This window comes from Alsobacter sp. R-9, assembly GCF_054612375.1.
Map to the genome: position 1 here is coordinate 412493 of NZ_JBTSWJ010000001.1, position 54861 is coordinate 467353.

Genomic DNA, 54861 nt, shown 5'->3' on the forward strand with positions numbered 1-54861 from the left:
GGCGGCCAGTGCGTCGAGGCCGAGGCGGGCGGACAGTGTGGCCATCACGTGCGCCCCAGCCGTATGCGCGGGTCGAGCCACGAGTAAAGCACGTCCACGACGAAGTTGAGGACGATGAACAGGCTCACCACGACGAGCAGGTAGGCGACGACCACCGGCCGGTCGAGCTTCATGATGCTGTCGATCAGCAGCTTGCCGATTCCCGGCCACGCGAAGATCGATTCCGTCACCACCGCGAAGGCGATCAGCGAGCCGATCTCCATGCCGACCACCGTGACGAGCGGGATCATGATGGTCTTCATCACGTGCACCAGGACGATGCGCCGCTCGGTGAGTCCCTTGGCGCGGGCGAAGCGGACGAAGTCGAGCGGCATCGTCTCGCGCACGCCGTTGCGGGTGAGGCGGATCACCAGGGCCAGCTTGAAGAGCGCGAGGTTCACCGCCGGGAGGATCAGGTGGCGGATGCCGTCCCAGGTGGCCAGGCTGGTCTCGATGCCGAGGATCGTGCCGGTGGCCCCGCGGCCCGTCGAGGGCAGCCACCCGAGCCAGACCGAGAAGATCATGATCAGCATCATGCCCTGCCAGAAATTCGGCAGGCTGAAGCCGAGGATGGACCCGGTCATGATGGTCTCGTCGGCGAACGAGCGCGGTTTCAGGCCGGCGGCGAGGCCGAGCGGGATGCCGAGGACGAGGGCGATCAGGACCGCGACGAAGGCCAGTTCCAGCGTCGCGGGCAGGCGCCCGAGGATCAGCGAGATGGAGGGCTGGTCGAAGACGAAGGATCGTCCGAGGTCGCCGTGCAGGGCGTTGACGAGAAAGGTGAGGAACTGCGCCGGCAGCGGCTTGTCGAGCCCCAGCGCCGCCTCCACCTGCGCGCGCTCCGCCGGCGTCGCATCCGGCGCGATCAGCATCTCCGCGGGATCGCCGATGGCGTAGACGCCGAGGAACACGATTGCCGCCGTCGCGGCCAGCACGACCAGGCTCTGTAGCAGGCGGCGGATGACGAAGACCGTCATGACGGCGGGGGACTCCCGGCAGGCGATGAACAAGAGTGCGGTGATGCGCGAAGTCGCGCAATCCTATGCGCGAAATGCATCGGCTCATCCGGAGCGCGCTGTGGTGACCACCCGATTGGCGGCGGCCTTCACTCGCCGCGCAGGCGTGCCGCCAGGATCGTGACGAAGCCTTCCGCCATCCGCGAAAGCGGCGCGCCCTTGGGGGTCACGATGCCGTAGTCGCCGTGGACGCCGGGCTCGAAGGGCACCTGCACGATGGGCAGGTGGGAGAACAGGCGGGCGAGGACCGCCGGCACCACGCCGACGCCGAGCCCGCGGGCGACGAAGGCGCAGGTCGCCTCGACGGAGTGGACCTCGATGCGCGCTACGGGCGACACATGGTGACGGCGCAGCAGCCGCTCGAAGCCGGCACGGGCCGGCCGCTGGCGCCCCAGCAGGATCAGCGGGTGTCCGGCGAGGTCGCCGGGCCGGACCACCTTGCGCTTCGCCAGCGGGTGCCCCTTCGGCACGACGCAGGCCGAGGCCGAGCGCAGGAGCACGCGGCTGTCGAGCCCGGATTCGTTGGCGGGCAGCGCTACGAAGCCCAGATCGGCGACGCGGGAACTGACCATGTGCAGGATGGCGTCGTAGTGCCCGCCGATGAGCTCGATGGCTGCGTCGGGGCGGCCGACGAGCCACGCCTCGATCACCTCCGGCATGAGCGACGTGATGAGCGAGTGCGGTACCGCGACCTTCAGCAGGTGCTGGCCGGTCGTACCGGCCTTGATGTCCTCTGTGTAGCGCTTGAGGCGGGTCAGGATCGCCGTCAGTTCGCCGACCTCCTCGAGCAGGGCCTGCGCCTCGGGCAGGGGCACCAGCCGGCCCTTGTGCCGCTCGAAGAGCGCGAAGCCGAGTTCCTCCTCGAATTGCGTCAGCTGGCGGCTCACGGCGGACTGGGACAGCCGCAGCATGCTGGCCGCCGCCGTCGTGGAGCCACCCCGCATGATGGCCCGGAATACCTCGATCTGGCGCAGCTTCATGATGAGACGATGGGATCGTGATGCATGGCGAGGCCGTGACCGTCAGGCCGCCACGTCGGCGCGCGCCTGCCGCCACTGGCCCAGCAGTTCGTCGCGTCTCAGGGACGCACGCTCGACCGCCGCGAGCTTCACCGGACCGAAGCCGCGGATGTCCGAGGGCCAGCCGGCGAGCCGGACGGCCGCGGCATGATTGTCTGGCGTCAGGCCGTCGGCGATCTCGCCGACGAGGCCGGCGTACCCCTCGACGAGACGGCGCTCCATCCGCCGTTCCTGCGTGCGGCCGAAGAGGTCGAAGGCCGTCCCGCGCAGCGTCCTGAGCGATGCCAGCAGCCGGAACACCGGAAGCATCCAGGCGCCGAACGCGATCTTCGCGGGACGCCCCGTACGCGGATCGGTGCGCGCGAGCAAAGGCGGGGCGAGATGGAAGCGGAGCCTGGGTCGCCCCTCGAACGCATCGCCGAGGGCCTCCCGGAAGGATGGCAGCGTGTAAAGCCGTGCCACCTCGTACTCGTCCTTGTACGCCATCAGCCGGAAGGCGTTGTCGCAGACTGCCTCTGCGAGGCCGGAGAAGCCGGGCCCGAGACGCTGCTCGGCGGCCTTCGCCCGCGCGACCAGCGCCTCGAAACGGGCTGCATAGGCCGCATCCTGATAGTCGGTCAGGAACGCGACGCGGCGCTTCAGGCGCTCGGCGGGGGAGCCATCAGGGGCCGCGCCCTTCGGGACGCCCTGCAGCAGCGGTGCCCCGGCGTCGTGGGCGGCGAGGCGTCCGAGGGCGAAGGCGGCGCGGTTCATCGCGACGGCGACGCCGTTGAGCGCGATGGCGGCGTCGAGTGCCCCGAGGCTGCACGGGACGAGCCCGCGCTGCCACGCGAACCCCAGCACCAGCATGTTGGCGGCGATGGCGTCGCCCAGCAGGCGCGTGGCGAGGTCCGTGGCATCGACGGCGAGGGGCGCCTCGCCCGTGGCTCCGGCGATGGCCGAGGCCAAGGCCGCCCCACGGATGTCCACGGCATTGTCCTTGACGAAGGCCGCGGTCGGCGCCACGGCGCGGTCGACGACGGCGCGGGTCCTTTCCTTCGCGGCCGTGCGCAGCGCTACCGGCCCGGCCGCCGTGACGAGGTCGAAGCCAAGCAGCGCGTCGGCCTCGCCCCGGCCGATGCGGATGGCGTTGAGGTGGCCCGGATCGCGCGCGAGGCGCAGGTGGGAGAGGACGGCGCCGTTCTTCTGCGCGAGGCCCGTCTGGTCGAGGGCCTGCACGCAGTGGCCGTCGAGATGCGCTGCCTGGGCGAGGATCGCGCTGACGGTGAGGACGCCCGTTCCGCCGATTCCAGCGAGCAGCATGGCCCAGGGCTCAGCGAGCGCCGGCAGCTCCGGCTCCGGAAGGCCGGCCGTCAGTGCCGCCGGGTCGGGCAGCGCGACCTGGCCACGGCGCGGCACGGCGCCTTCCACCGTGACGAAGCTCGGACAGAAGCCCTTGATGCAGGAGAGGTCGGTGTTGCAGCTGGACTGGTTGATCCGGCGCTTGCGGCCGAAGGCCGTTTCGACCGGCTCCACGGCAATGCAGTTCGACACGGCGGAGCAGTCCCCGCAACCCTCGCAGACGAGCTCGTTGATGAAGGCCCGGCGCGGACCGGACTCCATCTGCCCGCGCTTCCGCCGCCGGCGCTTCTCCGCGGCGCACACCTGGTCGAAGACGATGGCGGTGACGCCGGGGATTTCCCGCAGCCGGCGCTGCACCTCGTCGAGTGCGTCGCGATGGCTCAGCGTGACGCCGGGGAGCTGGCCGAGCCACCTGTCCGGATCCTCCGCCACGACCTCGACGCGGGCCACGCCCTCCGCCTCGAGCTGCCGCACGAGGTCCGGCACCGTGAGGTCGCCGTCGTGCCTCTGGCCGCCCGTCATGGCCACGGCGTCGTTGAACAGGATCTTGTAGGTGGCGTTGACCCGGACCGCGACGGAGGCGCGGATCGCCAGCAGCCCCGAGTGGAAATAGGTGCCGTCACCCATGTTGACGAAGATGTGCCGCTCGTCCGTGAACGGCGCCATCCCCGTCCACGCCACGCCTTCTCCGCCCATCTGGGTGAAGGTGGCAGTGGCGCGCTCGGGCACGCCGATCACCATCATGTGGCACCCGATACCGGTCGAGGCGCGGCTGCCCTCCGGGACGCGGGTCGAGATGCTGTGCGGGCAGCCGGCGCAGAAATAGGGCTCGCGCGTGGCGCCGGCAGCCGGGGCGGGAATGGTCGGTTCCGGCGCGAGCACCGCTGCGGCACGGGCCGCCAGGTCATCCGCCGCCGGGCCGAGCAAGCGCAGGAGCGCGCGCGCGATCATCGCGGGATCGATCTCGCCCCACGCCGGCAGGAGCGGGGCGCCGTCGAGCCCCGCCTTGCCGACGATCCGCGGGCGACGGTCCGCGGGCCGGTTGAAGAGGTGGGCCTTGATGTCCGTCTCGATGACCGGCCGCTTCTCCTCGACGACGAGCACGGTCTCCAGCCCGTCGACGAACCGCTCCAGTCCCTCGGGCTCGAGCGGCCAGACGAGCCCGATCTTGTAGAGCCGCAGGCCGAGGGCCTCGGCCCGCCGCTCGTCGATGCCGAGCAGGGCCAATGCCCCCAGAAGGTCGAGCCATGCCTTCCCCGAGGCAACGACGCCGACCCTCGCACGGCCCTCGCCCGTCGTGACGCGGTTCAGCCGGTTGGCGCGGGCGAAGGCCAGCACGGCCGCCATCTTGTCCTCGAACAGGCGGCGCTCCTGCGCGGCCGGGCCGTCGGGCCAGCGGATGCCGAGCGATGGGGCGCCTGCCACACCCGCTGGAAAGACGATTTCCGGTTGCAGCGGGTCGACCTCGACGGTGGCCGTGCTCTCGACGATGTCCGTCTGGCACTTGAAGCCCACCCACGAGCCCGAGAAGCGGCTCATCGCCCAGCCGAGCAGTCCGAAGGCAGGGAACTCGCCCACCCCGGCCGCGCTCAGCAGCGGCACCATGGCGGAGATGAGGTTGTGCTCGCTCTGGTGGGGCAGGGTGGACGACACCGCCCCGTGGTCGTCGCCGACGAGCAGCAACGCGCCGCCGTTTGGAGCGGTGCCGCTGGCCTGCGCGTGGCGGATGACGTCCATGCTCCGGTCGACGCCGGGGCCCTTGCCGTACCACAGGCCGAAGACGCCGTCGTAGCGCGCGCCGGGGAACAGGCCGAGCTGCTGTGTGCCCCAGACGGCGGTGGCCGCTAGGTCCTCGTTGAGGCCGGGCCGGAAGACGATGTCGTTGCGGGAGAGCAGGTGGCCTGCCTTCTCGAACTCCCGGTCGAGGCGGCCGAGCGGGGAGCCCCTGTAGCCCGAGGCGAAGCCCGCGGTGTGGAGCCCGTTGGCGCGGTCGCGTGCCTTCTGCATGAGCATCATGCGCACGAGCGCCTCGTTGCCCGAGAGCAGCACGCGCCCGCGCTCCAGCGTGAACTTCTCGTCGAGCGACGGGGGCTGCTGCATTTCGCTCAAGGCGCTCCTGGTTGCTCGCGCGCGGGCGTCAGAACCGGTGGATGCGAAGGCCGAGCACCTTCTCGATCACCAGAACCACCGCGATCGTCATCGCGATGCTGACGGAGGATACCGCGGCCGCCTCCGGCGTGAAGTTGGTGCGCAGGTAGTCGAAGATCTGGATGGGCAGCGTCGACGTTCCGATCCCCTTCAGCAGGAAGGAGATGGTGAACGTGTCGAACGAGATGATGAAGGCGAAGAGCGCGCCGCCGATGACGCCGGTCTTGATGAGCGGCAGCATGACGCGGGTGAAGCGGGTCCAGCGACCGGCGCCGAGGCTGCGGGCCGCAAGGTCGTAGGTGGGGTCGAAGCTCTCGAGTGCGGCCGCCACGTTCATGAACACGAAGGGCAGCGTGATGATCACGTGGCCGATGATCATGCCGACCATCGTGCGGGTGCCGAGCCCGATGGCGTAGAAGAAGAACAGCAGCGCGATGGCCGTGAGCACTTCCGGCAAGAGCAGCGGCGCCAGCATGGCGACGCGCACCGGCTCCTTCCAGCGCCCCGCGAAGCGCACGTGGTAGATCGCCGCCGCGGTCCCGATGATCGTCGAGATGACGGTGGTGACGGTGGCCACCCACAGCGAGGTGCGGATGGCGCGCATGAACACCTCGTTCTCGAAGAACACGACGTACCAGCGCAGCGACAGGCCCTGCGGCGGAAAGGTGAGGAAGTTCCCCGCGTTGAAGGACGCCGCCACGACCACGACGATGGGCGCCAGCAGGAAGGCGTAGACGAGGATGCAGAAGGCCGTGAGGAGGCGCGTGCTCATCGGGCCACCTTCCAGCGCATCCGCGTCGCCCGCGCGAAGGCGACGACGCACAGCGCGCCGATGACGGAGAGGATGAGCGCGAGCGCCGAGCCGAAGGGCCACTGGAACGTGTCGATCAGCGCGTCCACGACGGTGACGGCCATCGTCTTCACACGCATCCCGCCGATGAGGGCAGGGGTGACGTAGGCGCTGATGGCGAGCACGAAGACGAGGATGCATCCCGTCTGGATGCCCGGCATGGCGAGCGGCAGGACGATCCGCCGGAAGGCCACGCCGCGGCTCGCGCCGAGCGACCGGGCCGCCTGCTCGAGGGAAGGGTTGATCCCCTGGATGGCCCCCATGATCGGCAGCACCATGAAGGGCAGGAGCACGTGGGTGAGGGCGATGACGATCCCGAGCCCGTTGTACATCAGCGGCAGGGGGCTCTCGATGACGCCCCAGTCCCGAAGGGTGCGGTTGATGACGCCGTTGTTGCCGAGGAGCACCGTCCATCCGTAGGAGCGGATGACGATGCCCACGAGCAGCGGCGCCAGCACGATGCTGTAGTAGAGGCCGCGCAGCCGGCTCTTCGTGCGGGCGATGTGCCAGGCGACCGGGAAGCCGATGACCAGCGCGCAGGCGGTGACGACGGCACCGATCCACAGCGTGTTCGCCACCTGCAGCAGGTAGAAGCCGTCGGAGAAGAACTTGCGGTAGGCCGCCAGCGACCACCCCTCGCCGTAGGGCGTGCCGGAGCCCGGTGCACGCACGCTCATCAGCACGATGTTGACGTAGGGGATGACGAGGAACACGAGCAGCAGCAGGGCTGCGGGCGCCAGCAGGAGCAGCGCGGCCGTCGGCCGGCGAGAGCGTGCCACCGTCAGGCTCCGAGGGGCCAGAGGCGGCCCTCGTCCGGCGTCAGCGTCACGGCCGCGCCCGTGGGGTGGTTGCTGGAGGCGAAGGTCTGCGCGTGGATCACGCTGCCGTCGTCCATCGCCACCCGGTAGTTGATGAGGTTGCCGGCGTACTGGCGCCCGGCGATGCGACCCCGCCAGCCGTCGGCGTGGGTGGTCGCGACGCCGATCGCCTCCGGCCTCGCCGCGATCGCCACCGTCCGGCCGGGAACGAGGGGCCCGGCGTTCGGGACACGGACGGTCCCGTAAGGCAGCCGCACGGTTGCATGCGCGTCGCCGACGCTCTCGACGACGCCTTCCAGCACGTTCACCTGCCCGACGAAGCCCGCGACCTGCCGGCTCGCCGGCCGCTCGTAGATGGCGTCCGGCGTGCCGTCCTGGGCAATGCGGCCGGCGAACATCACGACCACGCGGTCCGACATGCTGAGCGCCTCGGCCTGGTCGTGCGTGACGTAGACCGTGGTGATGCCGACGCGGCGCTGGATGTCTCGGATGAACTCGCGCATCTCCTCGCGCAGCTTCGCGTCGAGGTTGGCGAGCGGCTCGTCGAGCAGCAGGATGCGAGGCTCGATGACGAGGGCGCGCGCCAGCGCCACGCGCTGCTGCTGCCCGCCGGAGAGCTGCCCGGGGTAGCGGTCGCCAAGCCCCGCCAGCTGCACCATCTCGAGCGCCCGCTGCGCCCGCGCCTCGATCTGCGGCCGGGCGATGCGGCGCATCTCCAGGCCGAAGGCGAGGTTCTGGCCGACCGTCATGTGCGGGAACAGCGCGTAGTTCTGGAACACCATGCCGATGTCGCGGCGCTCGGCCGGCACGTGCAGCACGTCCGCGCCGTCGAAGGCGATCGTCCCCGCGTCGGCCTCCTCGAAGCCGGCGATCATGCGCAGCGTCGTCGTCTTGCCGCAGCCGGAGGGGCCCAGCAGCGAGACGAACTCGCCGTGCCCGATGGTCAGGGAAAGCTCGTCCACCACGGGGCCGGATCCGAAGGACTTGGTGAGCCCCCTGATGCTGACTTCTGTCATGAAGCGGTTCCGGCAGGCGTCTCGAGGGGGATGCCGGCGCGGTACGGTGCGTCCGCGCCGGCGGGCCTGCGGGTCAGTTCAGGGTCTTCGCCCAGCGCTCGGCGAAGTCGCCCTGGTTCTTGTTCACGAAGTCCCAGTCCCACGTGAGGATCTTCGCCATCTCGGCGCCCGAGATCGGCACGGCCTTCTTCAGCTCCGGCGGCACCACGACCTTCTGGTTGGTCGGCGAGATGTAGAACTCGCGCATCATCAGGTCCTGGATCTCCGGCGAGAGGATGAAGTTGGCGTACTGGTAGGCGAGTTCCTTCTCCGGGCCGTTGACGAGGATGTTCAGGGTCTGGTCGAACATCAGCATCCCCTCCTCGGGGATGACGTAGTCGACGGGCAGGCCCTGGCCCTGCAGGCGCGCGATCTCGGCAAAGTCGAAGGGCGCGACCACGATCTCGCCGCTGGAGAGCGCGGTCGAGAGGTTGAAGTCGACCTGGATCACGCGCCCGAGCTTCGCCAGCGCAGCGAAGCCGGCGTCGACGTCGTACTGGTCCTTCCCGAAGATCTTCGAGGCCAGCAGCAGCTCCATCTTCCCGGCGCTGTTGGCGAAGTTGTAGAGGCCGATCTTCCCCTTGAATTCGGGGTTGGTCCACAGGTCCTTCCAGGCCTTCGGGCGGGTCTTGACCATGTCGGTGCGGTAGCCGATGCCGATGGGCGACACGGCCGCGATGGCGCCGAAGCCTTCGGTGGTCTTCGCCAACGGGTACAGGTCGGCGTAGTTCGGGACCTTGGCGAGGTCGAGCTTCTCGAAGAAGCCCTCCTTGCGCAGGCTGGAGGCGAAGACCTCGTTCGTCATGATGACGGAGTAGGGCGGCTTGGCCACGCCCGCGGCGCGCAGGTTGGCGCCGAAGATCCGTCCGTTGCCGACCTCGAAGGTGACGGCCGCGCCGGACGCCTTGGTGAAGGCCGGGCCGATCGTCTTGCGCCAGAACTGCTCCCAGACTCCGCCGAGCGTCGGCACGATCAGGGTCTTGCCCTGCGCCCTGAGCGGACCGCCGAACGCGCCGGCGCCGATGATCCCGGCCAGGCCCCCGAGGGCCTGCCTCCTGTCGATGACCGTCATCGTCTTCCCCCTCCGTGACCGGTTCGATGTCGACGACGAGGCTAGGCCGCGAAGGCCTGGCTCGTCTTCAGCTTGATGTAGTCGGCATAGGTGATCGGCTCGTACCGCGCTGGTCGCCCCTCGCTCCTGAACTGCGGCAGGCACTCGATCAGCGTGTCGGCGTTCGGGTTCAGGAAGAACGGGATCGACTGGCGCCGCGACGTGCCGCCGCCCTCGCGGGGCGGGTTGGCGACCCGGTGCTGGTTCGAGACCCAGGTGTCGTTCGTCCACCGCATGAAGGCGTCGCCGATGTTCACGACGAAGGCTCCGTCGATGGACGGCGCATCGAGCCATGTCCCGTCTCGGCGGCGCACCTGCAGCCCGCCGCTCGACGCTTCGGACCGCAGGATCGTCATGAAGCCGTAGTCGGTGTGGACGCCCGCGCGCAGCTGGCCGGGCAGGGGATCGACCGTCTGCTCCGGGTAATTGATGACCCTCAGCGCCGACAGATGCTGCGTGAAGCAGGGCTCGAAATGGTCCGCGGGGAGGCCGATGGCCCTGCAGAACACCCGGCGCAGCGTGTGGGCCAGCCGTTCCATCTCGGCGAAATAGTCGACGAAGGCCTCGCGCAGTCCGGCAGGCTGGTCCGGCCACGGTCCGCCTGGCAGGCGCGGCCCGTGGTTGAGGCTCTCCTTGTAGTCGCCGGGAGTCCTGATCCCGAGCGTCGCCGCCAGCGCCTCCTGCGCCAGCGGCGCGAAGGACAGGCCGCCAGGCACCTCCGTGCCCTGTCCGGAGCGCCGCTTCTCGTCGTCGGGCCGGTCGAAGAAGGCGCGCGCCAGCCGGTAGAGCCGGTCCGTCGTTTCCGGCGAGACCCCATGGCCGGTCACGAGGAAAAAGCCGGTGTCGCGGCAGGCCGCCTCGACGGCGCGGACGACGGTTTCGGCGGAAGGATCGTCGCGGCGGAAGGGGCCGATGTCGATGACGGGGATGTCGGCGGAGACGGTCTGCGTCGTCATGCGGCCCCTGCCTTCGCGGGTCGCCGCCGGTCGCGGGACAGCCCGTTGGTATCAGGCTAGCGGCATCAACAATTGTTGACAAGCAAGATGCCTGTTGCCCTACTCGACGCACACAAGGGCGGAAACGATGGCCTCGATCGAACTCGGTCAGCAGGAGCGCGCGGTGCTCGAGGCGATCGCGGCGAACCCCTTCGTGAGCCAGCAGGAGATCGCCGACGCGCTGGGAATCGCGCGCTCAACCGTCGCGGCGCACATCGTCTCGCTGATCCAGAAGGGCCACATCCTGGGCCGCGGCTACCTGCTGCCGGAGGCCCGTCGGGTCGTCTGCCTCGGAGGCGCCGTCCTGGACCGGAAGTACCGCACCCGCAAGCCCATCGAGCCGCACACGTCCAATCCCGCCTCCGGCTTCCGGACCTTCGGCGGCGTCGCCCGCAACGTCGCCGAGAACCTCGCGCGGCTCAACGTGGCGACGAGCCTCGTCTCCATCGTCGGCGACGACGAGGCCGGCCGCTCCATGGTGGAGCACCTGCGAAGCCTCGGCGTCGACACGTCCGCCGTCATGATCGGGCGCGGCGAGCGGACGGCCGAGTATGTCGCGGTTCTCGGACCCGAGAGCGACCTCGTCGTCGGCCTCGCCGACATGGACATCTTCGACCTGTTCAGCGTCGACGACGTCGCCCGAGCATGGCCGCAGATCGCCTCGGCCGGCTGGGTCTTCCTCGACTGCAACCTGCCTGCCGAGGTGATCGCCCACGTCGTCGCCCGCAAGCACTCCGGCCGCTTCCGCCTCGCCGTCAACACCGTCTCGACGCCGAAGGCGTTGCGACTGCCGTCCGACCTCTCGGGCATCGACCTGCTGTTCACCAACCACGACGAGGCGGGCGCGCTGCTCGGCTCGCTGCCGCGCCCGCGCAACGCGGCCGCGGCGCTGGTGGCGCGGGGCGTCGAGGCGGCCGTGATCACACAGGGCAGCGCCGGGGCCGTGGTGGCGACGCAGGGCGAGGTGACCTCGATCCCGAGCCGCCCGGCGCGGCCGGTCGACGTGACGGGAGCGGGCGACGCCCTCATCGCCGGCACGCTGCATCGGCTCCTGGCCGGCGACATGCTGGCCGACGCCGTGCGGGCCGGTACGGTGCTCGCTGCGCTGACGGTGGAGAACACCGCGACCGTGCTGCCGGAGCTCTCGCCGCGCTTTCTCGCCGCCGCCCTGTCGGCCGCGGCCGAACCCGCCGAGGCCTGACCGGAGTGCCGGGCCTCCCGTTCCATCCCCGCCGCCGGAGCCCGCGATGACCTACGAGACGATCCTCCTCGAGAAGGACAAGGACGATGCCTTCGCCGTCCTCACGCTGAACCGGCCCGACAAGCTCAATGCCATCAACAAGACGGTGATCCATGAGATCGTCCACGCGGTGAAGGCCTGCGCCTCGGACGACGCCGTCAATGCGCTGGTGATCCGCGGCGCGGGACGCAGCTTCTCGGCGGGGTACGATCTCCAGGGCGGCGACTTCGACGTCGACGTGGAGTTCTGGCGCGACGACATGAGCGAGAACGCCGAGGCGTGGCTGGAGGTCTACCGCGCGCCCATTCCCGTGCTCGCCTCAGTCCACGGCTACGCGCTGGCCGGCGCGCTCGAACTGATGATGTGCTGCGACCTCGCCATCGCTGCCGACACGGCCCGGTTCGGCGAGCCGGAAGTCCGGCACAACTCCGGCCCGCCGACCCTGATGATGCCGTGGCTGCTGGCCAGCCGCGACGTGCGCTGGCTCATGTACACGGGCGACCTCGTGGACGCGCAGGAGGCGTTGCGGATGCACCTGATCAACAAGGTGGTCCCGGCGGCCGAGCTGGAGAGCGCGACGTTGAAGATCGCTCGCAAGCTCGCCCGAATGCCGGCGCCGGCCATCAAGTTCGCCAAGGCCTCGCTCAACCAGCAGCAGATGATCGCGGGGCTGCGTTCGTCCTGGGACTACAACGTCGAGGCCATGGCGGCCCTGCACACCTCGACCAAGGGTCGCGAGTGGATGGCGAAGCTCGCGAAGATGTCGCTGAAGGAGTACCTCGAGTTCCGCGACGCCCCCTTCCGCGGCCTCGACTGAGCGCACCATGTCAGCAGGGGCGCATGACGAGGCGCTGCGGCGGCTGATCCGGGCCGGATCCGTCGCCGTCGTCGGCGCCTCGGAACGGCCGGGGGCCTCCGCCGGCTTCGTCATGCGCAACCTCCAGTCGCAGGGCTACGCGGGCCGGGTCCTGCCGATCCACCGCACCGCGGCGACCGTGTTCGGCCTGCCGGCCGTACCCCGCCTCTCCGACCTCGGCGCCCCGCCGGACGCCGTGCTCATCGGTGTTCCGGCCGAGGCGGTCTGCGACGTGCTGGAGGAGGCGGGCGCGATCGGCGTGCGCGGCGCGGTGGTGCTCGCGAGCGGCTTTACCGAGACGGGCCCGGAGGGCCTCGCCCGCCAGGAGCGGCTGAAGGCGATCGCGGTGCGCCACGGCATGGCCATCTGCGGGCCGAACTGCCTGGGACTGTTCGAGACCGCGACGGGGCTCGCCCTCTACAGTTCGCGCCTTGCGCCGATCCCGCCCGGCAACGTCGCGGTGCTTTCCCACTCCGGCGCGCTCGGGATCGCGCTGGCGCACTCCGGCCGCTTCGGCGTGAGCCTGCTCGTGTCCGCCGGCAACGCGGCCGTCACCGACATGCCGGACTACCTGCGGTTCCTTGCGGCTGACGAGCGTACCGCCGCCGCCTTGCTCGTCGTCGAGAAGATCGCCGAGCCCGACGCCTTCGCCCGCGCCGTGACCGCGATGAACGACGCGGGCAAGCGCGTCGTCGTCCTGCGCGCCGGTCGCTCGGCAACTGGCGCGCGGGCCAGCGCGGCCCACACCGGCTCGCTGCTGGGTCCGGACGCGGCGTTCCAGTCCTGGTTCGAGCGGATCGGCGTCCATGCCGTCGACGACATGGCTACGGCCGTCGAGACCGCCGCGCTTCTGTCCGCCCAAGGCGGCCGTCGCCTTGCCGCAGGGCGCGGCCGCGGGGTCGTGCTGGTCGGCGTGAGCGGGGGCGGGATGGCCCATGCCAGCGACCTCGCCGATGCAGCGGGACTGTCTCTGCCAGCCCTCTGCGTGGAGACGACCGCGTCGCTGCGCTCGATCCTTCCGCCCTTCGCAACGCCGCAGAACCCGCTCGACCTGACGGGCGTGGTCTTCGGCGATTCGTCCGTCTATCGCCGCGCGCTGGAGACTCTCGCCAGCGACCCCGCCACCGGCGCCATCGTCGCCGTGCAGGACGTCCCGGCCGGGCTCGATGCCGGCGGCGCGGAGGAATATGCCGGCATCGCCGGGGCTCTCGCCGACTTTGCCGCCGCGGCACCGGTGCCCTTCGTCGTGCTGTCGAACCTCGTGGAGTCGCATCCCGCCTTCGCACGGGCCCTCGCCGGCCGCGTGCCGCTGCTGCACGGCGGACGCGCCGGTCTCCTGGCGCTGAAGACCTTGCTGTCACCGCCCGTCACCGGTCTCTCCCGGGGCGTAGCCGACCTCGCTCCTGACCCCGCCTGGCACGCGCGGCTCAGGGCCGAGCCCCTGACCGAGCGGCTCGGCCGCGCCTTCCTCGCCGCCCACGGTCTTCCCGCGATGCGGGAGGGACTCGCCCGCTCCGCGGACGAGGCGGCGGCGCTCTGGCGGCAGATCGCCGGTCCCGTCGCGCTCAAGGTCGAATCCCGGGACATCGCCCACAAGACCGACGTGGGCGGCGTCCAGCTGCGTCTCGCGGACGAGGCCGCCGTGCGCGCGGGATTTTCGGCCATCATGACCGCCGTCGCCAGGCACGTGCCGGGGGCGCGCATCGACGGCATTCTGGTGCAGGAGATGGCAGGCGATGGGATCGACCTCGTGCTGTCCGTCACGCGCCATCCCACCTTCGGCCCGGTGCTGACGGTCGGGAGCGGGGGCATCCTCGTCGAACTCGTCCGTGATGCCGCGGTCGAGGTGCTGCCCGTGGACCGCTCGGCCGCGCGCCGGATGCTGGACCGCACGCGGGTCACGCCCCTCCTCGCCGGCTGGCGCGGCGCCCCTCCCGCCGACGTCGAGGCCCTCCTCGATGCGATGGTTCGCCTTGGCGCCATCGCTGGGGCCTACAGCGACGTCATCGACACCTTGGAGATCAACCCACTGCGCGTGCTGCCCGCCGGCGGGGGCGTGAGGCTGCTCGACGTGCTGGCGGTCACGACCGATCCCGCGGCTGCGACGAGCGCCACTTGACCCAGGCTCCTGGCTTTGCCGGTGCTGCCGCGTTCGAGCCTCACTCCGGTTGGCCGGAGAGCAGTCCGTTCCGCCTGGCCCATCGCGTGATCGCCTCGAGGGCCGTCGGAGCCCGGCCGAAGAGCGCGTCCTGCCGCGTGGTGTCCGCGACGAAGCGTCCGGTCCTGAAGAACAGGAACATCTTCATCAGGTCATAGCCCAGCTCGGAGACCAGCTTCACCGGCCGCGTCAGCACGCGGATGGCCAGCCAGGGCACGACCCAGATCGACAGGGACCTTCCGGTCACCTGCGTGATCAGGGCCGCGATCTCCTGTTGACTGCGGGCGCCATCGCTCCACCCGACGTCGATCGTCTGGCTGGCGATCGTCTCGTCCGGAAACGTCGCCGCTTTCGCGACGCTCTCCGCCAGATCGTCCGTCAGCACGTAGGACCACCGAGTGTTCCTGTCGCCCACGGCATAGTACCGGCCCGCCCTCACGCCGTCGGCTACATAATCCGGGCTCTGGTCCAGAAAAGCTGGCGCGCGGATCATGACGTACGGCAGGCCCGAAGCCTTGATCAGGTCTTCGGCCACTTTCTTGGCGTGGAAGTGAGGCACGTCGGGTGCCATGTCGCAGGCCACGATGCTGAGGAAGACGAAGCGCTTCACCCGGGCGCGTGACGCAGCCTCGATCAGGTTCCGGTTGCCCTGGAAGTCGGTCTGGATGGTTTCCTTCATGTAGCCGTTGGCCGAGCTGACGACGATGTCGACGCCTGAGAGCGCCGCGTCGAGCGAGACCGGATCCATCAGGTCGGCGCGCAGCCACTCGACCGCCGGGCTCGCCCCGGCCGGCACCCCGCGCCGCGAGATGGTCCTCACGGCGACGGACTCGTCCCGTTCCAGCTCGCGCAGGATCTTCGCGCCCAGGAATCCGGTTGCGCCGACGATGAGAACCCTTGGCCTGCGGTGCGGACCGGTCGAATCCGCTTCGGCGGAGGAAGGTTGCGTCATGCCCTGCTCCCTTTCGACCGGCATGGTTCCGCCCGCGGTGCAGGAAGCCTCGTTCCATGCCGGACGGTATTGGCTGAACCTCAGGCTATTGCTGCTGTAGAATCGGATAAACCTGCATCCGTGGGGAACACTGATCCGTCTACGGAGCAATGAAGGACATCCTGAGCAACATGCATCTCTTCGTCGAGGTGGCGAGGACGGGCGGCTTTCGCGCGGCCGCAGACCGGCTGCGGATCCCGAATTCGACCCTGTCCCGCCGCATCGCCGGCCTGGAACGGGAGATCGGGCTGCGGCTCTTCACCCGTACGACCCGCAGGGTCGAACTCACCGAGGCCGGGCGGGTCTACTTCGAGCGCTGCCGCAGGGTCATCGACGAGGCGCGACTGGCGCACGAGGAACTGTCGGAGGCGGTGCTGCGCCCGACCGGGCTCATCCGCGCCTCCGTGCCCGTCGACTTCACGGTCGTCTATCTCAGCGATCTTCTTGCGGAGTTCCTGCGCCTGTATCCGGGCATCAGCGTCGAACTGGACGTCACGCCGCGCCAGAGCGACTTCGTCGCAGAACCCGTGGACCTGACCATCCGCATCGGCGAGCCGAAGGCGCAGACCCTGATCGCCCGAAAGCTCGGCGAGTCGGCCCTGGCGCTCTACGCTGCTCCCTCCCTTGTCGCGGCATTCGGCGTGCCGCGGACCCCGCAGGACCTGTTGGCCGTGCCTTGCCTGAAGATTGCGGACCGCCCGTGGCCGCTCCTCAACGTTCGCACCGGCGAGGAGGCCACCGTCCCCGTGTCGGGGCGGTTCGCCGCCAACAACATCGGCCTGCTGCGCAGGTTGGCCCTGCACGGGATCGGCATCGGGGCGCTGCCGCACGATATGGTCGCGCAGGACGTCGAAGCGGGCCGCCTCCGGCCGGTCCTGCCCGATTGGCGCCCTCCTGCCATCCCGGTCTATGCGCTGACGGAAACGAGGCTCGTCCCCGCCAGGGTCCGCGTCTTCATCGATTTCCTGGCCGAGGGATTGAAGCGCAAGGATGGTGCCTTCGCGCGCTGAGCGCCCTGCACGGCGGTCGCCGCGGCAAGCGGCGGTTCGCTGCAGGGCAGTGCTCGGGGATCAGACCCGTGATCTCGTCGCGGACGGAGGTCGAATGTAGCCTCGCGCGGACCGGCATGGCGACGGTCGGAGACGGTGCAGCCCTGCGTGACAAACCTGCTGGTGCTGCCGGAGAGGATTGAACTCGTTGGAGAGGATATTACAGTCAACAAAATCAATATGTTATTGGTTTTCCGGCAAGGTGTTTGTATCTGTGTATTGTATCGCGCTTTGTGTCCCACTCAGTCGGAAACCCGAATCCCCTTATTCGCAGTAGCAGTCCACGTAAAGTTCTTCTTCGAGTTCTCTATCTCATTCCACTCTTTAGAAATCTCAGAGAGAGTAAAAAGTTCAGAACGCTGAGGTTCAATCCAGCCGTTGAGCGTTTTGAAATCTGCGATCGGAGGGTCAATCGATCGAACGCCGACGAAATACTCGGTGACAACGTAATCTTTTGACTTGTTAAACAATTGCCCTGAAAAAGTTCCAATGAATCCGAAGGATGCATTTCCGCCAAGTTCCACGTTCTTTAGCGGTGCTTCATGTTTCGAAACGCAGAACGCTCGCGCAGAAACGGCACTAAGTGTTTGAGCAATCAGTTTATCATAGCAGCGCTTGTATCCAGCCGTTGTTCCTTGGGTTCGAATATCTTCAATGACCTCACTGCAGCCAGTAAGGGCCGGTGCGGCTGCTAACAGAAGAAGCTTCGCAACGTGTCGCATTCCTTAAGCCGAACGCTTTGCGCTTCTCTTGTCAATGCCAAGCTGGCGCCCTCAGCAATAGCGGAAGCGCCCCGCCGGTGAGGGCGGGGCTGATTATTAGGACTGGTGCAGACTGCCGCGCCGTCAGCCGGCAGTTGCCTTACCGCGAGTCTTCGGCTTGGCGGCAACTTCACCAGCGGCGCAGTCCGCCATGAGCAACGGCAGATAGCGAAGGAAGACCGACGCCACGTCTGCCACCGTCTCGCATTCGATCTCATCGCGATCTTCGCCCAGCGCGGCACAAAGATCCTCGTCCAGCAAGTTGAACAGGACGATCGCTAACCCCTCGTAAGGACCTGTATAGCTCGGGACGAGAATTTTGATTTCGACGATAATTTCGGCGACGGCCGCAAGCGTGCGGAGCGTTGACGTCGATCTCAATGCACCACACTGATACGCCCTCAAAAGATACTCGAACGTGATCTCGATTGCGGTAGGCCTTGCCATGCACTCTGCAGCATTAAAGGCCTCAATTGCGCGACGCTTCGGGGTCATGAGAGACGAGTTAGCTATATTCATTGTCATGCTCCTATTGCTGGCGCGGTCTCCCGCGCATGGTTGATCGTCCGCTGACCGATCATTCGGCAGCGTTTTGGCCTTGCTGTGTTAGGTGTGCCGGCCGGATTTAGTCGGCATATATACCGAACAGAAAAGGGCGCCGAAGCGGTGTGCTTCCGGCGCCCTCAAAATCATCTTGAGATTGCTTGTCTCAGAAAAATCATGGCAAATCAATAGGAAGAAATAGGAAGATTGGATTGAGCGATTTCAATGACTTAAGGCCGAAACCGGCACTTCACTCACCAGCGCCACGCCGTCGATCGTCTGAACGATGACCACGGCGCCGAGTTCCGGGTGATGTCCGGTGACGGTCAGCGTGGTGCCGTCGTCGTGCCGGTGCCTGATGTCCATCCGGTCGTTGAGGTCGGCCCAGGTTTCGAGTGTGATGGTTTCGAGGTGCATCGCTTCGTTCTCCTGTTGAGACGAGCGAAGAATCGCAATCCGAAGGCCTCGCGTCTAGGAAAATAAAGATAAGTCAGCGTTGACTGATCGCGCGATTGTCGTGCCAGAGTTGTCTGACTAGACTTCCCGAACGTGATGATCGCGGGGCATGATCATGGGCATCGGCCGAACGTTAGCAGCATGCGTGTTTGCGGTAACGCTTTTGGGGTCCGCTGCTGCCCAGGATCGCGACCAGCAACTCTACATCTTCTGCAACGGCTATCTCGACCGGGACGCGTCGAAGGTGCAGACCTCGATCCCATCCTTGGCCTACGCACTGTCGGGTCTGGCGTCAAAGGGCGGCGCAAAGTCCGATCCCGCTGGCCGCGCCGAGGTCCACCAGATGTTCAAGACCGGGCTGGCCGCGATGCTGAAGGACGGAAACAAGGTCGGCGCCGTGAGCATGATCTGCGGCATGTGGCACGCGACGTTCGTGACGACCGATGTCGCGTGGCAGGGCATCCGAGAGCTGATGCAGTGAGCTATTTCTTGCGGACCGGAAGCTTCTGATCCATCCGCATGTAGGGCTCGCAAGCATTCGCTAGATTGTCGTAGAACGCGATCAGCTTATCGATCCGCGCGATCGTCGCGTCGAGCTCTTGGCCTCTCTGATCGTCACTCAGAGGTCGCGTCATCTTGTCTTCTGCAACGGCGTGGTGAGCCATGTCCTCTAGTGTGGATTTCAAGAGCGCCCGCACCTCGTCGCCGAACAAGAACCGAGCACGGCCTATGGCCTCGTGCATCTTCGCGAACTCCTTTCTGTCACCGACCGGCACCGTGAGGCGCTCTTGCACAGCCTGCGTCGCAAGATTGAAGACTTCGGTGCGCTTCTCAAAAAGATCGAGCGCCAGTTTCTCCTGCGCTGTCCGGTGTTGCGCCTGCGCTGTTGTGTATTGCCTCCATGCTATGTAAACCGCGATCAGGCCAAGGATCGTTGTCGGAACGAGTTTCATCAGTTCCAGTCCGAAAACACTGCTCATCCGCGCCTCGCCTACTTCGTTTCACCGGCGACGAGCATGGTGGTGGTTCGGCGCTGCATGCAACCGGGCCGGAACCATTTGAGCCGACTCCGCGCCATCTTTTCACAGGCAATGCGCACGGCGGCGGGAAAAGGCGACGGTCGCGTTAGAGCTCCGTAGACGGCCGCTAATCGGCGCTCGGTGCCAAGGACTCACGAAGGAGTCGACCGGCCTATACGGGGCTCCTAGAGGCCCTAGCGTCGAATCTACGCGCGGACGAACCTCGGAACGACGCCGCGAGCGGCATAGAATTTGGTTCTCTGCTTCGAGAGGCGCACCGCGACGCTTCGCTACGTCCTGGAGGATGTTGGGTTTCCTTCCAGAGAGATACCTCGGACCTCGTAGGGGAACCGGAGGTGTTTGGTTTCCTTCTTCACCTCGCTACCTCGACCCCAAAGGGTGACCGGAGGTTCTTGATCCCAGAGCTCCACTCAATCCCGGCGATGAAATCAGAACCCTAGGGCGGGGAGCGAGCGAAGCGAGCACTCCCCGCCGCGCAGCGCCGGAGGCGCGAGCAGAAGAAATAGATACTTAGGAAAGTAGGAAACGTAGACAGTAAGGAAAACCGAACGCGTGTCGTATTGAAAAAACCGTTGGTTTTCAATGGTTTGTAGACCAAGGGTAACGCGCTCCTGTTCCGGCAGGGTAACGCGGCAGAACGACCAGAACGGCGGTGTTCTGGCTGGTTTTCGGGCTCTGAGGCCTGAGAAAGCGCCGGTTCTCGTGTATGCGTTACTGAGGCTTCATCCCTGATAACGTGACGACGGACGTGCCGCGCTCAGGGCCAGGGTAACGCGGTGCGGCGCCGGCAGGGTAACGCGGCATCCGTGCTCGACCGATGGCGACGCTAGAGCTTTGCCCGGCTATCTTGCGGGCTCACCCTCCGGGTTTGGAATCCATCTCCGAAGGTGACGGCGCCCGGTCGGCCCCGAAGCTGACCGGGCGCTAATCAACTAAGGTCTATGCCGGAAATCACAGATGCGGCGCGGGATATTCGCCACTCGTTAACTCGGCTAAGGCCAAGCTTCAGGCGTCGGTCTGCTGGTCACGTTGCCCACCATTCCCACGGCAGCCGACATGCCCGGTCTTCGGCGACCACTGGGTGCGCAAGGCCACCGCCTCCGTCAATGATGCCGGAGGCGTTGTGCTTTTTGGGCGCTGGAAGCTCTAGATGAGACCGCGCTCTTCGAGGCGCGCGATCAAAAGCCGGCGCTGACGTGCGGCGCTTTTCGTGCACTCCTTCACCGCGTCTGGAAGCGCCAGGAAGATCGCGGCCACCGCTGCGTCGGTCACCGTCTTGCCGTCCAGCGCGGCCAACTGCATCGCGGTCCAGAAGGCGACGATCTCGCGCTCACGGCCGACGATCTGCTGAACGGCCTTGTCGGTTCGATGGTGGCGCGTTGTCCGATAGAGCTTGGCAAGCTTCTTCCGGGCCTCCCGCTCGATCGCCGTCCGTGGCGCCTGTCGGGCTTCAGCAGCCTTCTCGCTGCGCAGCGTGCGCTTCATCAGCCGCTTGGCTTCCTCCTGCCGTTCGCGCTTCGCCTCGAAGTGCTCATAGGCGGCACGCAAGAGCGGGTGCTTCGCGTCCTTGAGGTAGACCTTCGTGTGCTTCCAAGGGACGCGCTGGCGAAGTGGGCTGGCCGCCACCGGCTCGGGATCGGGCTCGTCGTCGTGCACCTCGATCGAGGGCGTGCCGATCACCGGCGCCGGCAACTCGATCGGCATCGCGACCAGATCGATCTGATCCGTGTCGCTGGCGCTATAGTCATCAGAAGCGCCATTGCGTTCGTCGTCCAGATCCCACTCAGCGAGTAGATATTCGATCTCGCGAACTTCTGCTCCAGATTTATTCGGGTCATTCCGAATGATATCGGCAACGCGTGCTTCAATCTCGGCTTGAACTTCGGCTGAAAGTCTCATATGATTATTGGGTCCTTTGGTTCTGCTGTCCTAGCGGTCCTTGCAAAGGGGACATTACTGACTCCTAAGCCGCCCGGTGTGTGTCCTCCGGGCGGCTTTTTACTTCTCACGGTGTCTCGGCAGCGTTCCGGATCAACTCGGCGAACTGGTGCGCCACGGCGATCGAGCCGAAGACCTTCTTCGCGCTGGTGCCATCGGGATCGGTGAACACAAGCGCCACCGCGCGGCCGAACCGCACGACTTCCAGCCTCGCACCGTCAGGGAACCGCACTTCGACGCCGCTGTCGGTCGTGCCTTCTGCGACGCCATCGATCGCGTCGGCGATGCGGATGGCCTGTGACCGGCCGATTCCGGGAAGCGTGAAGGAGCCCGTCGTGATTGCGACGTAAGGGCCGACGGCGATGACTTCGACGCCGGGAATCTCGGCCGGGATCACACCGGCATCGACCCCAAGCTGAAACAGGACGTCGAGCGCAGCCGCCTTAGACGTGCGGCGTGCTGCGGCAAGGTGACTCAGCTGCGCGAAACGCTCGGCGCTGAGACGAACAAGATTAGCGGCCATGCATGGACACTCCGGGTTACTCACTGCGCAACATTATACAGTTGCCGGAACAGACAGTAAACAGTAGTATAGAGTAGCGTTTCGCATGGAAAACGCGATTTATCCCGCCAAACCTTACCGATTAAGGATGCCGCCGGGCCTCAACTGCTGCCGGAGCTCGGTCGCGATCAGGCCTCGAAGCTGGCGCTGCACCTCGCCGCCGATCTTCGCTGCGAGGTCGCGGTTCTCTTCGGGCTTCCCGCCAGTGGCGTTCACGTTGACCGTCGGTGCGAGCGTGATGACCTGAGACGCGCCAGCCTTTCCCGACGTGCTCGGCAGCGGCATCGGACCGACCGGACCGCCATCGGCCAGCCGGAGCGCCTTGCCGCTGTTCAGCGCCGCCAGAAGCGGGCCATAGCGCCGCGTGGCGCTGGCGTTCATGACGAACTCGCCGTCGCTCAGGAGTGCTGGGATCGAGTCCGACGTCGAGGTGCCGGGACCGCTGACATAGCCGCCAGTGGCGAAGCCTCGAACGGGACCGCCGTCGGCGAACCCGAAGCCGCCGATGAGCGAGAAGATCGCCTTCTGAATGAGCATGTTCGCGATCTGCTTCGCCAAGTCCTTGAAGACCTCGCTCAGCTTCTTGCCCTCGAAGATCGCATCGGTCAGGCCAGAGGCCAGCGAAGAGCCGAGGCTCTGTGCAGCGGACCGGAATTCCTGCTGCGCACGCTCGGCCTCTTCCAGCTTCGTCGCCGCGTTCGCGTAGGACGTCGCCAGCTGGTCGACCTTGGCGCGGAGCTCGTCGTTGATCGAGATTCCCGCCTGCTGTGCGGCATTCAGGAGCTTCGCCGTCGTCTCGAAGCGCAGAGCTTCCGCGTTCGTCATGCCGAGGGTCTGCCGCTGGCGCTCGTAGGCGGCGATCTGCTGCTCGATCTGCGCGACGGTCTTGTCGAAGCCGTTCTCGGACGCACCGCCGCCACCGCCGCCACCAGCTGCCACGCCGGCTCCCGGTGCCTTGAGCGGCTGAAGCAGCGAGCCGCCCTTGCCCGCTAGGTTCTGCTGCCTGCGCCGCTCGATCTCCGCACGGTTGTCGGCGAGGGCGTTGGCGTCGGACCTGATCTTGTCGCCGACCTCCTTCACCTTGTCGCTGACTGCGCCGAGGGCGTCGCCGACGTAATCCTTCGACAGCGCAGCGAACGCATCGCCGAACGCATCGCCCGCGACTTTGCCGGCGCCCGCGTAGGAGTTCGCCACACGTCCGAGACTGACGTTCGAGATGTTGGACAAGCCGAGGTCGACGCCGACCTTCGCGCCGCCCGCGTTGATGGACCCCAGGACGGAATTGACACCGCCGACGATCCGGTTGATCGCGCCCTCGATCGTGGCGATCACGGCGTTCATGGCGCCGACGATGCTCTCGGCAATCGCGCCGCCAAGCGTCGACCACGTTGCGATGATCGTCTTCGCTGCCATCGCGAAGGCGCCGATGACGCCGTTCACGGTCGTCTTGACGGCCGCGAGCAACGCCGTGAAGGCCTCCGGTGCGCCGATGGCATTCAGGGCCGAGACCACGAGCTCCGAGGCTTGACGGAAGGACTCGACCAGAGCGTTCGCAGCGTCGACGGAAAGCATCGAGACGAGATCGAACGCGACGCGGGCATAGTCGCCTAGCGTGGCGAGCTCACCGGCGATCGGACGGATCGAGTCGCTGAAAAGGTAGCTCGCCGTCGCCGCACCAGCGAGGCCAGCGGCGATCGGTCCAAGCGGCAGCGCGAGAAGCGCGGCGCCGAGACTGAACGCGATCGGCGCGACGGTCTCCATCGCACCAGCGAGGGCGTTGATGCCGCCTGCGATCTTCGCGCTGGCGCCGTTGGCCTGATCCGCCTTGCCGAGCCAAGCCGTCATCGCCGTCTCAAGGTTCGTGAAGGCCTGCGAGATCGTCGAGGTCGTCGCGGCGAATTGTGTCTCTATTTCCTTCGAGCCGTTCAGGAGCGCCTGAAACACGCGATCGGCCGAGAGCTTTCCTTCCTCGCCGAGCCGCTTCAGTTCACCGACCGAGACGCCGAACTCCCTCGCGATCAGGCGGGCCAGGGGCGGGGCGCCTTCGAGCACGCTGTTCAGTTCATCGCCACGAAGCACGCCAGAGGCGAAGGCCTGTCCCAGCTGCGTGATCGCGCCGGATGCCGTTGCTGCTGACGCACCAGACAGAGCGAAGGCCTTGCTGATGGTCTCGGTGACGCGTGAGACCTGTGCCTGATTGGCGCCGAGGTCGGCCGTGGAGCGGCGAAGGCTGGTGTAGAGGTCGCCGACGGACTCCAGCGACGAGCGCGACCGAAGGGCGATCTGCACGAGCTCTTCCTGTCGTGCAGACACGCTTCCCATTGTCTCGCCGGCAGCGGCCAGCTTGTTCGAGAGGTTCGTGTAGACGTCCGCCATCTTGGCGATCTGCGACACGCTCAGCGCTGCGCCGAGCGCCGCCGCCGACGTGCTCGCCATGCGGCTGATCTGTGCGCTCACGCCATTGCCGGCGCGTGCGAATGAGCGCTCAAGGTTGCGCGCAGCCTGCTGCCCGCGCCGCTCGATCGCGGTCCAGTTGCGGGAAGCCGTCGCGTTGGCACGCGCGAAGGCCTTCTCGAACTGTGTGATACGGGCTTCGAGTGAGACGACTAGCTGTTCGGTATCGCCGGCCATGATTGGTCCTTCAGAAGATCAACAGGCCTTCCGGCCGTGCGTTGGTGTCGGTGTAGACGGACCGCTCGTTGCCGCCGTAGCAGGCGCGTGCGACCGCCATCGCCATCGCCACGGCGCCGTCGATGCGGTCCGTTGATTTGCCTTTATGGAAGCTCTTGTTGCCTGCCTTGTCGGTCTCGACCGCGATGTTCGAGACGTTCCAGCGAAGGACCGGGTGACCTCCGTGGCGCAGGCGCTCGGCGATGATCGCGCGCTCGAGTTCCTTGATCGCCGGGGCCATCGTGACCCAGCCTTGACGCATCTCGACGACGGGCAGTCCACTTTCCAGAAGGTTCGCCATCATAACCCGGCCCATGTGCGGGTCGAAGGCGATCTCACGCACGTCGTAGCGCTCGCATAGGTCGCGGATTGTGTCCTCGACGGCGCGGAAGTCGACGACGTTCCCCGGCGTCGCAGTGATGTGGCCTTCGTCCGACCATGCCGGATAGGGGACGCCATCCTTGTCGGCACGGCGCCGCAGATTGTCGCGCGGACAGAAGAACCACGGCCGGACGATGTAGCCGTCTTCGCCATCCCGCCACGCTGCGACGATCGCCGTGAGGTCCGTCGTCGACGAGAGGTCGACGCCGAGCCAACAGGGGCGACCGACGAGCTCGTCGAAGTCGATCGAACCGGCGCCAGCATCCCACGTCGCCATGTCGACGAAGGGCTCGGCCGAGTGATCGAGCCACACGTTCAAGTGCAGCTGCCGGAACGCCTCGCGATCAGCGGGGCGGCTCTCTGCCTCGCGGGCCAGCTGGCGCAGGCCGTTGATGTCCGGGAAGGGCGGGTTGCACGACAGGCCGGGATTGACCGCGCGCCAGATGGATTCATCGCGCCAGTCGGCATCCTTCGGCGCCTCGAAGATGACGGGCAGGAACGCAGGGTCCACGATCTCGCCGCGTTGCACCTTCCGCGCGTAGTCGTAGACGTCATGGGCGACGTGATCCTGGCCGCGTCCTGCCGTGCTGATCACGACCAGAAGCGACCCCGGCACCTTCACCAAGCCGGTGCGCATCACGTCCCAGAGCTCGCGCTTCTTCCACGCGTGGAGCTCGTCGGCGAGCACGAAGGTCGGCGTGCGACCGTGCTGCGTTGCGCCATCGCTGGAGATCGCCTCAAGGACCGATCCCGACTTCGGGTGCGCGATCCGGTTGCGGTAATCCATGAACGTGAGGCGCTTCTCGATCCGGCTATCGGCACGCAGGATGCCGGCAGCTTCCTCGAAGGCGATCCGCGCCTGTTTCTGGTCCGCAGCCGCGTTGACGATCTGCCCGCCGTTCATGCGCTCGGGACCGATGAGGTGCAGCAGCGACAGAGCGGCGCCGAGCGACGTCTTGCGGTTGCCACGCGGGATCAGGATCGCGACGGTGCGCACCAAGCGCTGACCGTTCTCGTCACGCGGACCATAGACGGCACGAACGATCCGCTCCTGCCAGCGCGGGAGCTCGAAGGCGCGGCCCTGCGCCGTGCTCTTGGGATGGCGCAGCATCCGCAGGAAGTCGACCGCACGCTGACCGTAGCCGAGCGGATCGGCGATGGGCGTGTCGTCGAGAACCCAAGCGGGCGCGGTGACGTTAGAGGTCGAGACCGGCAAGGTCTTCATCCTCGTCTTCGTCACGCATCGTCGGACGGCTGCGCGAGACCGGCGTGAGGCCGAGCTCGGCGGCCAGCTGGCGCGCGGTCTGCGTGCTCTTGTCCTGCGCCCGCACAAGGCGCAGAAGATCGCCGTCGCCGGACTGAATCAGCCGCTCGAACTCACGGACGCGACCGATCGCGACGCAGTAGGCCTCGACGCATCCGAGGTCCGCGTCGGTCAGAACGCGGCGCTCGACGAGCACCGGCACGACGCGGCTCCATTCGGCCTTTGCGTCCTTCGACAACCACGCCGGGGCCTTCGGCGCAGACTTCACCGACGACGTTCCTGGCCTAATGGTTGCGGGCTTCGTTCCCCTCACGACGCACCTCGCGCGATGGCCTTGATCTCAAGGCCGCGACGCCGGCCGATCTCGACCAGCGACACCGGCGCGAAGGTTTGACCCTCGAACTCAAGGCGATCGTCGAGCGTGATTGCCGCCCAGCGGCAGCGCAGGACGATGACGCGATTCGAGAGCGACCCGGCGTCTGCCTTCACGTCCGCAAGCGACTGCTCGACGAGTTCGGCGCGCAGCAGTGCGACGGAGCTCCAATAGGGAACCGGGACGCCGTAGACGTCGAGGTCTTCGACGCTGCGCAGGACCGTGATGGTGCGGTCGAGCTTTCCGGGACGGATCATTACACGGCCTCCTGAACGAGCGCTTCCACGGTCAGAACCGCGTGAGAATGCTCGCCAGCGGGATCGCGCAGAAAGCGAGCGGATGCGACAACCAGATCGAGAACCTTGTGACCTTCGACATGATCGAACTCGGGTTTGAGGGCGCTTGCGACGGCGCCGGTGATGGCCTTCGCGTGCGTCGTTCCGACCTCGCGCGACCAGACGTGAACGGTGAAGAAGACGCGGACCAGACGGCGCGCGAAGTCGGCGTTCTCGACGATCGCCTGACCCTCGCCGATGACGACGCAGGGGAAGCGCTCGGGCCGGGAATGCCGGTCGAAGATGGCGTTCGGCTCGACGAGCTCGGTCACCGCTTCAGTCTCGATCAGGCGCGTGCGAAGCGCGCCCTGTAGGGCAAGCATGGCGTTCATTTGCCGGCGCCCCACTTGCTGCGGACCGCCTTGCCGATCGAGCGTTTGATCCGGTTCTGAAGACGCTTCCGCAGCAGCCGGAACGCAGGCCAGAAGTAGGGTTGCGCAGGCGCCTTGCTCGTCCCGTATTCGACGAGGTGCGGATAGCGGACGTCGCTGTTGCCGACGGTCACCAGCACTTCGAGCGGACCAGCGGTCTTCGAGCCTCCCGGCTGCGAATAGGCCGGCGTCGTCTGTCCCGGCAGCGTCACGGCAACCGAGTCCCGAAGCTTGCCCTCATCGACCGGCGCGAGCGCCTTCACGGCGCCGGCGAGCTCGTCGCCGCTCTGCGCCAGAGCGGGCTGAACCGCGTCGCGGACCGCCTTCGGGATGGCGTCGAGACGGCGCTGAAGGTTGCGGAGCGTCGTCATCAGAAGGTGAAGCCCCGATAGGGAAGCAAGAGCTCTGCGACGCCGAGCGGCATCTCCCGGATCGGGGCGCCGATGGTGACGACCTCACGGGCTTCATAGAGGTGCGATCCGACGAGCCTGACCGCGTGCCGAATCGGCTCGGGCATGTCGAAGGGCTGCGGATCGCTTCCACCAGTGTTGAACGTCAGGACGAACTCGGGCTCGGTCTCGGTGCCGACGTTGGTCACCACGCCAACGGCGCTGCGATAGGGCTCGGCCAGGAATGCGCGAACGTAGTCCTCTGCGGCCTCACGGATGGCGTCGAGATACTGGTCATCCGTCTCCGGGAAGCGCTCGGCGTCGCCCTCCGGCATGAGGTTGAGGAACACGGACAGGTCAGCGGTTGTGATGATCATGGAACTCTGTTTCGGCTCAATCTCGCGCGACGGAACCCGCGCCGGTCCCTGCTGCCTTGAGGAAAGTTGCGACCCACCCCCGCGCCCTGCTCAGCAGGCCGGGACGCTTGATCGGCTCGGGTTCGGTCTCGATGGTTTGGACTGTGAGCGCTAGTGCAGGCTCGGCTTCGGCGCCGACCGTTCGCGGTGCACCGTTGTTCAGCCGCTGGTCCTTCGGTGAGAGGACGAGCTCGATCGGCCAGCCTTTTCTCAGCCGCTCATAGATCGTCGTTGCCGAGATGCCGAGTTCATCTGCCCAGACGACAACAGACTGCGTTCTTCCGTCATGCGTCAGCTCAATCGGCGCGCGATGGTTGCCGCCTTTGCCGAGTGGCATGTCGAGCGGAAGGTTGTTCGCGATGCGATGGCGGATGATGCGCTCGGAGATGCCGAGCTCTGCGGCCCACTGGTTCGCGGTGAGCGTGCGACCGTTGAACGTGTAGGGTTCGCCGCGAATGATGCGCTCCGAGAACACCTCGTCGAGTGAGAGACCGGCATCAAGACGCTCCGCAATCGTCTTGCGGTTGAGACCCGTGACCGCTGCCCACTGAGAGACCGTGAGCGTGCGGCCAGCGTAGGTGATCGTTCGACCGTGAGGTCCGCGCTTGTGCTCGGGAGCCGGCGCGTTGAAGTCAACGTTCAGGCGCTTGTGTTCCGGCCGAGGGTTGTAGCGGGCGAGTGCTTCTTCGATGGTGATCCCGTCGGCATCGGCGATGCGCTTGGTCATTGCCGCGTGCACCTGATCGGGATCGACGCCGGCCAGAGTGCAGACCTCACGGAAGTCCTTTCCCTTGCGAACGAACCAGACGCGGGCCTTCTGTCGTGCGGCCGCTGACACGCTGTCGCTCGCCACGCTGTCGACGGCATCGGACACCGCCTGACGAATGACGGCACACCAGAGGGCGAGCTCGGGGCTTTCGTCGTTCGTCGAGCTCTCGGCCTGCGACTTGATGCTGAGTTTCGACTCGTCGACGGCCATGGTCACGAGCTCGCGTTGAAGTCTTCGCGCAGGACGGCGCGAACCGAGCGATAGCCGTTGGCGCTGATCGCGGTGTCTTCCCATTCCTCGCAACGCCACTTGCGCGCCGTGGAGAAGCCCGGCGGCGTGTAGAGGAAGGCCTGATCGCCGCCGCGTTCTTCGAGGAAGTTCAGGATCAAGACGGCCTGCGTCGCGGTCAGAGCGTCCCATTGAAGCTCGACCGTCATGCGAATGTGGTTGATGCCGTCGCGGGCGATCTGCGTGTAGCCGTCGCCGAACTCAGCCTTGAGAAGCTTCACCTCAGGGCGGCGCTTGAGGCCGACAGACGGCGGCAGCGGCGGATTGAAGATGGTCAGCGCCATGACGCTGCCCTCCGTTCGATCGACTGCTTTCGGGAGTTGTGACAGGGCGCGCAAAGGGCCTGCCAGTTGGCGGAGTTCCAGAAGAGCTTCTGGTCGCCCTTATGCGCGATGCGATGATCGACGACGGACGCCACGGCGCCGCACATCTCGCACTTCGGATGATGGGCCAGGAACGTCTTGCGAGCTTTGTCCCAACGAGAATTATAGCCGCGCTCGCGGGCCGACGGACGGGTCGCGTCGAAGCGGCGCTTGCGTTCCAGATCGCCGGCAGCGCGACAGGCGCAGCGCGTGCCGGACTTCACGACTTTGGAGCACTGGCAGACGTAAGGGGCGCGGATCATGCGGCCTCCTTACGCGTGCCGATCGACGCGAAGATCGCGCGGAGCTTGTCCTCCGGCGTCAGGTTCGAGTCGGGCTTCTGGTCGCCGGTGCCGAAGATCGAGTTCAGGAGTTCGATGCGGCCCTTGTAGGCCTCGACGATCTCGATCGGCGTCGAGTCCCAAGCCTGCGCCGGAGGCCATCCGAGCCAGCCGGTTGCGATGCGATAGAGGCGCAGGAAATGCGCGTTGAAGTCGGGCGCTTCGGTCGGCTCGTCGTCTTCGTCGTCAGCAAGGGAGAGCGCCCCTTCCTCGATGCCCGCCATCGCGAGAACAACCGAGAGAAGGGGCGCCTGAAGCGTCCCGACGAGGCTGGCGAGCGGCACACGGTCGAGGGAGCTCAGCCATGCGGCTGCGGCCGGTGCGTTGCCAGCTTCGCGCAGGACGCTCACTAGGATCGTGGTGTTGCCTTCGGCAATGCCGCGCAGCACCACGTCGAAGGAGCCGTGTGCACGATGCAGACGGGTTGCCGCACGCAGCGTCGGCCGCAGATGCAGCACCTCGTCGCCGAGGGAGATCGTCACGGTTTCGGCTGCGAGCGACATGGGCTTAGGTCGCCACGTCTTCGAGGATCGCCGTGTTGACGCCGATCGTGATCGTGTCCTCGACGATATCCTTCACGTTGCCGACCTTGGTCTTCATGCCGAGGACCGAGCCGCCGAAATAGAAGCCCGTCGGCGTGCCGCCGGTGGTCAGCTTGTCGTTGAGGACGATCTTGAAGGGGCGATCGAAGTCGTCGTTCAGGGCGGCGCGAACCGCGATCTGACCGGCGTCGTTCGGCGAGCGACCGCAAGTGATCTCCAGAGTGCCGGCATCACGCGGACCCTTGAACTTGCGAACGCGGGCATCGCCGAGGGCCGTGAACTCGATCACGTCCGACTCGTCGCCGAACTCGCCGACTTCCATGACCTCGCCGACCTCGACCCACGTCAGCGCCTTGAACGCCGAGAGCGTCGTCGGGATCGTGGTCGAGGTGCAGATGTAGACCTTCGACTTCGCTGCGGATGAAACTGCCATGTGGAATTCCTTTCAGAGACCAGAGGCCGCGGTTACGCCGCGACCTTGATCTTCACGAAGCGATCGGGATGGGTGACGGCAGCGCCGACGCGGCGACGGGCGTGGAAGCGCACCTGGCCGGTCGTGGCGAGCGAGTAGGGATCACGCAGGACCGACAGGCCGACGCGATCGATGATGCGGTAACCCGACATGTCGCCGAACAGGATCGGCGTCGCGTTCGCCGCGACGTCGGGCATGTCGATCGCCTCGACGACGGGACGGCCGAGAAGCGTGATCGGCATTCCGTCGGCCAGCGGGTCGACCAGCAGATAGCGGCCCTGACCGTCCTTGAACTGGCGCACGGTCGAGAGCGTGTTCCGGTTCATCAGCCAAGCGCCATTCTGGGCGAACGCCTGCGGCAGAGCGTGGAAGGTCTTGATCAGCACGTCGGCCGGATTCGACGCGGCGAAGCTCGACGCGTTGCCGGTCTTCACCTCAGTGATGCCGGCGGCAGTCAGCAGGCCGACGGGCTGGCCGGTGCCGGTGCCGTTCACGAACGCGGCGCCCTCCGTCTTGCCGAACTGCTCGGCGAGGTCGGCGGCGAGTTCGCCTTCGAGGTTATAGGTGTTGTCTTCGAGCAGCTGCGTCGAGACGTCGACATAGGTCGCGAGCTCGAACGGCGTGATCGTCATCTGATCATAGGCCGGCTCAGACGACGTGCGCGCAGCAGTCTCGGCCACCCACGTCGCAGCCGTCGAAGCGGTGCGCTTGGGATACTTGATCTCGCTGGCGCCGGTCGCGACGACGCGGGCGTAGGAGCGGATCGGGGAATACTGGACCAGCGCCTTCAGGATCTCGTTGCCGAACTCTTCCGGGGCGAGGTAGCCGCCAGCGGTGTCCGAGGCGACGCGGAGCGCCTTCACCTCGTCGGGCGAGGCGCGCTCGACGCCACGGCGCACGTAGATGTTGAAGGCCTTCTTCTCGGCGCCTTCCGGCTTCTCGCTGGAAGCGGCCGGACGGTTCAGACGGGCCTCGATCTTGTCCAGCCGGTCGCCGATCGCGGCGACGGACTTCACCTCACCGGCGAGGTCGGCGAGCTTCGTCTCGATAGCCGCGAGTTCAGGCGCGGCGCCCTTGTTTTCAATGTCCAAGTTGGACCCCATGTTGTCGGCCGCGCCTGCGGCCTTGGCTGAAGTGATCCGCGCGCCGGGATGGCACGGGACGGCAACGACGCTGACCTCGACGAGATCGAGCGCCGAAATGGTTCGACCGCCGCCCTTGCGTGCGGCTGCGGTCTTGGTCTGGAAGCCGATGCTGAGACCGGACACGGCGCCCTCTTTCACGAGGGTGCGGACCTCACGGGCGCGCTCGACGTCGAGAAGAAGCCGGCCCTTCACGGACAGGCCTTCGTCAGTCTCGGTGATCGAGTCCCACACGCCGATGACCTGTGCCTGATCGTGCGACCACAGCATCGGGAGACGGTCAGGGGCGCCGGTGAAGGCGCCTTTCGTGATGACGTCGCCAACGCGATCGGCGGTGCCAAAGGGCCATGCGAGACCGGTGATCTCACCGGCGTCGTTGACGTGGAGCGCGGCCTTGAATTCGAGCCGGTCGGTCATCAGAGAAGACCCTCCGACGCACCGGCCTGAAGGACGTCTTCCATCGCCTTCGCTTCCTCGACCATCTGCACGTCGAGGGGATCGGCACCGCTGGCGCCGAACCACACGCGTTCGAGGATGGAGAGGGCCAGGGGATAGCTTTCCGCGAGCGGACGCTCGGCGATGTAGACCTTCACCAGAGCGTCGGCGTCCTCCGGCAGCGTGCCGCCGCCGATGAGTCCGAGTCGGATCGTCTCGGACACGTCGGCGAGGGCGAACTCGTTCGACACGAGACGCCGGAAGATCAGGCCGATTCCTGCGCCGCGCTTGCGTTCGAGTTCGCCGATCATGTTCGGCGTGAGACGAAGCGTGCGCTCGCCGTCGCCGATGAATGCGACGTGCTGGTTCATGGCGTTTCCTGATTGCTGGTCGTGGCGATCGCCGGGTTGTCGAGCATGTCGCCGTCGGGATGGGCCGGAAGGTTTTCGAGGGCGCGGATTTCGTTCGCGGTCATGACGCCGGCCTGACGAAGTGCGGCGTAGGCCGTGGCGCGGGACGCCGTGTCGGCGCGCAGGAGATCGTCGACCACGAACTCGATCGAATGCTCGGCGCGGTCCTCCGGCGTCAGGAGAAGCCGGCGATAGGCGGCTTCCCAAGCGCGAAGCCAAGGCAGAAGCGTCGTCTGTAGGAACTCGCGGTTCTGCTGTTCGCTGTTGCTCCACGTCGCGCGGCCTAGTTCGAAGAGCATGTGCGGTGGGACGCGGAAGGCGCGGGCGATTTCCAGGGTCTGGAAGGTGCGCATTTCGGCGAACTGCGCGTCGACCGAGTTGAAGGCGATTTGCTGGAACTCGGCGCCCTCTTCGAGCACGGCAGTCTTGCCGGAGTTCGAGCCGCCGTGTGCGGTGTGCCACGCGTCACGGATGCGTGCCGCGACCTCTGCGGGAAGCGCCTTCTGGAAGCGCAGGATGCCGGAAGGACGGGCGCCACGGCCGAAGAGGTTCGCGGCGTGCTGTTCAAGCACGAGGGCCAGGGCGATCGCTTCACGGGCCAGCGTGACCGGCGAGACGCCGGTGATGCCGTCGAAGCTGACCGGAGCGGCGATGTGCAGGATTTCGGTGCGCTGGTAGATGCGACCGTCGACGCGATAGGCCGGCTCGCCGGTCACGTCGTCGACGAGGATTTCGACGCCGGTCAGGCGCACGAGCTCGACGATCCGACCGTTCACGCGGTTCGCGTAGGCGAAGCCGTTCCCGCGAAGCAGCGCGTCGATCGTCAGCTGCGTGCGAAGGGCGTGCGCAGACGTCCAGTCGTTCGCGTCGTCATGAACGAGGGCGTAGGCCGGATGGTCCGTTGCGGCTTCTTTGCCGCCTTCGGGAAAGCGTCGGAAGACCTTCGCCGGGAGCGTGCCTACGGTGGAAGAGATGAGCTCGACGGACGCCTTGACGGCCGGAACGCGCATCGCGCTCTCGGGCGTCACTGAGGCACCGGAAAGGGTCGGGACTGCGCCGAAGAGCTCGGACAGCCAAGGCTCAGGGATCGCGATCCCGGAGCTCGCCTTCTCTTCGATCTTCTTTCGACGGCCGAAGCCAAACATCAGCAAACACACAAGATCAGCGCGACGCCGGGATGGCGTCACTTCAAGGCGCTCGGTTCTTGTGTGTGTGCGTGTAGTCTCTTCGCCGGTTAATCCGGCGATTGGTCACTATTATACGCTAGAGAATGTGAATTGCAAGTGGCGACCTAGAGCTCGATCGCCTTCATCTTCCTGAGATTCCTGATCTTTGCCTTTAGGTCGACGTCGCCATAGTCGTCGCCGGCTGAGCGAGCCGCGTGACCCTGTATGGCGTCGAGCACTCGGGAGTCCATGCCGACGCTGCGGCCGACGGTCTTCAAGCGATGACGCCAGCCGTGACTCGGCTGGACCTCTTTCGGGAGGACGCCGAGACCACGAACCCACTCGCTCACCTGACCGGCTGTCGTCGAAGCCGCCTTGTCCGATTCGCCGTTGTGGAAGAGCGCACCGGCCTTGACCGTGCGCACGAACGCCGGGAAGTCGGAAGCGAGGATCGCAGGGTGCAGCGGCACGTCGCGATAGAGGCCGGTCTTCACCGATCCGTCAGCTGGCGAAATCCGGATGTAGGGGATCGGCGCGTCGAGGAAGACATGCTCCCGCGTCAGCTGCGCGGCCTCTGCGACGCGGCATCCCGTGTAGCAGCACAAAAGTGGAATCCACTTCTTCGCGTCTGCCATCTGCTGCGACTCGCGGGTCGGCTTGGTGTAGCTCTGCGCCGCCTTGAGGATCGCCCTGGCCTCGTCATCAGTGAAGCCGAGCTCTCGGCTGATGATCTTGCGCTTGCCCTTGATGCGGGTGTCGGCAAACGGGTTCGCCTCGATCTTGTGGTTCTCGCGCGCCCAACGGAACACCGCACGCACGGCGGCAAGGTAGACGTCGCCGATGGTCTTCGGCGCCAATCCCTGCGCGATCAGATCGGCTTTCCACGCGGCTGCGTCCTTGGGCGTGATGCGGGCTGCGTCGTCGTGCTTCAGGAAGGTCTTCAAGTTTTCGAAGACCGGCTTCCATCGCTTCTCGGCAGCTGCGCCTTTCCCGACGGCCTTGGCCTCCGTCATGTAGTCCGTCACGAGGTCGTCGATCTTGACCTTCGTGGCGCGCTTCTCCGGCGGCTGTAGGACCAGCGCCGTCGGTTTGCCTTCGGGCTTGCCCTCGTCGCGTTCGCGCTGGCGCCGCAAGACCTCGATCTGTGTCCGCGCCAGTTCGACGGCCAGCGTGCGCCAGAGCGGACTGCCGATCTTCGGTGCCAGCGAACCGAGCCGGTTGATCGCCCAACCGATCAGTGCGTCGGTCTCTTCGGTGTCGGTGTCTCCCTGCACCACGGACCAGAGCCGCTTCTCGTAGACGTCGCGAGTCTTGGGATCGAGCTCCGGTTCCGGGAAGCGGTCGCGGTGCGCCTCGTCCATCGCGAGCTCGGTGGCGTAGTGCTCGCGGGCGAGCTCGTGATGATCGAGACGACGAGGCGCGGAAGGGGCGGGCGTCTTCGCGCCTGCTGCCTTGGCGCGTGCGGCGTCCAATGCGTTGAGGAAGCCGGCTATCGTCTCCGGGTGATGGCGTAGAGCGCGATTGCGGTCAGTCCCGTGCGACTTGACGAACTCCCGCTTGCCTGCGATCGCGCGCAGATCGGCAGGCACAATCAGGCGGGTCTTGTAGACGTCGCCGACGCGTTGAAGGTGCCGAGGCAGGGCCATCGATCTCTCCAATTTTGTATCGAGCTTTGTATCGGATAATCGTATTGCACGCCTTGGTTTGCAAGCGATTTCTGCGATTTCAATGGTTTGGCTGGTGCTGCCGGAGAGGATTGAACTCTCGACCTCTCCCTTACCAAGGGAGTGCTCTACCACTGAGCTACGGCAGCGAAGGGCCCGCTCGAAGGGGAGGGGCCGAAGCGGCGCGATTACTGCCACAAGGGGTCGGGCGGTGCAAGCACGCGGCCGGGGAAAAGTGCGAGGGGGTGAACGGGGCACGAATGACGCCCGCGGGGACGCCCGTTCCCTCGTGGCGCCGGAGAAGGATGACCCACGACTGCCGTGTCGGCGCGCAGGGCTGCGCCGCTGGCGGCCGGGCCTACTCCGCCGCCACCTGCCGGATGTCGGTCTCGAAGGGCAGGCCGAGATGCCTCCACGTCTCGACGAGGGCGTCGGTCAGTTCGGCGATCAGGGCGTCGTCGTGGAACGGGGTGGGCGTGATGCGCAGCCGCTCCGTGCCGCGGGGAACGGTGGGGTAGTTGATGGGCTGGATGTAGAGCCCGTGAACTTCCAGCAGGCGGTCGGAGGCCGCCTTGCACAGTTCGGGGTCCCGCACCATCAGCGGCACGATGTGCGTGGGCGTGTCGAGCGCCGGCAGGCCGGCGGCGGCGAGCGCGGCCTTGGTGCGCGCGACCTGCTGCTGATGGCGCGCCCGTTCCTCGCCGGAGGCCTTGAGGTGACGCACCGCGGTCTCGGCGGCGGCCGCCACGGCGGGCGGCAGGGCCGTGGTGAAGATGAAGCCCGCCGCATGGGAGCGGACGGCGTCGATCACCGCGGAGGACGAGGCAATATAGCCGCCGAGGCAGCCGAAGGCCTTGCCCAGCGTGCCCTCGATCACGTCGATCCGGCCCATCTCGCCGTCGCGCTCGGCCACGCCGGCGCCTCGGGGGCCGTAGAGGCCGACCGCGTGCACCTCGTCGATGTAGGTCATGGCGCCGTAGCGCTCGGCAAGGTCGCAGATCCGCCCGATGGGGGCGATGTCGCCGTCCATCGAGTAGACGCTCTCGAAGACGACGAGCTTCGGACGCTCCTTGCCCGCCTTGCGCAGGAGATCCTCGAGGTGCTCCACGTCGTTGTGGCGGAAGATCGCCTTGTCGCGGCCCGCCGTGCGGACGCCCTCGATCATCGAGTTGTGGTTGAGGCTGTCGGAAAGGATCAGGCAGTCCGGGATCAGCCGGGCGATGGTGGCGATGCCGGTGGCATTCGAGACGTAGCCGGACGTGAAGACGAGGGCGGCCTGCTTGGCGTGCAGGTCGGCGAGCTCGGCCTCGAGGCGGACGATGGGGTGGTGGGTGCCCGAGATGTTGCGTGTCCCGCCTGCTCCGGCCCCCATCTGCCGGGCCGTCGTCGCCATCGCCTCGATGACGGCGGGGTGCTGGCCCATGCCGAGATAGTCGTTGGAGCACCAGATCACCACCGGGCGCACGCCTTCGGGGGTGTGCCGCAGGGCGTTCGGGAAGCGCCCGACGACGCGCTCGATGTCCGCGAAGACGCGGTAGCGGCGCTCGGCCTTGAGCGCGTCGACGGCGTCGCTGAAGAAACGCTGGTAATCCATGGCCCACCAACAGATTGTCGACCGACCAGATGGCATCCGACGGCCTTTGGCGCAATCCGGAGCAATGCTGAAGCCGATTGCGTCATCCTGTCGCTTGCGGCAGGAGGCTGGCGGAACGATGGCACGTTCCGCGGAGGGATGGCGGTGAGCACCGGACGGGCGGACGAGGAACGCAGGAAGCGTCTGGCCCAGGCGCTGCGGGAGAACCTCAAGCGCCGCAAGGCGCAGGAACGGGCGCGAAAGGTCGACGAGCCGGCCCCTGCGCCGGCAGGCCGACGGGACAACGGCGGGCCGCCGTCGGACGACGAACCGGCCTGAGGCGGGGCCTTTTCTCGTCCTCAGTCCCGTGGTCGTGACGAATCGGCCACACTCTGCTCAATGTCCCCCGCTTCGCCCGGCGCTGCCCCGTCCGCGCCGCAATTCACCGCGCAGGTGCGGACAATCGGGACGCCACTGGCGCCGCCCGCCCGCACCCCGGCCAGGAGAGAGCGCACATGGATCGCATCCGCATCGTCGGTGGGCAGCGGCTGACAGGGAGCATCCCCATCTCCGGGGCGAAGAACGCGGCCCTGCCGCTGATGATCGCCAGCCTCCTGACGCCCGAGACGGTTGTGCTGGAAAACGTGCCGCGCCTCTCGGACGTGCGGCTTCTGATGCGCATCCTCGGCAACCACGGCGTGGATGCCTCGATCGACGGCAAGCGCGCCGGCCAGAGCGAGATCACGGGTGACACGATCCGCCTCAGCGCAGCCGAGATCGTCGACACGACCGCCCCCTACGAACTCGTGTCCAAGATGCGCGCCAGCTTCTGGGTCATCGCGCCGCTTCTCGCCCGCATGGGCGAGGCCCGGGTGTCGCTCCCCGGCGGCTGCGCCATCGGCACGCGGCCGGTCGACCTGCTGCTCATGGCGCTGGAGCGCCTTGGCGCGACGATCGACATCGACGCCGGCTACGCCGTGGCGAGGGCGCCGAACGGACTGCGAGGCGGGGAGATCGTTTTCCCCAAGGTGACGGTGGGCGGCACGCACACGGCGCTGATGGCCGCCGTGCTGGCCCGGGGGACCACGGTCATCGAGAACGCGGCGCGGGAGCCGGAGGTCGTCGATCTCGCCGACTGCCTCGTCAAGATGGGCGCCCGCATCGAGGGCGCCGGGACGGAGCGGATCGTCGTCGAGGGCGTCACGTACCTCTCCGGCGCCCGCCACCGGGTGCTGCCGGACCGCATCGAGACCGGGACCTATGCCATGGCCGTGGCCATGGCGGGCGGCGACGTGACCCTCGACGGCACGCGCGCCGACCTCCTGCAGTCGGCGCTGGACGTGCTGGTGGAGACCGGCACCGAGATCACGGCGACGAACGACGGCATCCGGGTCTACCGGAACGGCCACGGCATCGCGCCGGTCGACGTGACGACCGCGCCCTTCCCGGGCTTTCCGACCGACCTCCAAGCCCAGTTCATGGCGCTGATGACCCGCTCCAAGGGCGTTTCCCGCATCCGCGAGACGATCTTCGAGAACCGGTTCATGCACGTGCAGGAACTGGCGCGGTTCGGTGCGCGCATCCGGCTCGACGGCGATCTCGCGGTGGTCGAGGGCGTCCCCGCCCTCAAGGGAGCTCCCGTGATGGCGACCGACCTGCGCGCCTCGGTGTCGCTCGTCATCGCCGCGCTGGCGGCGGAGGGCGAGACGATCGTCCACCGCGTCTATCACCTCGACCGCGGCTTCGAGCAGCTGGAACGCAAGCTCGGCGCCTGCGGCGCGGTGGTCGAGCGGCTGTCGGGCGAAAAGTAGCGGCGCGCGCCGGGCCTGCCCGGTTCGCGCCACCCGGAGATCGCCAGCGCGCGCCGGGCCTGCCCGGTTCGCGCCACCCGGAGATCGCCAGCGCGCGCCGGGCCCGCCCGGTTCGTGTCACCCGGCGACCATCGGCGGAGGCTGGAAGAGGGGTGGCGAGCGGGCTGCCCGTTGCGCGGCGTGGCCGGCCCGGCTACAGGGACGGCGCAGGAGCCGCGGCCCCGGGACCCCATCGCATGCCGTCCAAGTCCGAAGCGCCCACCGACGCCCTCAAGCTCGTCGCCCTCGATGCCGACGACCTCGCGGTCGTGTCGGCACACCTGCAGGACGCCGTCGTCAAGATCGCCGACATGGCGTGGCTGCCGCGCGAGAAGCGGTTCGCCCTCGTCTGCAACCGGTTCGACTGGGAGGGCGCCGCCGACGGCCTGCGCCGCCGCCGCCGCACCGGCCTGCACTTCGACCGGGTGTCGCGCGTGCGCCAGTCCAAGGTTCGCACCGGCGAGCCGGAGGCGGTGCTGAACCTTCTCGCGGTGACCTTCGAGGTGTCGGACGACCCGTCGGGGGCGGTCACGCTCGTGTTTTCCGGCGGGGCCGCCATCCGCCTGGAGGTCGAGTGCCTGGAGTGCCAGCTGCGTGACCTCGGCCCCGTGTGGGAGACCACCAGCGCTCCTGCCCACGACACCGAAACCGGCTCCGGCACCGGCAACTGAAGGTTTTCCGATGGCCCTGCGCCTCGACGCCCGCTCTCCCTCCTTCCCGCGCGACTTCGCCGCGCTCCTCGCCATGAAGCGCGAGGTCTCGGAGGACGTCGACGCCGCGGTGAAGGCGATCATCGAGGACGTCGTCGCGCGGGGCGACGAGGCGGTCGTCGCCTACACGCGCCGCTTCGACCGGCTGGACGTCACCGCCGCCGGCCTCCGGGTCACGCCGGCCGAGGTCGAGGCCGCCGTCGCGCGCTGCGACCGGGAGGCGCTGGCGGCGCTGGAGCTGGCGCACGAGCGGATCGAGGCCTATCACCGCCGGCAGAAGCCCGCCGACGAGCGCTTCACGGACGCGCTGGGCGTCGAGATGGGCCATCGCTGGACGGCGGTGGAGGCAGCGGGTCTCTACGTGCCGGGTGGAACGGCGAGCTATCCGTCCTCGGTGCTGATGAACGCCGTTCCGGCGCGCGTCGCCGGCGTTCCGCGCATCGTCATGGTGGTGCCCACGCCCGACGGCGTGCTCAACCCCCTCGTGCTCGCGGCAGCGAAGGTGGCGGGGGTGGACGAGATCTACCGCATCGGCGGCGCCCAGGCCGTCGCGGCGCTGGCCTACGGCACGGCCACCATCGCGCCGGTCGCCAAGATCGTGGGCCCCGGCAACGCCTATGTCGCCGCCGCCAAGCGGCGCGTCTTCGGGCAGGTCGGCATCGACATGATCGCCGGACCCTCGGAGGTGGTGGTGGTTGCCGACGCCACGGCCAACCCCGACTGGATCGCGGCCGATCTCCTCGCCCAGGCCGAGCACGACACGGCGGCGCAGGCGATCCTCGTCACCGACAGCGCCGAGCTTGCGGACGCCGTCGCCGTTGCCGTTGAGGGGCGGCTGCGCACGCTGCCGCGCGCCGACATCGCTGGCGCGAGCTGGCGCGACTTCGGGGCCATCATCCTCGTGCCGTCGCTCGTCGACGCGATTCCGCTCGTCGACCGCCTCGCCCCGGAGCACCTCGAGATCGAGACCGCCGACGCCGAAGCGCTGGCCGCCCGCATCCGCAACGCTGGCGCGATCTTCCTTGGGTCGCACACGCCGGAGGCGGTGGGTGACTATGTCGGCGGTCCGAACCACGTGCTCCCCACGGCGCGCTCGGCGCGGTTCTCGTCGGGGCTCGGGGTGCTCGACTTCATGAAGCGGACCTCCATCCTCAAGTGCTCGGCGGACGCGCTGCGCGCCATCGGTCCCGCGGCCATCGCGCTTGGCCGCGCCGAGGGGCTGGAGGCCCATGCCCGTTCCGTCGCCGCGAGGCTCAACCTGGGGTGAGGGAATGACGCACCGGCACGACGCGCAGGACCGCACGCGCCGGCGACTCGTCGCGGTGACGCTGGACGAGGTCTCCATCGGCCGGGGCGCGCCCGAGCAGGAGCACGAGCGGGCCGTCGCCGTCTACGACCTGATCGAGTCCAACAGCTTCGGCCTGCCGAACCACGACGGCGGTCCCTACGCCCTGCATCTTTCGCTCGTCTCGAACAAGCTGGCGCTCGACGTGCGCGACCCGGCGGGGACGCCGATCATCACGCACATCCTGTCGCTGGCGCCGTTCCGCAGCGTGGTGAAGGACTACTTCCTCGTCTGCGAGAGCTACTACGCCGCGATCCGCACGGCGAGCGCGGCCCAGATCGAGGCGATCGACATGGGCCGGCGGGGCCTTCACAACGAGGCCGCGACGATCCTGATGGAGCGGCTCGACGGCAAGATCGAGGTCGACTTCGACACGGCCCGGCGCCTCTTCACGCTGATCACCGCCCTCCACTGGAAAGGCTGAGCCGTTGCGCGCGGGGGGCCAGGCGGTTCGGCGGCCGTGCCGGGGCGCACCCGGCGGGGAGCGCTGAGCCGTGGACGCCCCGGACACGGTTCCCGGCCGCCGCGTCGGCGCGGTGCTGTTCGCTTGCGCCTTCAACGCCGTGCGCTCGCCCATGGCCGAGGCCATCGCCCGCCACTTCTTCGGCAAGTCGGTCTACGTCCAGTCCGCGGGCGTGCGGAAGGGCGAGACGGACCCGTTCATGGTCGCGGTGCTCGACGAGATCGGCATCGACGCCAGCAAGCACCGGGCCCGCACCCTCGAGGAGCTCGAGGACTGGGAGGGGCTGAACTTCGACCTGATCGTCTCGCTCAGTCCCGAGGCGCACCACCGGGCGCTGGAGCTGACCCGCACCTCCGCCGTCGACGTCGAGTACTGGCCGATGCCGGATGCGACGCTCGTGCAGGGCTCGCGCGACCAGACGCTCGACGCCTACCGCGCCGTGCGCGACCTGCTCATCCGCAAGATCAAGGACCGCCTGTCGCGCTGAGGGCGCCTCAGAAGCCGAGAGCCCGCGCCACGATGGCGCTGGAGAGCCCGAGCAGCAGGGCGAGCAGCTCGTTGCGGCGCACCAGCATGCTCCCAATGGCGACCGCCAGCGCGAGGATGCCCGTCGGCCCGGCCTTGACCGCGAGCGGCAGCACGACGGCGACGACGATGGAACCCGGGAGGGCGGCGAGGCCGTCGCGCACCGGCTTCGTCAGCGGGACGCGCGCCATCAGCAGCACGCCCAGCGTGCGGCACAGGTAGGTCGCCACCGTCATCCCGACGATGGCCGCCATGTTGCCGGCGGAGAGGCCGAGGAGCGGATCAGCCACGGTCGAGGCGTCCCAGCAGCGCGCCGGTGACGGCGCCGGCGAGCGCCCCCGTCACCATGAAGAAATAGCCGGGCACCAGCCACCACGTCGCCAGCGACACGGCGCCGGCGACCGTCCATGCGATGGTGTCGCGCCGACCTTTCCACAGCGGCACCGCCATCGCCGAGAAGAACACCGGCAGCACGAGGTCGATGGCGAAGCGGGAAGGGTCCTGCACCAGCTTGCCGAGCAGGGCGCCTGGGAGGGTCGTGATCGTCCACACGATCCAGAGCATCAGGCCGGCGCCGATCATGACGCCTGCGTCCTTGCCGCCCTCGGCCCGGTAGCGCTCCGAGATGACCCAGTTGGCGTCCGTCAGCAAGGCGAGGCTCGGCCACGTGATGCGGCCGGGAATCTGCACGAGCCAGGGTTGCAGCGAGGCGCCCTGCAGGATGATGCGCGCGTTCACCGTGAAGGTGACGACGCTGACGAGGAGGATGCCGGCGAGCGTCCAGCGGTCGGTCCACAGCTCCAGCGCCACGAGCTGCGCGGCGCCGGCGAACACCATGCCGCTGGCCAGCACGGCCTCGAGCACCGAGAGGCCCTTCTGCACGGCGGCGGTGCCGTAGGCCATGGCGAAGACGCTGATCCCCGGCCACAGGGGAACGGTGAGCCGCGCGCCCTGGAGCAGGCCGTCCCGCGTGACGCGGTCGGCGACGGGCGCAGGCGTGCTCACGGGTGGCCGTGGCCCGCCTTGGCCTCGTTCCGGCGCCGGATGAGCCAGCCGAGGGCCACGACGATGACGAGGCCGGCCGTCGCGAAGACGTATTCCAGATGATGCATTGTCTCCTCGCCAAAGCGGCCGACGAGGAAGGGATCGCTGTCGATCATCTCGCCGGCCACCCAGCCGAGCAGGGCGGCGCCGGCCCAGATGAGGATCGGGAACCGGGCAAGGAGGGCCATGATCAGGGTCGCGCCGGCAACGATCAGCGGGATCGAGATGACGAGGCCGAGCACCAGCATCATGGTGTTGCCCTTGGCCACGGCGGCGATGGCGAGAACGTTGTCGAGGCTCATCACCATGTCGGCGACGGCGATGGTCCAGATCGCCGCGATGAGCTTGTCGTTCGCCTTGACCGCGTCCTCGTCCTCCTCGCTCTCCTCGGCCAGCAGCTTCACCGCCACCCACAGCAGCAGCAGGCTGCCGACGATGCGCAGGAACGGCGTCTGCAGCAGTAGGACGACGAGCACGGTGAAGACGATGCGCAGGAGGATCGCGACACCCGCGCCGAGCACGAGACCCATGCGCCGTCGGTTGGGCGGCAGCCCCCGGCACGCCATCGCGATCACGACGGCGTTGTCACCGGACAGGATGATATTGATCCAGACGACCTCGAGAATCGCGATCGCCGACTGCCAGGAAAAGTCCATGGCAGTCGGTTACAGCGTTCGACGGATGCCGGCAATACGCCGGCCGCGGCAAAGCTCGCGCTCGGGCGCCCTCAGTGCGTCTGGGAGGCGGTGGACTGCCTCCACCGCACGACGAGGGCGATGACGAGCACCAGCGCGGCCCCTGCGATGGCGGCCGGCATGTGCCAGGAGTGGGCCGTCGGGCCGATCTTGGCCTCGACCCACGGGTCCGCGGCGATCATCTCGCCGCCGATCCAGCCGAGCAGCGCCGCGCCGGCCCACACGAAGATCGGGAAGCGGGCGATCAGGCCCATGATCAGCGTCGAGCCGAAGATGATCAGCGGGATCGAGACGATCAGGCCGAAGACGAACAACCAGACATTGCCGTCAGCCGCCGCGGCAATCGCCACAACGTTGTCGAGGCTCATCACGGCGTCGGCGATGGCGATGGTGCGCACCGCCTGCCACAGCGTCTCGCTCTCGCTGACGTTCGCATGGTCCTCGTCCTCGCCCATGGCGAGCTTCACGGCGATCCAGAACAGCAGCACGCCGCCGATCGCCCCGAGCAGCGGGATCTCCAGCAGGTAGCTGATCACGAAGGCGAAGATGATCCGCAGCCCCACCGCCACGCTGGCGCCCAGGAACACGCCGACGCGGCGCTGGTGGGCGGGCAGGGAGCGGCAGGCCAGCGCGATCACGACCGCGTTGTCGCCGGAGAGCAGCAGGTCGATCCAGATGATCTGGAGGATCTGGACGAGGGTCTGGGGGCTGAACTCCATCGGGGGCATCCTCCGGTCGGGCCGTCGGGAGCGAGCCCGCGTGGCACCACGTGGTTTCTAGCGCGTGAAGGTCTCTCAGGCGAGGGCGGCGACCACGGCCTTGCCGCAGGCGACGGTGTCGGCGCTGCCGCCGAGGTCGCGGGTGCGCAGCCGCGGATCGGCAAGGACCCGCTCGATGGCGGCCTCGATGTCGCGGGCCGCCTCCACCTCGCCGAGGTGCTCCAGCATCATCGCCGCCGACCAGATCTGGGCGACCGGGTTGGCGATGCCCTGGCCCGCGATGTCGGGCGCCGAGCCGTGCACCGGCTCGAAGAGGGACGGGAAGTCCCGCTCCGGGTTGATGTTGCCCGAGGGGGCGATGCCGATGGTGCCCGTGCAGGCGGGGCCGAGGTCGGAGAGGATGTCGCCGAACAGGTTGGACGCGACGACCACGTCGAACCAGTCCGGGTGCAGCACGAAGTGCGCCGTGAGGATGTCGATGTGGAACTTGTCCCACCTTACCTCGGGGTAGGCCTTCGCCATCGCCTCCACGCGCTCGTCCCAGTAGGGCATCGTGATCGAGATGCCGTTGGACTTGGTCGCCGACGTCAGGTGCTTCTTCGGCCGCTTCTGCGCCAGTTCGAAGGCGAAGCGCAGGATCCGGTCGACACCCGTGCGGGTCATCACGGTCTCCTGCACGACGAACTCGCGGTCCGTGCCGGGGAACATCCGCCCGCCGATCGAGGAATACTCGCCCTCGGTGTTCTCGCGGACGACGTAGAAGTCGATGTCGCCCGGCTTGCGGCCCGCCAGCGGGCTCGGCACGCCGGGCATCAGCCGCACCGGCCGCAGGTTGACGTACTGCTCGAACTCGCGCCGGAAGAGCAGCAGCGAGCCCCACAGCGAGACGTGGTCCGGGACGGTCGCGGGCCAGCCCACGGCGCCGAAGAAGATCGCGTCGTGGCCGCCGATCCGCTCCTTCCAGTCGTCGGGCATCATGCGGCCGTGGCGCGCGTAGTAGTCGCAGGACGCGAAATCGAAGCTGTCCAGTTGCAACGCGAAGCCGTGCCGGCCGGCCACTGCCTCGAGGACCCGCAACCCTTCCGGGACCACTTCCTTGCCGATCCCGTCTCCGGGAATCACGGCGATGCGATGCACGCGGTTGCTGGCCATGGGCGTCACTTTCGACCGAATTTGTGCCGGACCGGGGCTGATCGGTTCGCGGGGGTGCTTGACTGGCGCCGTCTGTAAGGCAATCAACAGGAACGAACAACAAGGCGCTGACGCCAAATTCCGGTTGATTGAGTGGGGGAGGGGTCGGCGTGAGCATGACCGACGAGCGTAGCGCTGCCTCGCGCGGCGGGCAGCCGAAGTCGCCTCAGGACGTGGCAGCCGGGCTCTTTCTCGTGGCCGTGGCCGCGTTCGCCCTGTGGCAGTCGTCCGATCTTCCGATGGGGACGCTGCGGGCCATGGGCCCGGGCATGCTGCCGCGGGCGCTGGCCGTGCTGGTCGGTCTCTCGGGCGTCGTGCTCGTGATCTCCGCCTTCATGGAGGAGGGCGAACCTCTCACCCGCTGGCACCTGCGCGGGCCCATCTTCATCCTGGGTGCCGTCGCGGTCTTCGCGCTCACCATCCGCACGCTCGGGCTCGCCTTCGCGGGCCCGCTCGCCATGATCATCGGGTCCATGGCATCCGACGAAGTGCGCTGGGGCGAGGCGATCATCTTCGCCGCCGCCATGACCGCCTTCTGCATCCTGCTCTTCAAGGTCGCGCTGGGGTTGCCGATCCCGGTCGTCGCCTTCATGTGAGGTCGGCGCCATGGACATCTTCAGCAACCTGGCGCTGGGCTTCGCCACCGCGCTGAGCCTCAAGAACCTCGCGCTCTGCTTCGTCGGCTGCATGGTCGGCACGCTGATCGGCGTGCTTCCGGGCGTCGGCCCGATCGCCACCATCGCCATCCTGCTGCCGATCACCTTCGGCCTCGACCCGACCGGCGCGTTGATCATGCTCGCCGGCATCTACTACGGGGCGCAGTACGGCGGTTCGACCACGGCGATCCTGGTCAACATCCCCGGCGAGGCGACGTCCGTCGTCACCGTGCTCGACGGCCACCAGATGGCCAAGCAGGGGCGGGCCGGCGTGGCGCTCGGCACGGCCGCCATCTCGTCCTTCATCGCGGGCTGCGTGGCGACCCTCGTCATCGCCGCGCTCGGCGTTCCGCTGACGCGCCTCGCGCTGATCTTCGGGCCGGCCGAGTACTTCTCGCTGATGGTGATGGGCCTCGTCTTCGCCGTGGTGCTGGCGCGCGGGTCGATCATCAAGGCCATCGCCATGATCCTGACGGGCCTGCTGCTGTCGACGGTCGGCACCGACCTCGAGACGGGGCAGGAGCGGCTGACGCTCGGCCTCACCGGCCTCTCCGACGGCATCGACTTCGCCGTGCTGGCCATGGGCCTGTTCGGCTTCGCCGAGATCCTGCGCAACCTCGAGAACCCCGAGGCGCGCGACGTGGTGAAGGGCTCCATAGGGCGGCTGCTGCCGTCCCGCGACGACCTGCGGCAGTCGGCGATGCCCATCCTGCGCGGCACGGGCCTCGGTGCTCTGCTCGGCATCCTGCCCGGCAACGGCGCGGTGCTCGGCCCGTTCGCGTCCTACACGGTCGAGAAGAAGATCGCCAAGGATCCGCGCCGCTTCGGGCGCGGCGCCATCGAGGGCGTGGCGGGCCCCGAGGCGGCCAACAATGCCGGTGCTCAGACGGCGTTCATCCCGCTCCTGACGCTCGGCATCCCGCCGAACGCGGTGATGGCCCTGATGGTCGGCGCGATGACCATCCACGGCATCATCCCGGGCCCGCAGGTCATGGAGAAGAACCCCACGCTCTTCTGGGGCATGGTGGCGTCCATGTGGATCGGCAACCTGATGCTGCTGATCATCAACCTGCCCCTCGTCGGCCTTTGGGTGAGGCTCCTGAAGGTGCCGTACCGGCTGATGTTCCCGGCCATCCTCATCTTCTGCTGCATCGGCATCTACTCCATCAACAACAACCCGGACGACGTCATGGCCACGGCCTTCTTCGGGCTCGTCGGCTACGTGCTCTTCAAGTTCGGCTTCGAGCCGGCGCCCATGCTGCTGGGTTTCGTGCTGGGCAAGCTGATGGAGGAGAAGCTGCGGCAGGCACTCATCCTGTCACGCGGAAGCTTCATGACGTTCATCGAGCGGCCTGTCTCGGCGGGGCTGCTTGTGGTTGCGCTCGTGCTGCTTGTGGTTGCACTGCTTCCGTCGGTCCGGAAGGGTCGCGACGAAGTTTTCACAGAATAGACCTTCGTCCGACTCCATTTTTGACAAATGACTCCTATGTGGTGTCCACCAGCGGGCACGGCGGAACACCGGCCCGCGAAACGCCTTCGTGGGAGTGAACCGATGAAGAGCCTCCTTGCAGCGGCCGCGGCCGCGCTGACGCTGGCCGCCGCGCCGGCCTTTGCCCAGGGATATCCCAACAAGCCCATCACGATGGTGGTGCCCTTCGCCGCCGGCGGGCCGACGGACGTCATCGCGCGCATCGTGTCGGAGAACATGTCGCGGACGCTGGGCCAGCAGATCGTCATCGAGAACGTGGCCGGCGCCGGCGGCACGACCGGCACGACCCGCGTCGCCACGGCGGCGCCTGACGGCTACACCATCATGATGGGCCACATGGGCACGCACGGCGCCGCCCCGGCCCTCTATCCCAAGCTCAAGTACGACCCGACGAAGGACTTCGAGCCGATCGGCATGGCCGCCGGCACGCCGATCCTGCTCGTCGCCAAGAAGGACCTGCCGCCGAAGGACCTGAAGGAGTTCATCACCTTCGCCAAGGCGCAGGGCGACAAGCTGAACCTCGCCCACGCCGGCGTCGGCAGCGTCTCGCACACCACGGCGCTGCTCCTTGGTGCCCAGCTCGGCGCCAAGCCGACCCAGGTCCCCTACAAGGGCACGGGCCCGGCCCTGAACGACCTCGTCTCCGGGCAGGTCGACTTCATGACCGACCAGATCGTCAACGTGGTCACGCAGATCAAGGCGGGCTCCATCAAGGCCTACGCCATCGCCACGCCGGAGCGCTCGCCGGCGCTGCCCGACGTGCCGACCACGAAGGAGGCCGGCCTCCCCGAGTACCAGGTGAGCGCGTGGAACGCCGTCTTCGCCCCCAAGGGCACGCCGGCCGACGTGGTCGCCAAGCTGAGCGACGCGCTCAACAAGGCGCTGGCGGACTCCAACACCCGCACCCGCCTGCTCGAGCTCGGCGCCGTGCTGCCGGCCGCCAACCAGCAGAACCCGCAGTGGCTCAAGGGCTTCGTCGCCGAGGAGGTCGCCCGCTGGACCCCCGTCATCAAGGCCGCCGGCGCGACGGCCGAGTGACGCAAGTCTGATCACCGACTGCTTTCGACACGCCCGGATTGCCCGCAATCCGGGCGTGTTCCATTTCCGCCGTTCCTTTACGTGTAAAATAACATGTGACCCCCTTGAAGCGCCGGGGGTGGGAACTACGATCACGCTCCGTGAATGCCGTGTCCGCTGCCCCTGCCATTGACGACCCGCGTGCCTCCGAGCTCCCGACGCTCGCTGTGGAGGGTCTCTCCATCGCCGTAAGCGCGCGGGACCGTACGACCACCCTCGTCGACGACGTCTCGTTCTCCATCGCGCCGGGCCGCACGCTGTGCCTCGTCGGAGAGTCCGGCTGCGGCAAGTCCATCACGTCGCTGGCGGTGATGGGTCTCCTCGCGACGCCGCCCCTGTCGATCACCGCCGGCAAGGTGCTGTTCGAGGGCCGTGACCTTCTGACGCTCGATCCGCGCGCCCGGGCGGACCTGCGCGGCGACCGGATGACGATGATCTTCCAGGAGCCGATGACGTCGCTGAACCCGGCCTTCACCATCGGCAACCAGATCGCCGAGGTGGTGTCGCGGCACCGCGACGTGCCGAAGGAGAAGGCCCGCGACGTCGCCCTCGAGATGCTGAAGCGGGTCCGCATTCCCGCGGCCGAGAAGCGGCTCGACGAGTATCCGCACCAGCTCTCCGGCGGCATGCGCCAGCGCGTGATGATCGCGATGGCGCTCGCCAACGGACCGCGCCTGCTCATCGCGGACGAGCCGACGACGGCGCTCGACGTCACCATCCAGGCGCAGATCCTCGCCCTCGTCCGCTCGCTGCAGCGCGAGACGGGGACGGCGATGCTGCTCATCACGCACGATCTCGGCGTGGTGGCGGAGGTCGCCGACGACGTCGCGGTCATGTACGCCGGACGCATCGTCGAGCGCGGCCCGGTGCGGGCGGTGTTCGAGGATCCCCAGCACCCCTACACCATCGGCCTCATGGGCTCGCTGCCGTCGCTCGCCGGCGGGGGCGGGCGGCTGGCGACGATCCCCGGCAGCGTGCCGCCGCCGGAGCGCATGCCGGCCGGCTGCCGCTTCGCGCCCCGCTGCCCCTTCGCCGTCGCCGCCTGCACCGAGCGCACGCCGCCGCTGGCCGCGGTCGCCGAGGGCCACGACGTCGCCTGCCTGCGGGCGCCGCTCGAGGTACACGCCGCGCCCGACATGGACACGGTGCCCGCATGAGCGCGATCCTCTCCGTCGACAACCTGCGCAAGCATTTCCGGACGGGCGGCGGCCTCTTCCAGAAGCCGACCGTGGTGCGCGCCGTCGACGGCGTCAGCTTCGACGTGGAAACGGGCGAGACGCTCGCCATCGTCGGCGAGTCGGGCTGCGGCAAGTCGACCGTCGGCCGCCTCGCGCTGCGCCTGCTCGAGCCCACCAGCGGCACCGTGACGGTCGAGGGCCAGGACCTCGCCGCGCTGGACGAGGCTGGGCTGCGGCGCATGCGCCGCGACATGCAGATCGTCTTCCAGGACCCGTTCTCGTCGCTCAACCCGCGCATGACGGTGGCCGACATCGTCGGCGAGCCGCTGTGGCTGCACGGCATGGGCTCGGGGAAGGAGCGGCGCGAGAAGACGCTCGACCTGCTCGCGACCGTCGGCCTGCGCACGGAGCACGCGGACCGCTATCCCCACGAGTTCTCGGGCGGCCAGCGCCAGCGCATCGGCATCGCCCGGGCGCTCGCGTCCAATCCGCGCCTCGTCATCGGCGATGAGCCGGTGTCGGCGCTCGACGTGTCGATCCAGGCGCAGGTCATCAACCTGCTGCAGGACCTGAAGGACCGCTTCTCGCTGACGCTCATCGTCATCGCGCACGACCTTGCGGTCATCCGCCACATGAGCGACCGCGTGATCGTGATGTACCTCGGCAAGATCGTCGAGGTGGCGCCGACGCGCGAACTCTACGAGCGTCCCCTGCACCCCTACACGCGCGCGCTGCTCGCCGCGATCCCGGTGCCCGTGCCGGGCCTGCGGGGCGAGCGCCGGTTGCTGGAGGGCGACATCCCGAGCCCGGCGAACCCGCCGCCGGGGTGCCGCTTCTCGACCCGCTGCCCCTTCGCGCAGGCGCGCTGCCGCGAGGAGGAGCCGGCGCTGCGCGACGCCGGCGGGCGCACCGTCGCCTGCCACTTCTACGAGACGCTGCCGGCCGACGACACGGCCCGGCTGATCGCCCATCCGGAACCGCCGGCGAAGCTGCGTCGCATGGCGCTCTATCGCCGGTTCCAGGACCAGAGGGGCGGGGACGGCGCCGCGGCGCCGCCATCCGCCTGACCATCGTGGAGAGGGGAGTATCCATGACCCGACGACTGCCATCCATCCGCCGTCCCGTGCTCGGGACGGTCATCGCCGCCGCCCTCGTGGCCGGCTTCGCCGGGGCCGCCTCGGCGCAGAACCTGCGGGTCGGCCTCGCCGAGGACCCGGACGTGCTCGACCCGCACCAGGCGCGCACCTTCGTCGGCCGCATCGTCTTCACGGCGCTGTGCGACAAGCTCGTCGACGTGACGCCGGACCTGAAGTTCGTGCCGCGTCTCGCCACCTCGTGGGAGTGGGGCGCCGACGGCAAGTCGCTCACGTTCAAGCTGCGCGACGGCGTCAAGTTCCATGACGGCGAGCCCTTCAACGCCGAGGCGGTGAAGTACAACATCGAGCGCGCCAAGACCCTGCCGGAGTCCCGGCGCAAGTCGGAGATCACGTCGATCTCGGCCGTCGAGGTCGTCGATCCGATGACGGTGAAGCTCGTGCTCTCGCAGCCCGACGTCACCGTGCTCGCGCAGCTCTCCGACCGCTCGGGCATGATGCTGTCGCCGAAGGCCGCAGCCGCGGCGGGCGCGAATTTCGGCGCCAAGCCGGTCTGCTCCGGCCCCTACCAGTTCGTCGAGCGCGTGCAGAACGACCGCATCGTGCTGCAGCGCTATCCCGACCACTGGAACAAGGGCGCCTATTCCTTCGAGCGGGTGACCTACCTGCCGATCCCGGATTCCACCGTGCGCCTCGCCAACCTGCGCTCGGGCGACCTCGACATCATCGAGCGCCTCGAGGCGACGGACGTGAAGACGGCCAAGGCCGACGCCAACCTCAAGGTCGCCTCGGCGGTGGGCCTCGGCTACCAGGGCCTCAACATCAACCTCGCCAACGGCGAGCGCGCCAAGAACCCGCTCGGCCAGGACAAGCGCGTGCGCCAGGCGCTCGAGCTCTCCATCGACCGCGACGCCATCAACCAGGTGGTGTTCGAGGGCCAGTTCGCGCCGGGCAACCAGCCGTTCCCGCCGGCGAACCCCTACAACGCCAAGGAACTGCCGATCCAGCCGCGTGACGTCGCCAAGGCGAAGGCGCTGCTGAAGGAGGCGGGCGTCACGACGCCGGTCGCCGTCGAGGTGACGATGGCCAACAACCCGCGCTCGCAGGCGGTGATGCAGGTCATCCAGTCGATGGCCGAGGAGTCGGGTTTCGCCATCAAGCTGAAGGCGACCGAGTTCGCCACGATGCTGAACGAGGGCACCAAGGGCGACTTCCAGGCGAACCAGTACGGCTGGTCCGGCCGCCCCGATCCGGACGGCAACATCCACGCCTTCGTCACCTGCAAGGGCGGCCTGAACGACTGGAAGTACTGCAACCCCGAGGTCGACAAGCTGCTCGACGAGGCCCGCACGCTCGCCGATCCGGCGGCCCGCAAGGCCAAGTACACGGCGGCGCAGATGATCCTCTCCAAGGACCTGCCGACGATCTACCTCTACCACGAGAGCTGGATCTGGGGGATGAAGAAGAAGATCGACGGCTTCGTCGCTCATCCCGACGGCATGATCCGCCTCGACAACGTCAAGGGCTGACCCGGCGAGACCCGCTGGCGCACGGCAAACCCCCACCCCCGGCCCCTCCCCACAAGGGGAAGGGGAGGCGGAAGGATCCAGCCTCGCCGGGTTCGTGCGGCCCACGTGGATCGCCGGCTTTCGTCCGGCTCATGATCCTCGACCCCTCCGATCCCCCTCCCCCTTGTGGGGAGGGGCAAGGGGTGGGGGTCGACGGACCTCACCACCTTCCGCTTCCGTCCGGCGCGGCCTGACGGGGCACCCGCGTGCACCGACCGGCCGGAGAGCCTCCTCGATGCTGAACTTCATCGCCCGGCGCATCCTCATCGCGATCCCGACGATCGTGCTCGTCTCGATCTTCGTGTTCGTGCTGCAGAAGATGCTGCCCGGCGACCCGATCCTCGTGCTGGCCGGCGAGGAGCGCGACCCCCTCGTCATCGAGGCGCTGCGCGAGAAGTACCGCCTCAACGACCCGCTGCCGCTGCAGTACTTCGCCTGGGCCTTCCAGGCGCTGCAGGGCAACCTCGGCATCTCGCTGCGCACCAACCTGCCGGTGCTCGACCTCATCGGCGAGAAGCTGCCCGTGACGCTGCAGCTCGCGGCGATGGCGATGGCCTTCGCGCTCGCCATCGGCATCCCGGCCGGCATCATGGCCGCCGTGAAGAAGGGGACGGCGTGGGACTACGCCGCCACGGGCCTCGCGCTGTGGGGGCTGTCGATCCCCAACTTCTTCCTCGGCATCATGCTGATCTTCCTCGTCTCGGTGCAGCTCAACTGGCTGCCGGCGTCGGGCTACGTGCCGCCCACCGAGAGCCTGTCGCAGAACCTGCGGACGATGATCATGCCGGCCTTCGTGCTCGGCAACGCGCTTGCCGCCAGCATCATGCGCCACACCCGCAGCGCGATGCTCGGCGTGCTCAAGCAGGACTACGTGCGCACGGCGCGGGCCAAGGGCCTCCTGGAAAGCGTCGTGATCCTTCGCCACGCCCTGCGCAACGCTCTCGTGCCGGTGGTCACCATCGCGACGCTGCTGTTCGGCGAGCTGCTGGCCGGCGCGGTGCTCACCGAGCAGATCTTCACCATCCCGGGCTTCGGCAAGCTCATCGTCGATGCGGTGTTCAATCGCGACTACGCAGTCGTGCAGGGCGTCGTGCTGTGCACCGCGATCGGCTACATCGGGCTCAACCTCCTCGCCGACGTGCTCTACGTCGTGCTCAACCCGCGGCTGAGGACGCGCTGATGACGCTCGCGCTCGACACCGCCGCCACCGCCGCCCCCGCGCCGCGCAGCCGGGTCTGGGGGAAGCTGCTGCGCAACCGCTCCGCCGCGCTGGGCGGCGCCATCGTGCTCTTCTTCGTGCTCGCGGCGGTCGCCGGCCCGTGGGTGCTGCCGTTCGACCCGGTGAAGACGTCGTGGAGCGCGGTGCGCAAGGCGCCGTCGCTGACATACTGGTTCGGCACGGACGAGCTCGGCCGCGACGTGCTCTCGCGCGTCGTCTACGGGGCCCGCGCCTCGCTGATGGCCGGCGTCGTCTCGGTGACGATCGCCATCGCCATCGGCGGCCCGCTCGGCGTCATCGCCGGCTACTTCGGCGGCTGGACGGACAGCATCATCTCCCGGTGCACGGAAGCGCTGCTCGCCTGTCCGTTCCTCATCCTCGCCATCGCGCTCGGCAGCGTGCTGGGGCCGAGCCTCGTCAACGCGATGATCGCCATCGGCATCGCCGCCGCGCCTCTCTTCATCCGCCTCACCCGCGCCCAGACGCTGACCGTGAAGACGGAGGACTACGTGGAGGGCGCCCGCGCGGTCGGCCTGCCGCACCGCTGGATCATCGCCCGCTACATCCTGCCCAACATCTTCGCGCCGATCCTCGTTCAGGCGACGCTCATCGTGGCGCAGGCCATCATCGCCGAGGCGAGCCTGTCCTTCCTCGGCCTCGGCCAGCAGCCGCCGGCGCCGAGCTGGGGC

57 protein-coding genes and 1 tRNA gene (2 of these 58 only partly in view) are annotated in these 54861 nt (G+C 67.9%); 19 read left to right on the forward strand and 39 right to left on the reverse strand.

What is annotated here, in order from left to right; genetic code table 11:
- The 9 genes from ACX9GQ_RS01895 to ACX9GQ_RS01935 form a co-directional block, all read right to left on the reverse strand.
- Window positions 1–45, reverse strand: partial view of an ABC transporter permease gene (locus ACX9GQ_RS01895; RefSeq protein WP_459627835.1) — the start only. The gene continues 876 nt to the left of window position 1, outside the view; 45 of the gene's 921 nt are visible here — the first part of the coding sequence; the start codon lies at window positions 43–45; its stop codon lies beyond the left edge, outside the window.
- Window positions 45–1016: an ABC transporter permease gene (locus ACX9GQ_RS01900; RefSeq protein ID WP_459627836.1), complete on the reverse strand. Its 972-nt coding sequence runs from the start codon at window positions 1014–1016 to the stop codon at window positions 45–47. The genes ACX9GQ_RS01895 and ACX9GQ_RS01900 overlap by 1 nt, the downstream gene beginning before the upstream one ends.
- Before the next feature lie 128 nt (window positions 1017–1144).
- Complete coding sequence (locus ACX9GQ_RS01905) at window positions 1145–2035, reverse strand: LysR family transcriptional regulator (protein ID WP_459627837.1); 891 nt, start codon at window positions 2033–2035, stop codon at window positions 1145–1147.
- Window positions 2036–2077: 42 nt separating this feature from the next.
- Window positions 2078–5515: an indolepyruvate ferredoxin oxidoreductase family protein gene (locus ACX9GQ_RS01910; RefSeq protein WP_459627996.1), complete on the reverse strand. Its 3438-nt coding sequence runs from the start codon at window positions 5513–5515 to the stop codon at window positions 2078–2080.
- Window positions 5516–5552: 37 nt separating this feature from the next.
- Window positions 5553–6335, reverse strand: coding sequence for an ABC transporter permease (locus ACX9GQ_RS01915; RefSeq protein ID WP_459627838.1), 783 nt, complete (start codon window positions 6333–6335; stop codon window positions 5553–5555).
- Window positions 6332–7192, reverse strand: a complete 861-nt coding sequence (locus ACX9GQ_RS01920) for an ABC transporter permease (RefSeq protein WP_459627839.1) — start codon at window positions 7190–7192, stop codon at window positions 6332–6334. The genes ACX9GQ_RS01915 and ACX9GQ_RS01920 overlap by 4 nt, the downstream gene beginning before the upstream one ends.
- 2 nt (window positions 7193–7194) lie before the next feature.
- Complete coding sequence (locus ACX9GQ_RS01925) at window positions 7195–8247, reverse strand: ABC transporter ATP-binding protein (RefSeq protein ID WP_459627840.1); 1053 nt, start codon at window positions 8245–8247, stop codon at window positions 7195–7197.
- Between the two features lie 73 nt (window positions 8248–8320).
- On the reverse strand, window positions 8321–9358 hold the full coding sequence (locus ACX9GQ_RS01930; RefSeq protein ID WP_459627841.1) for an ABC transporter substrate-binding protein: 1038 nt from the start codon (window positions 9356–9358) through the stop codon (window positions 8321–8323).
- Between the two features lie 41 nt (window positions 9359–9399).
- Window positions 9400–10353, reverse strand: a complete 954-nt coding sequence (locus ACX9GQ_RS01935; protein ID WP_459627842.1) for an isopenicillin N synthase family dioxygenase — start codon at window positions 10351–10353, stop codon at window positions 9400–9402.
- Window positions 10354–10480: 127 nt separating this feature from the next.
- Here ACX9GQ_RS01935 and ACX9GQ_RS01940 point away from each other — a divergent pair, with 127 nt between their 5' ends.
- From ACX9GQ_RS01940 to ACX9GQ_RS01950, 3 genes are read left to right on the forward strand one after another with little or no spacing between them, the layout of a single operon-like run.
- The gene (locus ACX9GQ_RS01940) at window positions 10481–11593 is read left to right on the forward strand and encodes a carbohydrate kinase (RefSeq protein ID WP_459627843.1); all 1113 of its coding nucleotides are present in this window, start codon (window positions 10481–10483) and stop codon (window positions 11591–11593) included.
- Window positions 11594–11639: 46 nt separating this feature from the next.
- Window positions 11640–12449, forward strand: coding sequence for an enoyl-CoA hydratase/isomerase family protein (locus ACX9GQ_RS01945; RefSeq protein ID WP_459627844.1), 810 nt, complete (start codon window positions 11640–11642; stop codon window positions 12447–12449).
- A gap of 7 nt (window positions 12450–12456) precedes the next feature.
- On the forward strand, window positions 12457–14607 hold the full coding sequence (locus ACX9GQ_RS01950; protein WP_459627845.1) for an acetate--CoA ligase family protein: 2151 nt from the start codon (window positions 12457–12459) through the stop codon (window positions 14605–14607).
- Window positions 14608–14647: 40 nt separating this feature from the next.
- Here ACX9GQ_RS01950 and ACX9GQ_RS01955 read toward each other — a convergent pair whose 3' ends face one another.
- The gene (locus tag ACX9GQ_RS01955; RefSeq protein WP_459627846.1) at window positions 14648–15598 is read right to left on the reverse strand and encodes an SDR family oxidoreductase; all 951 of its coding nucleotides are present in this window, start codon (window positions 15596–15598) and stop codon (window positions 14648–14650) included.
- Window positions 15599–15747: 149 nt separating this feature from the next.
- Here ACX9GQ_RS01955 and ACX9GQ_RS01960 point away from each other — a divergent pair, with 149 nt between their 5' ends.
- Window positions 15748–16647 (forward strand): LysR family transcriptional regulator, encoded by a 900-nt coding sequence (locus tag ACX9GQ_RS01960; RefSeq protein WP_459627847.1) that lies wholly within the window; start codon window positions 15748–15750, stop codon window positions 16645–16647.
- Window positions 16648–16928: 281 nt separating this feature from the next.
- Here the strand turns inward: ACX9GQ_RS01960 and ACX9GQ_RS01965 are convergent, their stop codons facing one another.
- The 3 genes from ACX9GQ_RS01965 to ACX9GQ_RS01975 all read right to left on the reverse strand — a co-directional run bounded on the left by ACX9GQ_RS01965 (window position 16929) and on the right by ACX9GQ_RS01975 (window position 18407).
- Window positions 16929–17408: a hypothetical protein gene (locus tag ACX9GQ_RS01965; RefSeq protein WP_459627848.1), complete on the reverse strand. Its 480-nt coding sequence runs from the start codon at window positions 17406–17408 to the stop codon at window positions 16929–16931.
- 123 nt (window positions 17409–17531) lie between these two features.
- Window positions 17532–17966: a hypothetical protein gene (locus tag ACX9GQ_RS01970; protein ID WP_459627849.1), complete on the reverse strand. Its 435-nt coding sequence runs from the start codon at window positions 17964–17966 to the stop codon at window positions 17532–17534.
- Between the two features lie 246 nt (window positions 17967–18212).
- A complete protein-coding gene (locus ACX9GQ_RS01975) occupies window positions 18213–18407 on the reverse strand; it encodes a hypothetical protein (RefSeq protein ID WP_459627850.1) in 195 nt (64 codons plus the stop codon).
- 148 nt (window positions 18408–18555) lie between these two features.
- Between ACX9GQ_RS01975 and ACX9GQ_RS01980 the strand changes: the two genes are divergently transcribed.
- Window positions 18556–18927: a hypothetical protein gene (locus tag ACX9GQ_RS01980; RefSeq protein WP_459627851.1), complete on the forward strand. Its 372-nt coding sequence runs from the start codon at window positions 18556–18558 to the stop codon at window positions 18925–18927.
- Between the two features lies 1 nt (window position 18928).
- Here ACX9GQ_RS01980 and ACX9GQ_RS01985 read toward each other — a convergent pair whose 3' ends face one another.
- The 21 genes from ACX9GQ_RS01985 to hemA form a co-directional block, all read right to left on the reverse strand.
- The gene (locus tag ACX9GQ_RS01985) at window positions 18929–19426 is read right to left on the reverse strand and encodes a hypothetical protein (RefSeq protein ID WP_459627852.1); all 498 of its coding nucleotides are present in this window, start codon (window positions 19424–19426) and stop codon (window positions 18929–18931) included.
- A gap of 1206 nt (window positions 19427–20632) precedes the next feature.
- On the reverse strand, window positions 20633–21385 hold the full coding sequence (locus ACX9GQ_RS01990) for a hypothetical protein (RefSeq protein ID WP_459627853.1): 753 nt from the start codon (window positions 21383–21385) through the stop codon (window positions 20633–20635).
- Window positions 21386–21491: 106 nt separating this feature from the next.
- Window positions 21492–21947 carry a hypothetical protein gene (locus ACX9GQ_RS01995; RefSeq protein WP_459627854.1) on the reverse strand — a complete coding sequence of 152 codons (456 nt, stop codon included), beginning with the start codon at window positions 21945–21947 and terminating at the stop codon, window positions 21492–21494.
- 114 nt (window positions 21948–22061) lie between these two features.
- Window positions 22062–24617 carry a tape measure protein gene (locus ACX9GQ_RS02000; RefSeq protein ID WP_459627855.1) on the reverse strand — a complete coding sequence of 852 codons (2556 nt, stop codon included), beginning with the start codon at window positions 24615–24617 and terminating at the stop codon, window positions 22062–22064.
- A gap of 10 nt (window positions 24618–24627) precedes the next feature.
- Complete coding sequence (locus tag ACX9GQ_RS02005; RefSeq protein WP_459627856.1) at window positions 24628–26262, reverse strand: terminase large subunit; 1635 nt, start codon at window positions 26260–26262, stop codon at window positions 24628–24630.
- Window positions 26234–26614: a phage terminase small subunit P27 family gene (locus tag ACX9GQ_RS02010; protein WP_459627857.1), complete on the reverse strand. Its 381-nt coding sequence runs from the start codon at window positions 26612–26614 to the stop codon at window positions 26234–26236. Before ACX9GQ_RS02010 ends, ACX9GQ_RS02005 begins: the two co-directional genes overlap by 29 nt.
- Entirely contained in the window at window positions 26611–26931 is a 321-nt protein-coding gene (locus ACX9GQ_RS02015; RefSeq protein ID WP_459627858.1) for a head-tail adaptor protein, read from the reverse strand. Before ACX9GQ_RS02015 ends, ACX9GQ_RS02010 begins: the two co-directional genes overlap by 4 nt.
- Window positions 26931–27341 carry a DUF3168 domain-containing protein gene (locus tag ACX9GQ_RS02020; protein WP_459627859.1) on the reverse strand — a complete coding sequence of 137 codons (411 nt, stop codon included), beginning with the start codon at window positions 27339–27341 and terminating at the stop codon, window positions 26931–26933. Before ACX9GQ_RS02020 ends, ACX9GQ_RS02015 begins: the two co-directional genes overlap by 1 nt.
- A complete protein-coding gene (locus ACX9GQ_RS02025) occupies window positions 27338–27751 on the reverse strand; it encodes an HK97-gp10 family putative phage morphogenesis protein (protein WP_459627860.1) in 414 nt (137 codons plus the stop codon). The genes ACX9GQ_RS02020 and ACX9GQ_RS02025 overlap by 4 nt, the downstream gene beginning before the upstream one ends.
- Window positions 27751–28146 (reverse strand): head-tail connector protein, encoded by a 396-nt coding sequence (locus ACX9GQ_RS02030; RefSeq protein WP_459627861.1) that lies wholly within the window; start codon window positions 28144–28146, stop codon window positions 27751–27753. Before ACX9GQ_RS02030 ends, ACX9GQ_RS02025 begins: the two co-directional genes overlap by 1 nt.
- Window positions 28147–28162: 16 nt before the next feature.
- On the reverse strand, window positions 28163–29164 hold the full coding sequence (locus ACX9GQ_RS02035) for a hypothetical protein (protein WP_459627862.1): 1002 nt from the start codon (window positions 29162–29164) through the stop codon (window positions 28163–28165).
- Window positions 29165–29166: 2 nt separating this feature from the next.
- Window positions 29167–29526, reverse strand: coding sequence for a phage tail protein (locus ACX9GQ_RS02040; RefSeq protein ID WP_459627863.1), 360 nt, complete (start codon window positions 29524–29526; stop codon window positions 29167–29169).
- Window positions 29517–29867 (reverse strand): HNH endonuclease signature motif containing protein, encoded by a 351-nt coding sequence (locus ACX9GQ_RS02045; protein WP_459627864.1) that lies wholly within the window; start codon window positions 29865–29867, stop codon window positions 29517–29519. Before ACX9GQ_RS02045 ends, ACX9GQ_RS02040 begins: the two co-directional genes overlap by 10 nt.
- The gene (locus ACX9GQ_RS02050; RefSeq protein ID WP_459627865.1) at window positions 29864–30448 is read right to left on the reverse strand and encodes a hypothetical protein; all 585 of its coding nucleotides are present in this window, start codon (window positions 30446–30448) and stop codon (window positions 29864–29866) included. Before ACX9GQ_RS02050 ends, ACX9GQ_RS02045 begins: the two co-directional genes overlap by 4 nt.
- Window positions 30449–30452: 4 nt before the next feature.
- A complete protein-coding gene (locus ACX9GQ_RS02055) occupies window positions 30453–30920 on the reverse strand; it encodes a hypothetical protein (protein ID WP_459627866.1) in 468 nt (155 codons plus the stop codon).
- Between the two features lie 32 nt (window positions 30921–30952).
- Window positions 30953–32518, reverse strand: a complete 1566-nt coding sequence (locus ACX9GQ_RS02060) for a phage major capsid protein (protein ID WP_459627867.1) — start codon at window positions 32516–32518, stop codon at window positions 30953–30955.
- The gene (locus ACX9GQ_RS02065; protein WP_459627868.1) at window positions 32518–32907 is read right to left on the reverse strand and encodes a gene transfer agent family protein; all 390 of its coding nucleotides are present in this window, start codon (window positions 32905–32907) and stop codon (window positions 32518–32520) included. Before ACX9GQ_RS02065 ends, ACX9GQ_RS02060 begins: the two co-directional genes overlap by 1 nt.
- On the reverse strand, window positions 32904–34133 hold the full coding sequence (locus ACX9GQ_RS02070) for a phage portal protein (protein WP_459627869.1): 1230 nt from the start codon (window positions 34131–34133) through the stop codon (window positions 32904–32906). The genes ACX9GQ_RS02065 and ACX9GQ_RS02070 overlap by 4 nt, the downstream gene beginning before the upstream one ends.
- Window positions 34134–34237: 104 nt before the next feature.
- Window positions 34238–35758: a hypothetical protein gene (locus tag ACX9GQ_RS02075; RefSeq protein WP_459627870.1), complete on the reverse strand. Its 1521-nt coding sequence runs from the start codon at window positions 35756–35758 to the stop codon at window positions 34238–34240.
- 92 nt (window positions 35759–35850) lie between these two features.
- Window positions 35851–35925 (reverse strand) — tRNA-Thr (locus ACX9GQ_RS02080).
- A gap of 209 nt (window positions 35926–36134) precedes the next feature.
- A complete protein-coding gene (gene hemA, locus ACX9GQ_RS02085; protein WP_459627871.1) occupies window positions 36135–37370 on the reverse strand; it encodes a 5-aminolevulinate synthase in 1236 nt (411 codons plus the stop codon).
- A gap of 138 nt (window positions 37371–37508) precedes the next feature.
- Between hemA and ACX9GQ_RS02090 the strand changes: the two genes are divergently transcribed.
- From ACX9GQ_RS02090 to ACX9GQ_RS02115, 6 genes are all read left to right on the forward strand, one after another.
- Entirely contained in the window at window positions 37509–37688 is a 180-nt protein-coding gene (locus tag ACX9GQ_RS02090) for a hypothetical protein (protein WP_459627872.1), read from the forward strand.
- A 176-nt stretch (window positions 37689–37864) separates the two neighbouring features.
- Entirely contained in the window at window positions 37865–39160 is a 1296-nt protein-coding gene (murA, locus tag ACX9GQ_RS02095; RefSeq protein WP_459627873.1) for a UDP-N-acetylglucosamine 1-carboxyvinyltransferase, read from the forward strand.
- Window positions 39161–39396: 236 nt separating this feature from the next.
- Complete coding sequence (locus ACX9GQ_RS02100) at window positions 39397–39870, forward strand: DUF2948 family protein (RefSeq protein ID WP_459627874.1); 474 nt, start codon at window positions 39397–39399, stop codon at window positions 39868–39870.
- 10 nt (window positions 39871–39880) lie between these two features.
- Window positions 39881–41176, forward strand: coding sequence for a histidinol dehydrogenase (hisD, locus tag ACX9GQ_RS02105; protein ID WP_459627875.1), 1296 nt, complete (start codon window positions 39881–39883; stop codon window positions 41174–41176).
- 4 nt (window positions 41177–41180) lie between these two features.
- Window positions 41181–41678, forward strand: a complete 498-nt coding sequence (locus ACX9GQ_RS02110; protein WP_459627876.1) for a UPF0262 family protein — start codon at window positions 41181–41183, stop codon at window positions 41676–41678.
- A 70-nt stretch (window positions 41679–41748) separates the two neighbouring features.
- A complete protein-coding gene (locus ACX9GQ_RS02115) occupies window positions 41749–42204 on the forward strand; it encodes an arsenate-mycothiol transferase ArsC (RefSeq protein WP_459627877.1) in 456 nt (151 codons plus the stop codon).
- 7 nt (window positions 42205–42211) lie between these two features.
- Here the strand turns inward: ACX9GQ_RS02115 and ACX9GQ_RS02120 are convergent, their stop codons facing one another.
- The 5 genes from ACX9GQ_RS02120 to ACX9GQ_RS02140 all read right to left on the reverse strand — a co-directional run bounded on the left by ACX9GQ_RS02120 (window position 42212) and on the right by ACX9GQ_RS02140 (window position 45852).
- Window positions 42212–42532 (reverse strand): AzlD family protein, encoded by a 321-nt coding sequence (locus tag ACX9GQ_RS02120; RefSeq protein WP_459627878.1) that lies wholly within the window; start codon window positions 42530–42532, stop codon window positions 42212–42214.
- Window positions 42525–43247: an AzlC family ABC transporter permease gene (locus ACX9GQ_RS02125; RefSeq protein WP_459627879.1), complete on the reverse strand. Its 723-nt coding sequence runs from the start codon at window positions 43245–43247 to the stop codon at window positions 42525–42527. Before ACX9GQ_RS02125 ends, ACX9GQ_RS02120 begins: the two co-directional genes overlap by 8 nt.
- Window positions 43244–43942, reverse strand: coding sequence for a TerC family protein (locus ACX9GQ_RS02130; protein WP_459627880.1), 699 nt, complete (start codon window positions 43940–43942; stop codon window positions 43244–43246). Before ACX9GQ_RS02130 ends, ACX9GQ_RS02125 begins: the two co-directional genes overlap by 4 nt.
- Before the next feature lie 71 nt (window positions 43943–44013).
- Complete coding sequence (locus ACX9GQ_RS02135; protein WP_459627881.1) at window positions 44014–44700, reverse strand: TerC family protein; 687 nt, start codon at window positions 44698–44700, stop codon at window positions 44014–44016.
- Between the two features lie 75 nt (window positions 44701–44775).
- Window positions 44776–45852, reverse strand: a complete 1077-nt coding sequence (locus ACX9GQ_RS02140) for a tartrate dehydrogenase (protein ID WP_459627882.1) — start codon at window positions 45850–45852, stop codon at window positions 44776–44778.
- A gap of 155 nt (window positions 45853–46007) precedes the next feature.
- On the opposite strand from ACX9GQ_RS02140, the gene ACX9GQ_RS02145 reads away from it, so the two are divergent.
- From ACX9GQ_RS02145 to ACX9GQ_RS02180, 8 genes are all read left to right on the forward strand, one after another.
- Window positions 46008–46487: a tripartite tricarboxylate transporter TctB family protein gene (locus tag ACX9GQ_RS02145; RefSeq protein ID WP_459627997.1), complete on the forward strand. Its 480-nt coding sequence runs from the start codon at window positions 46008–46010 to the stop codon at window positions 46485–46487.
- 10 nt (window positions 46488–46497) lie between these two features.
- Window positions 46498–47997: a tripartite tricarboxylate transporter permease gene (locus ACX9GQ_RS02150; protein ID WP_459627883.1), complete on the forward strand. Its 1500-nt coding sequence runs from the start codon at window positions 46498–46500 to the stop codon at window positions 47995–47997.
- Window positions 47998–48099: 102 nt separating this feature from the next.
- A complete protein-coding gene (locus ACX9GQ_RS02155) occupies window positions 48100–49074 on the forward strand; it encodes a tripartite tricarboxylate transporter substrate-binding protein (RefSeq protein ID WP_459627884.1) in 975 nt (324 codons plus the stop codon).
- 149 nt (window positions 49075–49223) lie between these two features.
- Window positions 49224–50270: an ABC transporter ATP-binding protein gene (locus tag ACX9GQ_RS02160; RefSeq protein WP_459627885.1), complete on the forward strand. Its 1047-nt coding sequence runs from the start codon at window positions 49224–49226 to the stop codon at window positions 50268–50270.
- Window positions 50267–51358, forward strand: a complete 1092-nt coding sequence (locus tag ACX9GQ_RS02165) for an ABC transporter ATP-binding protein (RefSeq protein WP_459627886.1) — start codon at window positions 50267–50269, stop codon at window positions 51356–51358. The genes ACX9GQ_RS02160 and ACX9GQ_RS02165 overlap by 4 nt, the downstream gene beginning before the upstream one ends.
- Before the next feature lie 23 nt (window positions 51359–51381).
- Entirely contained in the window at window positions 51382–52914 is a 1533-nt protein-coding gene (locus tag ACX9GQ_RS02170; protein ID WP_459627887.1) for an ABC transporter substrate-binding protein, read from the forward strand.
- A 274-nt stretch (window positions 52915–53188) separates the two neighbouring features.
- Window positions 53189–54133 (forward strand): ABC transporter permease, encoded by a 945-nt coding sequence (locus tag ACX9GQ_RS02175; RefSeq protein WP_459627888.1) that lies wholly within the window; start codon window positions 53189–53191, stop codon window positions 54131–54133.
- Window positions 54133–54861, forward strand: partial view of an ABC transporter permease gene (locus tag ACX9GQ_RS02180; protein WP_459627889.1) — the 5' portion only. Its footprint extends 147 nt past the window's final position; the window shows 729 of its 876 coding nt (coding positions 1–729); the start codon lies at window positions 54133–54135; the stop codon falls past the right edge of the window. The genes ACX9GQ_RS02175 and ACX9GQ_RS02180 overlap by 1 nt, the downstream gene beginning before the upstream one ends.

What these genes read in the sequence shown, in the direction of transcription:
- ACX9GQ_RS01900 (WP_459627836.1), bottom strand. Translation starts at nt 1,016, where the DNA reads ATGACGGTCTTCGTCATCCGCCGCCTGCTACAGAGCCTGGTCGTGCTG.
- ACX9GQ_RS01905 (WP_459627837.1), bottom strand. Translation starts at nt 2,035, where the DNA reads ATGAAGCTGCGCCAGATCGAGGTATTCCGGGCCATCATGCGGGGTGGC.
- ACX9GQ_RS01910 (WP_459627996.1), bottom strand. Translation starts at nt 5,515, where the DNA reads ATGCAGCAGCCCCCGTCGCTCGACGAGAAGTTCACGCTGGAGCGCGGG.
- ACX9GQ_RS01915 (WP_459627838.1), bottom strand. Translation starts at nt 6,335, where the DNA reads ATGAGCACGCGCCTCCTCACGGCCTTCTGCATCCTCGTCTACGCCTTC.
- ACX9GQ_RS01925 (WP_459627840.1), bottom strand. Translation starts at nt 8,247, where the DNA reads ATGACAGAAGTCAGCATCAGGGGGCTCACCAAGTCCTTCGGATCCGGC.
- ACX9GQ_RS01930 (WP_459627841.1), bottom strand. Translation starts at nt 9,358, where the DNA reads ATGACGGTCATCGACAGGAGGCAGGCCCTCGGGGGCCTGGCCGGGATC.
- ACX9GQ_RS01935 (WP_459627842.1), bottom strand. Translation starts at nt 10,353, where the DNA reads ATGACGACGCAGACCGTCTCCGCCGACATCCCCGTCATCGACATCGGC.
- ACX9GQ_RS01940 (WP_459627843.1), top strand. Translation starts at nt 10,481, where the DNA reads ATGGCCTCGATCGAACTCGGTCAGCAGGAGCGCGCGGTGCTCGAGGCG.
- ACX9GQ_RS01945 (WP_459627844.1), top strand. Translation starts at nt 11,640, where the DNA reads ATGACCTACGAGACGATCCTCCTCGAGAAGGACAAGGACGATGCCTTC.
- ACX9GQ_RS01950 (WP_459627845.1), top strand. Translation starts at nt 12,457, where the DNA reads ATGTCAGCAGGGGCGCATGACGAGGCGCTGCGGCGGCTGATCCGGGCC.
- ACX9GQ_RS01955 (WP_459627846.1), bottom strand. Translation starts at nt 15,598, where the DNA reads ATGACGCAACCTTCCTCCGCCGAAGCGGATTCGACCGGTCCGCACCGC.
- ACX9GQ_RS01960 (WP_459627847.1), top strand. Translation starts at nt 15,748, where the DNA reads ATGAAGGACATCCTGAGCAACATGCATCTCTTCGTCGAGGTGGCGAGG.
- ACX9GQ_RS01965 (WP_459627848.1), bottom strand. Translation starts at nt 17,408, where the DNA reads ATGCGACACGTTGCGAAGCTTCTTCTGTTAGCAGCCGCACCGGCCCTT.
- ACX9GQ_RS01970 (WP_459627849.1), bottom strand. Translation starts at nt 17,966, where the DNA reads ATGAATATAGCTAACTCGTCTCTCATGACCCCGAAGCGTCGCGCAATT.
- ACX9GQ_RS01975 (WP_459627850.1), bottom strand. Translation starts at nt 18,407, where the DNA reads ATGCACCTCGAAACCATCACACTCGAAACCTGGGCCGACCTCAACGAC.
- ACX9GQ_RS01980 (WP_459627851.1), top strand. Translation starts at nt 18,556, where the DNA reads ATGATCATGGGCATCGGCCGAACGTTAGCAGCATGCGTGTTTGCGGTA.
- ACX9GQ_RS01985 (WP_459627852.1), bottom strand. Translation starts at nt 19,426, where the DNA reads ATGAGCAGTGTTTTCGGACTGGAACTGATGAAACTCGTTCCGACAACG.
- ACX9GQ_RS01990 (WP_459627853.1), bottom strand. Translation starts at nt 21,385, where the DNA reads ATGAGACTTTCAGCCGAAGTTCAAGCCGAGATTGAAGCACGCGTTGCC.
- ACX9GQ_RS01995 (WP_459627854.1), bottom strand. Translation starts at nt 21,947, where the DNA reads ATGGCCGCTAATCTTGTTCGTCTCAGCGCCGAGCGTTTCGCGCAGCTG.
- ACX9GQ_RS02000 (WP_459627855.1), bottom strand. Translation starts at nt 24,617, where the DNA reads ATGGCCGGCGATACCGAACAGCTAGTCGTCTCACTCGAAGCCCGTATC.
- ACX9GQ_RS02005 (WP_459627856.1), bottom strand. Translation starts at nt 26,262, where the DNA reads ATGAAGACCTTGCCGGTCTCGACCTCTAACGTCACCGCGCCCGCTTGG.
- ACX9GQ_RS02015 (WP_459627858.1), bottom strand. Translation starts at nt 26,931, where the DNA reads ATGATCCGTCCCGGAAAGCTCGACCGCACCATCACGGTCCTGCGCAGC.
- ACX9GQ_RS02020 (WP_459627859.1), bottom strand. Translation starts at nt 27,341, where the DNA reads ATGAACGCCATGCTTGCCCTACAGGGCGCGCTTCGCACGCGCCTGATC.
- ACX9GQ_RS02025 (WP_459627860.1), bottom strand. Translation starts at nt 27,751, where the DNA reads ATGACGACGCTCCGCAACCTTCAGCGCCGTCTCGACGCCATCCCGAAG.
- ACX9GQ_RS02030 (WP_459627861.1), bottom strand. Translation starts at nt 28,146, where the DNA reads ATGATCATCACAACCGCTGACCTGTCCGTGTTCCTCAACCTCATGCCG.
- ACX9GQ_RS02035 (WP_459627862.1), bottom strand. Translation starts at nt 29,164, where the DNA reads ATGGCCGTCGACGAGTCGAAACTCAGCATCAAGTCGCAGGCCGAGAGC.
- ACX9GQ_RS02040 (WP_459627863.1), bottom strand. Translation starts at nt 29,526, where the DNA reads ATGGCGCTGACCATCTTCAATCCGCCGCTGCCGCCGTCTGTCGGCCTC.
- ACX9GQ_RS02045 (WP_459627864.1), bottom strand. Translation starts at nt 29,867, where the DNA reads ATGATCCGCGCCCCTTACGTCTGCCAGTGCTCCAAAGTCGTGAAGTCC.
- ACX9GQ_RS02050 (WP_459627865.1), bottom strand. Translation starts at nt 30,448, where the DNA reads ATGTCGCTCGCAGCCGAAACCGTGACGATCTCCCTCGGCGACGAGGTG.
- ACX9GQ_RS02055 (WP_459627866.1), bottom strand. Translation starts at nt 30,920, where the DNA reads ATGGCAGTTTCATCCGCAGCGAAGTCGAAGGTCTACATCTGCACCTCG.
- ACX9GQ_RS02060 (WP_459627867.1), bottom strand. Translation starts at nt 32,518, where the DNA reads ATGACCGACCGGCTCGAATTCAAGGCCGCGCTCCACGTCAACGACGCC.
- ACX9GQ_RS02065 (WP_459627868.1), bottom strand. Translation starts at nt 32,907, where the DNA reads ATGAACCAGCACGTCGCATTCATCGGCGACGGCGAGCGCACGCTTCGT.
- ACX9GQ_RS02075 (WP_459627870.1), bottom strand. Translation starts at nt 35,758, where the DNA reads ATGGCCCTGCCTCGGCACCTTCAACGCGTCGGCGACGTCTACAAGACC.
- hemA (WP_459627871.1), bottom strand. Translation starts at nt 37,370, where the DNA reads ATGGATTACCAGCGTTTCTTCAGCGACGCCGTCGACGCGCTCAAGGCC.
- ACX9GQ_RS02090 (WP_459627872.1), top strand. Translation starts at nt 37,509, where the DNA reads ATGGCGGTGAGCACCGGACGGGCGGACGAGGAACGCAGGAAGCGTCTG.
- murA (WP_459627873.1), top strand. Translation starts at nt 37,865, where the DNA reads ATGGATCGCATCCGCATCGTCGGTGGGCAGCGGCTGACAGGGAGCATC.
- ACX9GQ_RS02100 (WP_459627874.1), top strand. Translation starts at nt 39,397, where the DNA reads ATGCCGTCCAAGTCCGAAGCGCCCACCGACGCCCTCAAGCTCGTCGCC.
- hisD (WP_459627875.1), top strand. Translation starts at nt 39,881, where the DNA reads ATGGCCCTGCGCCTCGACGCCCGCTCTCCCTCCTTCCCGCGCGACTTC.
- ACX9GQ_RS02110 (WP_459627876.1), top strand. Translation starts at nt 41,181, where the DNA reads ATGACGCACCGGCACGACGCGCAGGACCGCACGCGCCGGCGACTCGTC.
- ACX9GQ_RS02130 (WP_459627880.1), bottom strand. Translation starts at nt 43,942, where the DNA reads ATGGACTTTTCCTGGCAGTCGGCGATCGCGATTCTCGAGGTCGTCTGG.
- ACX9GQ_RS02135 (WP_459627881.1), bottom strand. Translation starts at nt 44,700, where the DNA reads ATGGAGTTCAGCCCCCAGACCCTCGTCCAGATCCTCCAGATCATCTGG.
- ACX9GQ_RS02140 (WP_459627882.1), bottom strand. Translation starts at nt 45,852, where the DNA reads ATGGCCAGCAACCGCGTGCATCGCATCGCCGTGATTCCCGGAGACGGG.
- ACX9GQ_RS02145 (WP_459627997.1), top strand. Translation starts at nt 46,008, where the DNA reads ATGACCGACGAGCGTAGCGCTGCCTCGCGCGGCGGGCAGCCGAAGTCG.
- ACX9GQ_RS02150 (WP_459627883.1), top strand. Translation starts at nt 46,498, where the DNA reads ATGGACATCTTCAGCAACCTGGCGCTGGGCTTCGCCACCGCGCTGAGC.
- ACX9GQ_RS02155 (WP_459627884.1), top strand. Translation starts at nt 48,100, where the DNA reads ATGAAGAGCCTCCTTGCAGCGGCCGCGGCCGCGCTGACGCTGGCCGCC.
- ACX9GQ_RS02165 (WP_459627886.1), top strand. Translation starts at nt 50,267, where the DNA reads ATGAGCGCGATCCTCTCCGTCGACAACCTGCGCAAGCATTTCCGGACG.
- ACX9GQ_RS02170 (WP_459627887.1), top strand. Translation starts at nt 51,382, where the DNA reads ATGACCCGACGACTGCCATCCATCCGCCGTCCCGTGCTCGGGACGGTC.
- ACX9GQ_RS02175 (WP_459627888.1), top strand. Translation starts at nt 53,189, where the DNA reads ATGCTGAACTTCATCGCCCGGCGCATCCTCATCGCGATCCCGACGATC.